The following is a 54220-nucleotide window of genomic DNA, read 5'->3' as shown; positions in this document are numbered from 1 at the left end:
AGCCCGCTCAGAGATGGGTATAAGAGACAGCGTCGCGTCGGCGTAGACCGAGACGTTCTCGGCGTCTTTCTCGAGTTTGCCCCACGAGCGCGCCTCGTCCAAGGTCGCCCCGGAGAGGCCGCCGGTCTGTTGGGGGTCCATCGTCAGCTGGACGGCGTAGTCGTAGGCGTCGGGCGAGACGAGCATCGTCTGGAGGGTGAAGTTCTTCGGGACGCCACCGCCGACGACGAACGCGGCGGCCTCGTCGGCGTGATAGGCGATGTCCGTCAACGGCGTCATGTCGGCCAGCGCGTCCAGCGAGAAGTCGGATGTCTGGGAGTACATCCACGCCTGCAGGCCCAGCACGGAGTCCTGGACGGCGGGACAGTAGATCGGCACGTCGTTTTCGTAGGCCGCGGCGGCGATGCCGGGATCTTCGTGGACATCGTCGCGCTCGTTGACGTCGGCGTTGGCCCGCCCGAGTTCCTCGGTAAGGCGCTGGATCGAGACGACACCCTCCTCCTCGAGGACCGGGAAGACCTCATCGCGCAGGTGCGATTCGAACGTCGCGAAGAACTCCTGTGGAAGATAGACGTTGTAGATGCGGTCGACGCCCTCGTCGCGCAGTTGCTCGTCGTGTTCGCGTTCGGTCTTGCCCTCGGCCGTCACCTCGCCGTGGTGGTGTTTGCCGCCGATGGCCTCGATCGAGTCGTGGGTGAGGTTCGCCCCCGTCGTGACCAGCACGTCGATGTAGCCGTCACGGATCAGGTCGGCAACGATCGCGCGCATACCGGTCGGCACCATCGCGCCCGCGAGGCTGAAGAAGACGGTCACGTCGTCGTCGAACATCGCTTCGGTGATGTCGACTGCCTCGTGGAGGTTCGCCGCGCCGACGCCAGCATTGCCATACTCGTCGGCGAGGTCGCCAACCGTCATCCCGGCCCGGACTTCGGCGTGGCCGATCGGATCGTGCGAGAAGGTCTCACGCTCGGGCTCGTGGTGGCCGTCCGCGTCGCTGTCGTGATCGTGCTCGTCGCTCATGTCTTCGCATGCGCGAGCCACCGGTTTCAACGTCGCGGTTCGAGTCGTTTCGTCGGCTCGAGAGGACTACGGAAGCGGTCACGACGCGTCCGAACTTACCATCTGAGATCCACCCAGTTGCAGATAATGTTTTTCACTCCATGCTGAATAGACAGCGCGAATGTACCACGGAGTCACCTCTCAGATACGAGGTAACACCTCAGCAACCATTCATAATGCAGATTATGAGTTAATAATTGATTATTACGGACCTTCATTCACCAACAGTGTAAGACGGACGTACTGCTGGAACCGTCTCGACAATTCTACAATCCAATGATTTTCTCGTAGTAACTATCAGTGCCTCGTGAGAAACAGTAGGCATGGTTATGTAGACGTCCGTGGCCTTTTCACCTGGATAGAGTTCCTCTCCTGAATGGGCCCCTCCTGAATAGGTCCCTCATTTGGATAGGGAAAATCACCCATCCAGTAAAAAGACATGAGAACCACTAAAATACTCATCGCGCTCGTAGTACTCGTTGCGCTTACGGGCGGTACCGCTGGCGTGGCATCAGCAGACGNCCCATCCAGTAAAAAGACATGAGAACCACTAAAATACTCATCGCGCTCGTAGTACTCGTTGCGCTTACGGGCGGTACCGCTGGCGTGGCATCAGCAGACGCGAACAACTGCGGTGAAAACAAAGGAATACCAAGTCTTACAGATCGTGACCCAGGAGAGCAGGGAGAAGCTGCATCCAACTATGCAAAAAACGTAGGTCCACCGGGTAAAAATGTTCCTGGGCTCTGTAACGGGGTAGAACCGCCTGCGTTCGCATGAAAATAGTTCCTGGAATATTGTAACCCAACGACCGATGTGTGAAAGGGTACAATTACAATCTTCACAAGCCTGATACATTTATTCTCTCTATTCAGCAGGCCGATCTTGACAGCATCCAGAGAAGCGAAATCTCACGCCGATAACGGTACCATCTGTGCCTACTGCTCGAGGAGACTACAGTCCCGTCGGCACGTCGAGATACGTCGTCTCGAGCCCCCACTCCTCAACGATCTCCTGCAGCGAGCGCACGCCGAACGTCTCGGTCGCGTAGTGGCCTGCAAGGAAGACGTGAATCCCAGCTTCCTTGGCTTCGTGGTAGACTTTCCCTTTCCCTTCGCCGGTCACGAGCGCGTCCGCGTCGGCCGCGACAGCCTCGTCGAGCCAGTCGGTCCCGCTGCCGGTAACGATCGCCACGTCCTCGATCGCGTCGGGGCCGAAATCGAGCACCGGGACTGGCCGCCCGCCCGTGTCGAGGGCGGCCTCGAGGCGCTCGCGTAACTCGTCGGGGCTGTAGGGGTCGGTTGCCGCCCCGCGCTGACCGATGTATTCGGGACCGAGTTCGCCGAACGGCGTGCGATCCTCGAGTTCGAGCACGTCGGCGACACCGGCAGCGTTGCCCAGTTCCTGGTGGCCATCGAGCGGCAGGTGTGAGACGTACAGCGCGAGGTCGCCCTCGAGTAGCGGCGCGAGTCGGTCGTAGGTCTGGCCGGTAATGCGGTCGATCCCGCCCCACGAGAGGCCGTGGTGGACGACCAGCAGGTCCGCGTCGGCTGCGATCGCCGTCTCGAACGTCTCGCGGACGCCATCGACGGCGAACGCCACGTGCTCGATGTCGGCTTCGTCCGGGCCGACCTGCAGGCCGTTCGCGCTCGCATCGAGGTCGGCGTAGTCTGCGGTTCGGAGCTCTTCGTCGAGTCGGTCGACGACGCGCGAGAGTTGCATGGTCGGCTGTTGTGCGACGGTCGCCTTGTAACCGAGTGCTTCATCCTGTCGGACGAACGCATCAGTGCCGACGACTCGACGCGCGTCGGTTCGAATCAAAAAACGGGCCTGCGCTACATGAGGTAGAACAGCGGGAACAGGATCACCCAGACGATGTCGACGAAGTGCCAGTAGAGCCCGAAGTACTCGACCGGCCGATCGTCCCCGAGATAGGCGTCGACGGTCAGGATTCGGTAGACCATGAACCCGGCAATGAGCAGGCCGAGGATGACGTGTAAGGCGTGCAGACCCGTCGTCACGAAGTACATCGAGTACTCGAGGTCGGTAAACCAGTAGATGCCGTGGGCGAACTCCTGGCTCCACTCATAGCCTTTGACCGCGAGGAACGTGAGTCCGAGTGCCAGCGTCGCGCCAAGCGACGCCAGCAGGCCGCGTTTGTTTCCGCGTTCGGCCATGGTCAACGCAAGAACGACCGTGAAACTCGAGGTCAACAGCACGTAGGTGTTGATCAGCCCGATGATCTCCGAGGGTGGGACGGGCTCGATCGCCCCCCAGCCCGTGCTGAGCCGCATGAAGACGTAGCCGCCGATGACGGCTCCGAAGACGACGACGTCCGACGCGAGGAAAAACCAGACGCCCATCTTGGTCGTGTCGACGCCCTCGAACGGCCAGCGTTCGGCGATCTCCATCTCCGGTGCGTGGAACTGCTCGCGGCCGTACTCGAAGAGCGTGTATCCGAGGATGCCAACGCCGACGACCGAAAGCACGGGATAGAGGATGTTCGACCCACTCGGTGGCGGGAACCCGGCGAATTCCGCCCCGCGTGCGGTTGCGAACTCGGCGACGAAGGGAGTCAACCCTGACAGTCCGAGGAAGGTAACGAACATTCCAATCCCGATCCCGAACGGCCAGATACTCGCGTGATCCTCGTGTTCGGTCTCGAGCGATTCGGCCTGTCCCGTCCGGCCGTGGGCGACCGCACCGCCATCGGTCGCGGTCGCGTCGTCGACGAACTCGAGGCTTCCGCTGGCGTAGCTGGGCCGATTGGGCCAGTTTTCCAGCGGCGGGGGCGAAGTCGTCGCCCACTCGGCAGTGCGTGCGAACTGCCACGGGTTGTCAGGTGCGTCCGGTCCCGAGCGGATGCTCTGTGCGAGCGTGATGAAGACCAGCAGGATCGACAGGGCGAGGACGAACGCGCCGACAGTCGCGAGCTGCTGGTAGAGTTGTGCGCCTTCGTTGTAGTGGAAGACTCGGCGGGGCGTCTCCCAGGCCAGAAACATCGGGAAGTACAGCAGGTTGAAGCCGACGAAGTAGACGGCGAAGCTGAGCTTCCCCAGTCGTTCGTCGTACATCTTCCCCGTGATCTTCGGCCACCAGTAGTAGAGACCACCAATCAGCGCGGTGACACCGGAGACCATCACGTAGTGGAAGTGCGCGACGACCCAGTAGGTGCCCCGAAGCTCGTAGTCGAGGACGACCGCACCGAGGAAAACGCCAGTGATCCCGCCGAGGATGAACAACAGGAGCGCGCCGAGAACAAACAGGAACGGCGTCGTAAACCGCACTCGACCTTTGACCATCGTATAGATCATCGAAAAGACCATCAGGTCGAAGGGTAACGAGATCCCGATCGTCGTCGCCATAAACAGCGTCTTGATCGGGAGGTTGATCGTCGTCAGGAACATGTGGTGCATCCAGACCAAAAACGACTGAATCGCGACCAGCACCATCGCGATGATGACCCACTTGCGACCGACCAGCCGGCGACCAGTAAAGGTCTGGACGACTTCGAGCATGATCCCCAGCGCGGGGAAGAAGACGATGTACACCTCCGGATGGCCGAAAAACCAGAAGATGTGTGCCCACAGCAGGCTCGAGCCATCAGCCGTCGAGGAGAGATACTGAGTGAGCAAGAGCCGGTCGGTGAGCATGAGAATAAGCGCGGCAAGCAGCGCCGCGAAGGCAAACAACATCATCCAGACGGTCAGCAGCGTCCCCCAGGTAAACAGCGGCATGTTCCAGAGTCCCATCCCCTCAGCGCGACAGCAGTGGATCGTCGTCAGGAAGTTTACCGAGCCAAGGGTAACGGACATGACGAACAGCGTCAGCGCGAGGATCGTCGTGTTCCCGCCCATCGTCAGCGTATAGCCGGGGTTGTAGATCGGAACGTTCAGCGGCGCGTACATATACCAGCCGTTGGCCCACGTCGTCCCCTGGAAAAAGGACAGCAAGATGAGAATGCCGGAAAAGAGATAAAACCAGTAACTCAGCGCGTTCAGCCGGGGAAAAGCGAGGTCTTTTGCTCCGATCTGTAAGGGAACGACATAGTTCGCGAAGGCAAAGCCAAACGGCGAAATAAACCAGAACACCATCAAGAGCCCGTGGACCGACACCGCCTGATTGTACTGCGTGTTCGTCAGGAAGCCGATCCCGCCCGCTTCCCACAGGTGGATCCGGAACAGCAACGCGAGGACGCCACCGGCGACAAGCAGGAACAGCGCAGTAAACAAGTAGAGGATCCCAACGTCCTTGTGATTCGTCGTCACCAGCCAGCGCTTGATCGTCGTTCGCGGCGGGAACTCACTCATCGGTCACCACCCCCACAGTCCGGGTAGCGCCCCACACAGCCATCGTCACGTCGGAGACGCTGTGACGAAGCGGTTCGAAACACCGGCCGAGACAGCACCTCGGTACGCGACAGAGATTCATACTCGCCGTCTTACCACGATAGCATGTATCAAGGTACACGACGCATCTGCAGGCACTACTTATCGACCGCAACACGCAGTGGCAATCCAACCGGGAGACGAGTTTCAATCGTGACTCGAGCAACGAGGGATGCAAGCCGCGGTCCCAACCGGATCGATCTAGTCACTCGCGTCTCGAGCCAACCCGGGATAGTCGGCGACGATGCCGTCGACCCCGGCCGCCGCGAGCGCGTCGAACTGCACCCAGTTCGTCGCTGTCCAGACGTTGACTGTACGCCCCTCCGCGTGGGCTACCTCGAGGACGTCGATCGCGGGTTCGGCTGCGGGAAAGCCGGCATAATCCGTCTCAGCCAGATGCGTCCCGGCGATCGCGTTCCGCGGCGGGTGGATCGCCTCACAATCGTAGCGCCGTGCGATCTCGAGGCCGGCCTCGAGATCGTCCCACACCAGCGGGGCGACAGCGTAGTCGGCGACCGCTCGGAGCGCCACGATCGCGCCCTCACAGAACGACGAGAACAGCAGGTCGCCGCCGAAGGTCCTACAGTCGGCGACGACACGCTCGACGAACGGCTGCCACACCTCGCGGCGCTGGTCGCGGTCAGCCGGCGAGAGCGACTCACCGACGCGCAGTTCCGTCGTCCCAGGATTCTTCAGTTCGACGTTGACGCCGACCGTTTCGGGGACGGCCGCGAGAAACTCGGCCAGCGTCGGCACCGTCGCGTCGGTTCCCAGCACATGGGTCTCCCGCAGTTTCTCGAGCGGTGTCTCCCAGACGAGCCCGGCTGTGTCCGTCAGTGGACGACCGTCGCGACTCCCCTCGAGGCGCTCGTCGTGGATCACTACTGGGGTGTCGCAGGCGGCCGGCTGCACGTCGATCTCGAGCATCGCGGGCTCGGCGTGGGCGGCCGCGCGTGTGGCCGCTTCGACGGTGTTTTCGGGTGCGATGCCGGCGTAGCCACGGTGTGCGATGACGGCAGGGTGGGCCATACCGGAGCGTCGGCGGGTTGGGTATAGTAGCCACTGAAAGTCAATGCACACCCGATCGCGCGGCGGCTGTGCGATCGGTGTGTGAATCGTTTCATACGGACTCCTGTCAGTCATTTCCGGTGCAACCGCGACCCCACTGGGGTTGCACCGGTACATCGTTACAGCAGACCGTATCAGTGGCTACTATAATGGAACCTCCGCCCGGACATGGCGTGTTCCGGCCCGCCGTTGATCCCGGTTCCCCGTGAACCGCCGCGATGACCGAGCCCACGATCGCGGGCGAACCAGACATCGACACGGATCGCCGGCAGGAACTCGCGACGCGCCTCGAGCAGCGGCTCCGCGAGGTGACCGAACGCGACGCCTACGACAGCGGGCTCGGAGCGGCGATGAATCCCACACCGAAGACGACACACCAGCAGAGTCACATCGAGCGGACCCCTCACGCGAGAACGCGGCGAGATCGGCCGCCCTCCCGCCCTTTTATTCGCGTTCCGTCCCGAGAGATGGGTATGCGAATCGCACTACTTGGCGGTACTGGCGATATCGGCGAAGGACTCGCGCTCCGCTTCGGACGGGATACAAACCATGAACTGCTCATCGGCTCGCGAGACCCAGAGAAGGCCCGTGACGCGGTCGCAGAGTACAAGACGACGCTCGAGGACCACACCGACTCGGTCGACATCAAGGGCTTCGCCAACGAGATGGCCGCCGACCGCGCGGACATCGTCGTGTGCAGCGTTCCGCCGTACCACGTCGGCGACACCGTCGAGGGGGTCGCCGACAGCCTCGATTCGGACACGGTCCTCGTAACGCCCGCCGTCGGCATGAAAGGCGACGCGGACGGCCTCCACTACCACCCCCCGTCGGCCGGCAGCGTGACTGAACTCGTCGCCGAGCGGGCCCCCGACGAGGTGCCCGTCGTCGGCGCGTTCCACAACCTCGCGGCCGGCGCACTCGCCGACCTCGAGACCGACCTCGATCTCGATACGCTCGTCGTCGCCGACGACGAGGCGGCCCGCGACACCGTCCTGAATCTCGCAGGGGAACTCGAGGGGCTACGTGCGCTTGCGGCCGGCCCGCTGGCCAACGCGGCGGAAGTCGAAAGCGTCACGCCGCTGGTCATCAACATCGCGAAGTACAACGACGACATGCACGACGTCGGCGTGAAGTGGGTCTAGATCTCGTGCGGTCGTCTCTCTGCGCGACGACCAACCCGTGACAGCGCGGCCGCTCGTCGGTCAATGAAACGAGAAAATCGCTGCTGGTCGTCTACGCGCCAGCGGATTCGAGGGCGTCCTCGAGGTCGTCACGCTGGGTGACGCCGACGAAACGCTCGACGATGCCGTCGTCATTCTCGATGACGAGCGTCGGCAGCGATCGGACCTGGTACTCGTTGGCGACGTCCTGTTGTTCGTCGACGTTTACTTTCTCGACTTCGAACTGCCCCTCCCAGTCTTCCTCGAGTTCCTCGAGGATCGGGTCCTGGGTCTTGCAGGGGCCACACCAGTCAGCGTAGAAGTCCTTGAGTGTGACGGTCATGCGGTCAACTCTAGTTTCCACGCGCTGAGCATAAGGGTTTCCCACTGCCATCGCAGCCCAGTCTCTCGACGGACGATCGGTCGAAAGGTTTAGTTCCGGGGGCCCATAGGGTCGGGTATGGACAAAGGACAGAACACCGGCGGGCTGATGTCCAGTGCCGGACTCGTCCGGTACTTCGACTCCGAGGACTCGAACGCTATCCGTATCGACCCCAAAACGGTCATCGCGTTCGGCGTCATGCTGGGCGTGCTCGTCCAGCTGCTGACGTTCATCTCGTAACTCGCCTTCTCTCGACCCGTTCCCGTTCAGCATTCTCTCCCAAAGCGTGCTTTATCCTCCGAACGGCTGCTTATCGCTGTGAGTCACGGAGGATGAGCGGCTCGATCGCGAGCGTGCGCTTTGCGACCGTGACGATCCGGAGCACATAGGCCGTAAACAGCAGAAACGGGACGAGCGTGATCGTAAACGCTAGCCCGATCGCCAACGTGATGTTCGGGATGCCGAGTGTCTGCCCGGGGAACGTTCCCGCATCGACGATGGTGAGCATGATGCCGGCGATAACCAGCGCAGGAAGCGCCGCATAGAGAATCAGCTGTGACAGCGAGACGAGTGCCCACTCGAAATACAGCGTCTTGACGTGTTCGCGCGCCGGTCCGAACAGGCTGAGCGACGTCTTCAGCTCCTCCAGTAAGGCGTGCCCGTCGTCGCTCAGCTGGTCCTCGTACTCGTTGGCGATCCGCTCGACCTGAAATATCTTCCACCCGTAGTTGAAGTTCAGCGCAGCGAACAGCACGCTGAAGTCGCCGAACGACGCATCCTCGAGTTGATCGCGGACCAGCTCAGCGTTCCCGATGAGACTCTCGGTGAACTCGTCGACCTCCGCCCGAAGCTGGTCGTCGCCGTGGTCAGCCACATCGTTGCGAAGTGCATTAGCGCGGTGTTCGGCCACGCCGACGAGTTGTCGGAGAAACTCCGACGGATCCGCCGGACTGGGTGAGCCGATCAGCTCTTCGGTGAAGTCCCGGAAATCCATCGCGTTCTCCATTCGATCGCGCTGGTCGCCGAGCGGTCCGTTTTCCTGGGAGAGAACCAGTTGCCCAATGGTGACGACGAGCGTCGTCCCGGTGATGATCGCCCCGATCATCGTCGAAAACAATGTCTCGATGGTGTCGCCGGTCAGGAGCTGTGGGTGCAATGGCGTCGGGAGGGCGGTGACGACCACGACGAACACGACGAACACGGAAAGCGCCAGCACAGCGGTCACCTGGAGGCGAGAGGCGGCGAGGAGCAGCCAGATCTTGAGCCGACTTTCGCCGGCGCGTTCGCGCATCGTGTTGGCCGTGCCGATGTCGACGTCCCCGGATGTTCCGTCGTCGGTCACACCGAGTCACCCCTCATCAATACCGTCGCCGATTGCAACGGGACGTTTGAACACGAGAAACTTGGTTCCACCACCCGTGTAATCGATCGTCTCGACGAACTCCCAGCCAGCCGCACCGTGGTCGTTCAGCGCCGTTTGCGGGTCTATCGCCTCCTTTTTCGTTTCGTCTCGGGGCGGTCTAACCGTCTTGTACTCCCATCGGCGCACGTCGGGGTGGCTCATCGCTGGTTTCCACGACGTGGCCAACGGCAGTAAGACTGGGGCCCACATATCCCAACTGGACCGGCCCGACACCACATCGATCCGGTGACGCGAGCTTTTTGAACACACCAGTCATACCCGCGGCCATGTCCCTCACTGCTGGCGTCGTCGCGGTCCAAGGCGACGTCGAAGAACACGCCGCCGCCATCGAACGCGCCGCCACAGCCCACGGTCGCGAGGTTACTGTCCACGAGATTCGCGATGCGGGGATCGTCCCCGAGTGCGATCTGCTGGCACTGCCCGGCGGCGAATCGACGACTATCTCGCGGTTGCTCCACAGCGACGGCATCGCCCCCGAAATCGAGGCGCACGTCGCCGCCGGCAAACCGCTACTCGCGACCTGTGCCGGTCTCATCGTCGCCTCGAGCGACGCCGGCGACGACCGGGTCGACGAACTCGGACTGCTCGACGTCACGGTCGAGCGCAACGCCTTCGGCCGCCAGAAAGACAGCTTCGAAGCGCCACTCGAGGTAGCGGGCCTCGACGAGCCGTATCCGGCGGTGTTCATCCGCGCGCCGGCGATCGACTCGGTCGGCGACGCCGAGGTGCTTGCGACGTGGGACGGTCGGCCAGTCGCGGTCCGAGACGGCCCCGTCGTCGGCACCGCGTTCCATCCCGAACTGACGCCCGATAGTCGGATTCACGGGCTGGCCTTGTTCGAAAACGAGGCCGCAGCGGTGCCGGGACTCGAGGAGTCTGCATAGGACGACCGATCGCTCGAAATCGTTCCCGAGCGGTGCGCTCTTCGTGGCCCGACACAGCTGAGTGTGTGATACTCGTTCTGTGTGGTACTCCTATATCGCGTGCATCGCGACTGATCGCTCAGAGGAGGTTCAGCAATGGCGCGAACAGCCCTGCATTGAACGTATCCTCAGCACGGAACCCGCTGATGTTGGCGTTGTAATCGTGATATGAGGGAACAGCGTCACGGTTCATACACCGAACCATCATGTGGTCCGTCCCGGGACCCAGAACGCGATACTCGTCCGGTGGGTTCACACCACGAGCGAGGTAGCTATCCCGGATCTGACAGCGAAGATGATAGGTCAGGAACTCTCGGAACTGATCCCTGTCGATGTCGATGACGACGTGCTCGAGGCGCGTATCTGGTTTTTGGTCTGGATAGGGGTCATCGCCACGGACGAGGCGATCGTCGTTGACAGCAGCGTAGTACATCACGTGGACGTCGGACGTGGCATCGATGTCGGTCCCATCATCAGTAAGGTAGACATCGAGTTTGTGCTCACGGTACTCGTTCATCGCCGCACCGGGCGGGACGGGATCTGGACGTGGCTGTGCGATAGTCGCATCGTACGCGCCAGCCAGTTGCCGATAGTAGTGATCGAAATAGCGATTCAGGTCGTCCTCGGAAAGATCCGTGACGGCACCTTTGACCCGCTCGATCCGGTCACTTCGGAGGTACCAGGGAGCCGTGTCGTACTCGGTGTTTTGAGCGACGTACCACTTGGCGTAATCCCGCGCTTGATCGACCATCTCGTTGCCATCGCTCGTTCGCCTGTCCGGGTCGTCCGGGTAGCCGTCTTGTTCGTGTGCATATATTTCGCCATTACTCTTATGCATCTCAATTTGATGCACGACATCATTGTTATCCGTAACTTTGGTTCCGATATCCTTCTTGTCTTCCCCAATAATTTCTGATATCATACTTTATAGTTAAAATTTCGTCTTTCCTGATTCAGTTTCCTGTGCCCTATCAAGAGTGGATTCGGACTTGAGTCCGAGAATCTCGAGCACTTGCTTTCGGTTGTTGTAAATCGCCTGAAGGGCAGCACCCGAAAGTGATCCTATGATTTGCCCGAAGGGCAGCCCTGACTGTTTCCCGGCTTGGGTCATCCCCATCTTGAGGGCTTCCCCGGTTCCGGCGTCGCTCATCTTCTGGAAAATGTTCCCCTCGAGGTTATTCGAGAGGGCTTCAACTTTGGCTTGCAGTTTATTCTGATTCTCTGCCAGTGCGTAGAGGCGTTCATCGAGACCGGACACGTCATCAACGTCTGTCAGCGACAGTCCCGATCCGGATTCGCCGTGGTATACGATGTCTTTCAGCGACGGCAATACACCCTTCTCCGACCGCTGGATGTGTACTTCTGTTGTACCCAGACGTTGAATCCCCAACTCACCGCCTTGCATTACCCGTTGAGCGGTCTCTTCAGCTTCGCGTTCCAACCGCGGATCAGGATCGATCTCGAGACCGAGATCCTCCTTCGGCAGCATCGAGATTGCCCCGCCGGTCTGCTGGCGGACGTGTGCTAACTCGTGGGCGAGGACGTGCTGGCCCTCTGGTGACTCAGGATCATACTCTCCTGAATTAAACGCAACGTGATTCCCAACAGTGAACGCTCGAGCGTTGATTTGCTCGCAGGCTTGTACCGCCTTCGGCCCGGTGTGAATCCGCACGTCGCCCAGCGAATCACCCATCCGATCCTCCATCGCGCGCTGAATGGACGGATTCAGCGACCGGCCGGGCGAGGAAATCACGTCCCGAACCGAGTCGGGAACCTGCGTCTCACNATTCAGCGACCGGCCGGGCGAGGAAATCACGTCCCGAACCGAGTCGGGAACCTGCGTCTCACCGGCTGGACTCGTCTCCTGTGCCGCCGTGGTTCGCTGGAGCGGCGTTGGCGCACCACGATGCCAGTGCTTGGCGGAACGCGGATCGTCCGTTGCCCGCTCGGTGGATGATTCGGTTCGCTCCCTCACCCGCTCGAGGCGTTCGGCGGCACCGAGTCCGCCGATCGAGTGGGGCATTTCTCCCTCTGCTACTGATGTGTCGCTCGGCCGCTGGACTGTGGCGTCTGCGGTATGCGACTGTCGGATCGAAAGCGGCGTCGACGACGTCGACTCGTCGGACGACCGCTGCGATCGCTGAGCATATCGTCCCATCGCTGTGATACCCCCTCATTTTAGTCCCAAAGTATTAGTATTTACTATTGCATTATATCTAAATTTTAATCCTCGAGTATTGTATTGGTCCGCATATCGATTGAACCCCCTATGAGACCACATGAGCGCATGGGCACTGATTCGTGGGATCACGGGCGGCTACGGTAGCAATATCCCCTCTTCAGGGTCGTAGTACTCGGGATACATATCAAGAAGTTTGTATGCAGCGACAGCTTCGAGGCGGCCGTTGCCAAGGACGCGAAACGCTTCGGGTGGGTGGACACCCATCCGAACGAAACAATCCCGAACCTGGCACTTGAGGTGGTGATCGAGGTATTCACGAAAGGTTTCACGTGAACGCGGATCAATCGGTGGGAGTTCGAGCAGCGTGTCCGGATTCCGATCGAACGGATCTGTCTCTGGCTCGGTCGTATACTGCTCACCACGGTCATCGAGGTAGGTGGCGTACAGCGAGGAAACTGCGTCGAGATACACGCCCTCCGCAAGAGTGACGTCCTTGTCTTCGGCGAGGGTAGCCAGCTCATCAGCGAAGGCCTTCCAGTCGGCGACATCCGCGTCCGAGAGGTCTTCGATCGAATTCTCGAGGATCGCCTCGTCGCTGAGATTGAGACCATGAACGCTGGCAATTCCGTCGGCTTTGGGGGCAATCTCGGTGTTCAGCGGGTTGATTCCGAGATAGACGTTCTGCCGATAGAGGACGTTCTCCGAAGCGTTCGGCGGTTCGGGAATCGGCCGCTCGGTATCGTAGTCGTGATAACTTCGCATCTGCCGGAAGAGGTCATTGAATAGCGCGTCGAACTCGTCGTCACTGAGGCGCTGGATCGCGAGTCTGACGGCGTTGATCCGCTCGGGATGCTCGGCTGGCGGGACCGTGTCGTATCCCCGTTCGATGTAGACGTAATATCGGGCGTACTTGCGGGCCTGTTCAACGTATTCGCTATTTTCTGCTGTTCGGTTGGCCGCTTTGTCAGGATACCCGTCCTGTGCATGCCCTTGAATTTCTCCGTCAAAACCAACTGAAATCGTATGCTGTATGGAATTGTTGTCGATAACCCTCACACCAATTCCTCTGTCGTCCTTTCCGACGATTGTTGCTTCCATGATTTTTATTCACCCTCAAAACGGCTCGAACCAGTATCAGACCCACTGAGGAGGTCTTTGACAGTCTTCTCGACGAATTGCTCGAGTTGTGCTTTGGCTTTTCCGGCCATTTCACCGGCGGCTTCAGTCCCTTTTTCGTAGGCCCGACCGGTTAGAGTCTTAGTCACGTCGCCAGCAACGCCTTTGGCTATTTCAGCCCCAACGGCAGCACCACCAACGGTCCCGAGACCGGGCAAGATCATCGTGCCACCGACTGCACCGAGTAATCCACCGACCGCACCGACTGTACCCTGTGTTGCAGCCTTGCCCACGCTGTCGAGCGTCGAACCACCGCCGACAGCCTGCTCGACTGACGAGAGTCGCTCTTTGATCTGGGAAATTTCCTCCGCGAACGCGAGGCGCTCGCTATCCTCGCCGATCTGCTCACGCGCCTGTTGAAGTTTCTCCGCATCTGGCATCCGCTGGACGTGCACCTCAGTCTTAGCCATCCGCTGAATGCCCAGTTCACCACTGTCCATCACGCGCTGGGCAGTCTTTTCGGCCTCACGTTCTAACTGCGGGTCGGGGTCAATCTCGAGACCAAGATCCTCCTGCGGCAGCATCGAGATTGCCCCGCCGGTTTGCTGGCGGACGTGCGCGAGTTCGTGTGCAAGGACGTGCTGGCCTTCTGGTGATTCAGGATCGTACTCACCTGAGTTAAACGCGACGTGATTGCCGACGGTGAACGCCCGTGCGTTGATCTGCTCGCAGGCCTGCGCCGCCTTCGGCCCGGTGTGAATCCGCACGTCGCCCAGCGAATCACCCATCCGGTCCTCCATCGCGCTTCGCTCGCTGCAGCCGTTCGGCAGCACCGAATCCGCCGATCGGTTTGGGCATCTCTGCATCGGTTGCTGTCGTGTCGTTCGGCCGTTGNTTCGCTCGCTGCAGCCGTTCGGCAGCACCGAATCCGCCGATCGGTTTGGGCATCTCTGCATCGGTTGCTGTCGTGTCGTTCGGCCGTTGGATCGAGCTATCTGAGTCCAGTGACTGTCGGATCGAAAGCGGCGTCGACGACATCGACTCGTCAGACGACCGCTGCGATCGCTGAGCATATCGTCCCATCGCTGTGATATCTACTTGCTTTCGGTTGTTGTAAATCGCCTGAAAGGCAGCACCCGAAAGCGATCCCATGATTTGTCCGAAGGGCAGCCCTGACTGTTTCCCGGCTTGAGTCATCCCCATCTTGAGGGCTTCTCCGGTACCAGCGTCGCTCATCTTCTGGAAAATGTTCCCCTCCAAGTTTGATCGACAGTTCATTGACTTTGACTTGCAGTTAGTCATGATTCGCTGCCAGCGTGTGAGAACGCTACAGTGGTGAATCAACGATTATGACAGATATCCACATACAAGACCGTTACTTCAGCAGTGCCTCGTTCTTTGGATCGTGGAATTTCGGATAGAACTCGACCTTGTTGTACCGTTCAGTGGCTTCGTAGCGTCCGTATCCGAGGACCTGAAACGCTTCGGGTGGCTGGACGCCCATTCGGACGAAACAATCGCGGATCTGGCACTTGAGATTAAATGCGAGATATTCTTGGAAGTCTTCAGGCGATTGTAGATCGATCGGCACGAGTTCGAAGCGCGCGTCTGGCTCACGGTCCAGTGGCTGTGTTGCCTCAGTCACATGCTCGCGGCCACGACTGTCGAGATACGCCATGTGCAACGCTGAGACCGAGTCGATGTACGCTGCTTCGGAGACGTCAGCGTCGTTTTCGGCAACGAGATCGCCGAGTGCGTCGCCGAACTCTTCCCAGGCAGTCCGCTCGTTAGTATCGAGGTCCGTAACTGACTGTTCGTGGGCGTCCGGTTTGTCAAGATCGATCCCATACTCACTCGCAAGAGCGATAGCCCCCTCAGCGACCTCGGTTTCAGTCGGGTCAACGCCGAGATATATGTCTTTCCGGTAGAGGACAGACTCTTCGTCAACTCCAGATGGAATATCCACGATGCGCTCGGTGTCGATATGGTGACTCGCCATCTGCTGGTAGAGATCCCCGAACAGGTCCATGCACTTCTCAGTGGACATCGACTCGAGAGCCTGCCGGACGAGGTTCAGCCGTTCCGGATGGATCAGTGGTGGTACCGTGTCGTATCCTCTCTCGGCGAAGACGTAGTATTGGGCGAACTTCCGTGTCTGACTAACGTGTTCGTTACCTTCCGGCGTCCGCTTGGCTGCCTTATCGGGATAATCATCTTGTTCGTGATACTTGATATCTCCGGATTTATCCATCTCAATTAGGTGCTCAACATCATTGTTATCGAAGACGCTGAGGCCGATTCTCTTGGATTCTCCAGTGATGATTGCATCCATACATATCACCTCCTACTCTGCGCATCTCCAGTCGAGTTGTCAGATACAGTATCCTCTCCAACGTACCGTTCCATAGCATCTTTGACACGCTGGTCAATGACGGTGAGCAAATCGCTGGCCGACTCGGCGGCGTTGGTCATCGCCTGCGTGCCGTCATCGAAGAGACGTTCGTAGATGCCACCCACTGCGCCACCGGCGAATCCGCCAACAAGTGTGCCCACCCCTGGGCCCATCAGTGCCGTCCCGACAAGTCCGCCAGTCGCCGCCAGCGTTCCTTTGCCAGTTTCGACGCCGACCTTCTCGGCGGTAGACTGGCCAGTGTTTTTGACCTCGGCGAACAGTTTCTGTTGGTTCTCAGCCAGCGCTTCGACCTTGGCAGCGATCTTATCTTTCCCCTGAACGTCGGTCATCTCCGGTGCAGGGTCGTTACCAAGCACGTCCTTGCCCTTCTGGACGAATGATTTGCCTGGGTATCGCTGCAGATGTACCTCGGTCTTGGCCATCCGCTGAATGCCCAATTTGCCACCTTGTATCACTCGCTGAGCAGTCTCTTCAGCTTCGCGTTCCAACCGCGGATCAGGATCGATCTCGAGACCGAGATCCTCCTGCGGCAGCATCGACACGGCCCCGCCGGTCTGCTGGCGGACGTGTGCCAACTCGTGCGCGAGCACGTGCTGCCCCGCCGGTGATTCGGGGTCGTACTCGCCGCTGTTGAACGCGACGTGATTCCCAACAGTGAACGCCCGCGCGTTGATCTGCTCGCAGGCTTGTGCCGCCTTCGGCCCGGTGTGAATCCGCACGTCGACCAGCGAATCACCTATCCGATCCTCCATCGCGCGCTGAATGGACGGATTCAGCGACCGGCCGGGCGAGGAAATCACGTCCCGAACCGAGTCGGGAACCTGCGTCTCACCGGCTGGACTCGTCTCCTGTGCCGCCGCCGTGGTTCGCTGGAGCGGCGTCGGAGCACTACGTCCGACGTTCCAGTGAGCTCTGGGGTGTGAACCGCTCGGTACCCGTTCGGTGGCCGATCCGGCTTGGTTTTTCGCTCGCTGCAGCCGTTCGGCAGCACCGAATCCGCCGATCGNCCAGTGAGCTCTGGGGTGTGAACCGCTCGGTACCCGTTCGGTGGCCGATCCGGCTTGGTTTTTCGCTCGCTGCAGCCGTTCGGCAGCACCGAATCCGCCGATCGATTTGGGCATCTCTGCATCGGTTGCTGTCGTGTCGTTCGGCCGTTGAATCGAGCTATCTGAGTCCAGTGACTGTCGGATCGAAAGCGGCGTCGACGACGTCGACTCGTCGGACGACCGCTGCGATCGCGAAGCATATCGTCCCATCGCTGTGATAGTCACTCATTTTAACCCCAAAGTGTTAGTATTTACTATTATATCATAGCTAAATTTTATCAGCGAGTACTGTATTGGTTTGCGTATCGATCGGATGGCCTACGAGACCACACGAGCGCATCTGTTGGACGAATTCGAGCGAATCGGAGCCCTCCTCGAGGCGTGCATAGAAACCACGGACACGATCCCAACGGGAGAGATGCCGGCGACCGTGACCGAGGTCGAATTGGCAGATGAGCCAGTAGCTCTGTCATATGGACTGCCGGCCGAGACGGTTCATCACCTCACCGACCGTGCGGCGCGGATCGACGAGCGCTGTCAGCAGTCACCGCCCGCTGTCACACTTCGGCTGCAGCAGCTGACCGACCGCTTCGGCCTGTCTCGAGCGCATCTCGACGTGTTCATGCTGGCACTCGCACCCGAACTCGACGCCGACTATCAGGGCTTTTTCCGTGAACTACACGGCAACGGGATAACACACCCGACAGTCGGCCTGATCGGCGAGTTGTTCTCCCGAACCGAGACACAGCAGCTTGCTGCAACCGCGCTGGTGGGGCAGCAATCTCCGCTTCGCCAGCACGATCTGGTGGCGCTTTCAGCGCCAGTCGAACCGAGTCGCTCGAGCCAGCATCGGCTCGTAACCGTCGATCCCCGACTCGTCTCGTATCTCGAGGGACACGTCGATCTCGACCCTGCGCTAGAAGGGGTCGCAACCCTCATAACGCCCGATCGATCCCTCGAGGAGCTCCGCCTCGAACCACACGTCCGCGATCGACTCACGTCGCTTGCAGCGACAGATGCGGCCGGCGGCCGCTACTACTTCCACGGGCCAGCGGGTAGCGAACGCGATGGCGCGATCGAGGCGCTGGCAGACGACCGACTGCTCCGTGCGTCGCTGCCGGCGGTCCTCGAGACAAACGAGGGCGGTGAGGGGGATTGGAACGCACTCGAGCGCCTCCATCGAGAGGCACTGCTCCAGGATTGTCCGGTCCACCTCACGAACGCTGACACCCTCCGCGAGCGGGAGACCGAGCACACGCTCGAGACGATTGTCGACCGGTTTGCCGACCTCGCGGCACCGCTGTTCGTGACCGGGACTGCGGCGTGGCGACCGACGGGAACGACCGTCGATATCGACGCCATCCTCGAGTTCCCGCGACCGTCGTTCGACCTGCGCCTGGCGTTTTGGGAGGACCACGCCGACGTCCTGCCCGACGACATCGAGCCGGCCGCGCTGGCCGGCACGTTCGATCTCACGCAGGGACAACTCGAGGGGGCGCTGACAACGGCCCGGTCGGTAGCCGATGGCGACGAGCTCACCGCTGCAGATATCTACGACGGCTGTCGCGCCCAGTCTGACGACGGCCTCGACGACCTCGCACAGCGAATCGAGCCTGCAAGCGACTGGGGCGATATCAAGCTTCGTGAGAAGACCGACCGCAAACTACGACTGGTACGTGACCACATCACGGAGCAGGCGCGCATTTACGGTGAATGGGGCTTCGATGCAGGCGGATCGCGAGCGGCCGGCGTGGTCGCGCTCTTCAAAGGGCCGTCGGGGACGGGGAAGACGATGGCTGCAGAGGTGCTCGCTGCCGACGTTGGGATGGCGCTGTACAAGATCGACCTCTCGACGGTCGTCTCGAAGTACATCGGCGAGACTGAGGAGAACTTAGAACGGATCTTCCAAGCTGGCGCCCAGTCGAACGCGATCCTACTGTTCGACGAGGCGGATGCGGTCTTCGGCGACCGTGCCGACGTAACCGACGCAACTGACCGCTACGCCAATGCCGAGGTCAACTACCTGCTCCAGCGCATCGAACGCTACGACGGCGTCGTCGTGCTAACAACGAACAATGCAGCCAACATCGACGACGCGTTCGAGCGCCGGATCGACCATACCGTGTGGTTCCCAACGCCCGAGCCGCCGGTTCGTGAAGCGATCTGGCGGACCGCCTTCCCCGACGACGCACCGACCGGCGACCTCGAGTACGACCTCCTCGCAGCCATCGAGCTAACGGGCGGCCAGATCGCGAAGATCAGCCGGATGGCGGCGATCATGGCCGCCCGCGACGAGCGCATCGAGATGCGACACGTCGTGCGTGCGATCGAAGCCGACGTCAGCACGCGACAGCTCTATCCGCTCGAGACGAGCGAGTACAGCCACCTTCTCCGGAGCGTCGACGTCGCGCCCGAATCGGACGACGGCGATCGGACGGTCGACGAGCAGGCGGGCGAGCGCTCGCCCGAAGACGTCGTTCGGCTGTTTATCGACTTGCTTGCCGACGGCGAGGGCGACCGCGCTCACGAACTGTACCACCCCCGGGCGCTCGCCGACGAGTTCTCGCACAAAGAGCAGCTGATCCTCTCACACGGCGAGGTGTCGATCGCCGGGGAGATCGAGCGCGTTCGAGACGACGACGATCGAGTCGTACTGACGCTGACCCGAGAGTGCAACGGGGACCGGGCGACGCAATCGTACGAGCTACGGCCCGAAGACGGTGTCTGGCGGATTTTCAACCTCGAGCGAGAACGCGAGACAACCGTCGTGCTCGATCGATGAGCAGGGATCGGATACCCCCGCATGCTGGGCCGAGACCTCGAGCAGTGCCGTCGTGCATGCATTCGCGACCGGACGTGTTTTGCCCCTACCGTCCCACAGTAGGGGTATGCAGGCATCTATCGACGCGGTTCGCGTCGCGGGGACCCCGCAGGGGCCGGTTCCGGTGGTTGTCCTCGCCATCGAGAGCGAGGACGATGTCGTGCCGATTTTCATCGGCTTCGAGGAGGCGACGAGTATCGCCCGCGGACTCGAAGCTGAAGACATCGGTCGGCCGCTGACCCACGATCTGTTGCTCGACGTGATGGAAGAACTGGGCAGTCGGATTGACCGCGTCGTCATCAACGAGATCGAGGCACGCGAGGACGGACGCGGCGGCACCTACATCGCCGATCTGCATCTCGAGACGCCCCGTGGCGAGACGGTCATCGACGCCCGACCGAGCGACTCGCTCGCGCTGGCGGCCCGAACGAACGCGCCGATCGAGGTCACCGACGAGGTTTTTGCGGACGGCCGAGACGACAGCGAGAAGTTCGCCGACCTCGAAGACATCCGCAACGTGTCGGGTGAGCTGTAAATGGACGAGATACTCGAAGAACTGTTCGCTGTCATCGAAGACCGAAAGGAAACGTTGCCCGAAGATTCCTACACTGCCTCGCTGTTTACCCACGAGAAAGGCGAGAACGCGGTGTTAGAGAAACTCGGCGAGGAATCCACCGAGCTCGTCCTCGCGGCCAAAGACGACGACCGCGAGGAGATCGCCCACGAGGGGGCCGATATCATCTATCATCTGCTCGTATTGCTCTCGATGAAAGACATGGACGTAGCGGATCTCGAGGCGGAACTCGAATCCCGGCGCTGAGTCGAACGAACCACTTGGAGCCGGCTCGAGCGCTCTCGAGGTCGGATCTGCTGGAGCCGTCACCGTGCTTGCAGTGTCCACGACGGCGTTGAATCGACTGGAACAGTAACGCATCGGTGATGGCGATCCAACAACTCGAAACCGCGCATTCGGACGAACAGATGCAGGCGTGTATCGACAACTGCCTCGAGGCCGCCCAAGTCTGTGAATGGTGTGCCGACGCCAGCGCGGACGACGGCGAGGAGATGGCCCGCTGTATTCGGCTCTGCCGTGACGTCGCCGACATTGCGTCGCTGCACGCGCGATTCATGGCCCGCAACTCGGGGTATCACGACGAACTGGGCGAACTCTGTGCGGACCTCTGTGAGGAGTGTGCCGAAGAGTGTGAGCAACACGACCACGACCACTGCCAGGCCTGCGCGGAGATCCTGCCGGAGTGTGCCGAAAGCTGTCGGGAGATGGCTGCAGCCTGAGAACGCACACTCGAGGCGACCTCGTTTTAGTCAGCGATCAGGCACTGAGCGCCGCACCGACGGCACCGGCGATTGCGCTCTCGAGTGCCATCAGCAGCGAGATCGTGACGGCGAACATGAAGATGCCGAGCCCGGCAGCGCCGGAGATTGCGCCGCCGAGAGGACCCAGCGCGAGGCCAGCGAGGCCGACGGCGACGCCGATGAGCAAGCCCCCGATGATGCCGCCGAGCGCGCCCGCAAGCAACCCGTGCCAGAAGCCACTGCCGAGCCCACCGCCAGCGATGTAGCCGGCGACAAAGCCGCCGAACAGCCCCGCAGCGAGCTGGCCGATGCCTGGGACGACGAGCCCGAAGATTCCGACAACAGTCATGGCAACGAACCCAATGAAGACGGCACGCCAGTCAGTCATAGTGAACGCTAGCACACCAGCAGGCATAAGCTGACGGCGGCCAACGGACGCCCTTTTATGGTCGCGGCATCTACAACGGAGCATGATTTTCGAAGACCTTCCGACGACGCCCACGTCGGAAGAGTTGATCGACAAGGCGTTTTCGCGGGCAGCGCGGGCCGGCAAGGCCAAAGGCGGCCTCGAGGCCCAGCAGTCGATGCTCCAGACGGCGGCGAACATCATTTCCGACAACTTAGAGAACGTCGTGACGGCGTGGCCGGACTTCGAGTACGACGCCCATTCGTTTTACTACGAGTTGGCCGATGCGATCGTCGACGTCGACAAGCTCCGACAGGCACTGTCAGAAGTGATGTGGGCCAGCCGGAAGGCCCGCGAGATCCACGAGGAGTACCAGCCCCGCCTGCGCAAGACCGACGTCGACACCGCCCGAAAGCACCGGAAACAGGCGTTTGCCCGACTCGCAGACATCGTCGAGCAGATCGACGACCACCTGCTGTATATCAACAAGTCGCGCAACGACCTGCGGGACCTGCCCGATATCGATCCCGATGAGCCGACGATCGTCGTCGCCGGCTACCCCAACGTTGGCAAGTCATCATTCGTCAACGACGTCACCAGCGCCCGCGGCGAGACAGCCTCCTACCCCTTCACGACTGTCTCTTATACACATCTNGAATCGCAAGCGGTCAGCGCCATCGAACACCTCGCCGACTGCATGCTGGTCATGGTCGACCCCACCGGCGAGTGTGGCTACCCGATCGGCTCACAGCTCGAGCTCCGGGACTCGATCGCCGCTCAGTTCGAGGACGTCCCGGTGTTGACGGTCGCAAACAAGGCAGACCGGTTCGAGGCGGACGACCTCGACAATGCGGTCGCCGCTGACTACACCATGAGCGTCACGACCGATTCGAACGTCGAAACAGTGCTCGAGGCCGCCGTCGAGGCGATCGGATACGAACCCGAGTTGCCGTTCGACGGCTGACTGACACGGTCGAGCGCGCCGCTTTTGTGACCGGCGAGACGGGCAGCGACATCACCGCTCGAGAATTTCGATGTACCTGACCTGAACCCGGACCGGCTCGTCGGCGTGGGCGTTGATCCGCTCGTCGAGGGTGTCGGCCAGTTCGGGTGCCGACGCATCCGGCGGGCCGCCGATCGTCACGATCACCCGCTGTGGATTGCGGAACGGATAGTCGGTATCCAGCACGACTTCGAACTCGAGCAGTTCGTAGGCCTCGTATCGCTCCTGTGAGAGCACCTGCTGAACTTCGTCGTTGACGTCCTGTTCGAAGGTTGCGGTCTCGTAGGAGGCATACGAAATCCCGCCGAGAAACACCGCAAAGAGGAGGACGACAAGCGCGAGCCCGATGATCCGCTTTCGCACGCGCTGTTCCGTTTCACCGAGCGAGAACAGGTTTTCCGGCCGGTAGCCGGCGTACCACAGCGTCAACAGGCCGGCGAGGTTCACAGAGAGCAGGTTAACGAGGACGAGCACCGTCGCGCCGATCGCAGCCGTCGGTTGGCCCCACGCAAGCGAGATCCCCGCGACGCCGGCAGGCGGGATCAACGCCGCTGCGATCATGACGCCGACGAGCGCAACAGAGGTTCCCGTCGCGATGCTGACGACGCCGGCGACACCCGCACCGAGTGCGATGATCAGCGACAGCAAGTCAGGTGCGAGCCGTTCCGAAATCTCGCCGACGTTCGACAGGACGAGTCCCGGCGGAATGATGTTCGTCGTGCGAGCGGTCAGCGCGAAGATCGCGGCTGCTCCGATGGCGAGCACGACGCCGATAATCTGATAGGTGACGCTCTCGGTGAACAGCTCTTCGTCGTCGACGACGGTCCCGACGCTGGCCCCGAGCGCTGGGCCGATCAACGGCGCGATCACCATCGACCCGACGACGACCGCCGGCGAGTCCAACAACAGCCCCGCGGTCGCGACGATGGCGCTGATAACCGTCATTACCACGTAGACGGGCAAGCTCGGCGTCAGATCGTCGGCCTCGGCCTGCAGTTCCTGGCGTGAGATCCGATCGGAGCCGACGTTGCCGTCCTCGTACTCCTCACGCAGCGCCTGGAACCGCCGGGAGACGACCGTCTCCGCGTCGACGACGACCGTGTATGCGTCCTCGTCGATGCCCGTCTCTTTGATCTCGTCGAGCACCGGTTCGACGGCCGCGTCCGGCAACGGAAAGTAGACAACTGCCGTATACTCTCGACTACTCTTTTCGTCGGTCACGACGTAATCGATCTTCCGCTCGTCAAGGGCCTCGAGGATCGCCTGACGCTTGCCCGTCGGGACCGTCAACTGTACGAGCCGCACGTCGAGGGGTGACGGAGCCCGGGGGTATAACTTCGGGGCATTCTGTCACGGATTGTCTGCCGGATCGTCGCTCGCAAAACATACTTGTGTCAAAGGAAATAAGTAATAGCATGAAACGACGGATCGCCCTGCTGTTGGGCGTCGTCATGCTCGGGTTGGTCAGTGCGTATCTCGTCGCTTTCGGCTCGAGCGTACGCACCGGCCCACTGGCCGTCGCGCTCCTCGTCGGCTTTGTCCTCTCAGCGATCCTGTTCGTCATCGGCGGGTTCGCCGACTCGATCTCGGTCGGCGACCGAACCGTCCCGTGGAACGCCCTCGTCGGCGTCGGTGACATCACTCTCGCAAGCGTCGTCACGCTCTCTGCGGTCCGGTCCGCACTCGTCGACGGTGGGACAGCGGCGTGGCTCTTCGCCGCAGCGATGCTTGGCGGAGGACCGTCACTGGCCTTGATCGGCGTCCAGACCGCCCGCGACAGCCACCACGTCGACCTCGAGGCGACGCCCTCGAGCCGCCGACTCGTGGCGATCGTCGCGCTCGTCGCGATATCGGCCGGGATCGGGGTAGCCGTCGCGACGAGCCTATAAGATGCGACGCGTGCATCGGTCGAGGGATACCGCGACGGCCTCGAGCAAGCCCCCTCGAGTGGTCGGCACCAGTTACAACGCCTATAAAGGTCGCACCGGCCTACGGACCCGTATGATCGAGTTCGACACGCGACCCGACCGAGACGCCGAGGTGGCCCTCGTCGGTCGCTCGAACGTGGGCAAGTCCACCCTCATGCGCGAGTTGACCGGCCACAGCTTCGACACCGGGGGCAAACCCGGCGTCACCCGCGAGCCCAACCACTACGACTGGGCACCCGAAGACTTCGTCATCACCGACCTCCCCGGCTTCGGCTTTATGAGCGGCGTCGACGAGGACCTCCGCGAGGAGATCAAGACCGAGATCGTCCACTATCTCGAGGCATACGCCGACAACGTCCTCGTCGCCGTCCTCGTCGTCGACGGCAAGAGCGTCATCGACATCATCGACCGCCACTCTGGCCCCGACGAAATCCCCTACGACGTCGAGATGTTCCACTTCCTGCGGGAGCTGGACATCCCGACCGTCGTCGCCGTCAACAAGATGGACAAAGTCGACAACGAAGACGAGCGGCTGAACGAACTCTGTGACCGCCTCGGCCTCTATCCGCCGTGGAAACAGTGGCAAGAAGTCATCGCGCCAATCAGTGCGAAGAAGGGGCAACTCGAGCCGCTGCACGAGGCCGTCCGGGAACATCTGCACGAACAGAATCGTGACGATCTGTTCAAGTTTTTCTAAACGACCTTTTGCGCTGCAGTCTATCGCGCTGACGGCAGCGTTGCTGCCGCACAGCGCGCTGTCCCTCGGAAAAATCTCGAGAGAGCGAAGCTATCTCGGACCTCGCGGGAGCTTCGCTCCCGCTTAGGGTCGATCAAAAGCACTCCTCCCTCCCCTGACTCGCGGCTTCGCCGCTCGTCTCAACGCGGCGCTTCGCGCCGCGCTTTCCGGGTCGGTCGTCGGCCCGCTCACTCCCTGCGGTCGCTCGCGGCCGACTACTGGAAGAAGCCTGCCCTTCCCCGGGTTACACGGCCAGTGAGCCCAAGATCGTCGCACAGCTTGTGCCGTTCTCCTTATTATCGGTTCCCGATTAGTGTCAGACCACGCGATTGGTAAATTCCGCTCCTGTCTCGAGCCGCTTGACGTTCTCACGGACGATCTCGCCCACGTCCCGGAAGTAGTCCCGCGTGTAGGCCGCAGCGTGGGGCGAAACGATGACCTCGTCCATCCCCCACAGTGGCGATGACTCGGGCAGTGGTTCCTCCTCGAAGACGTCCAGCGCCGCTCCAGCGAGCTCGCCAGCCTCGAGCGCGTCGATCAAGGCCGGTTCGTCGACGACCGAGCCGCGGGCGACGTTCACGAAGTAGGCGTCGTCGCGCATGGCATCAAAGGTCTCGGCGTCGAACAGGTGGTGGGTCTCGTCGGTCAGCGGCACGGTGACGATCACGAAGTCGGCGTCGCCGATCGCCTCGAGCAATCGATCGCTCGCATACACCTCGTCGAAGCCGGGAACGGGGTCGCCGGAGCGCCGAATCCCTGTCACGCGAACCCCGAGCGCGCCCAACGTCTCCGCGACGCCGCTTCCGAGGGTTCCGGTTCCGACGACACAGGCCGTCGACCCCGGAAGGGTAAAGCCCTCGTCCCACTCGGGGCGCACCCAGCGGCGCTCTTGCTGGTTTGCGACGTAGTCGTGGAGCCGCCGGGAGAACATGAGCACGTAGCCCGCGACCGTCTCGCCGACGGTTCGGTCATGAATCCCCGCGCTGTTCGTGAGGATCACGTCGTGGTCCTCGAGGACGGCACGCGGAAATCGATCGAATCCCGCCTGAATCGAATGAATCCAGTCCAGTTCGAGGAACGCCTCGCGGTAGACGAGGGTGACGGCCGCGTCGCAGTCGTCGATGCCGTCGTCGTCGACCACAGCAACGTCGATCGACAGGTCGGCGAGGAAAGCCGCGAGTTCCGCCGGTGGGAACACTGCATCGACTGATTCGTGGACGCCGAGTCGCTCGAGTTCAAATGCCATGGGCGTCGCTACGCCCGAATCGGGGTTGAAACTTCGTGTCCAAGCAACACAGCTCATCGAGAGTGGTCGTGCAAACAGTGTTGGGATCAGACAGTCGGTGACAGTGATCGCAGCCCATCGTCGGCTGTCACTCCGACCGGGAGTCCGTGCGATACAGGTGGATTCCCGGACGGAATCCTTCCTGCAGTTACTATCACACATCTCTGACATAGCTATTTACAGCCGATCGTGATACGGAGAGATATGGATCCGAACGTAGCGCGACGGTGTCACGTTCTGTTCGGCGTCTCGTTACTGTTACTGACGATCGGGATCGGCTACTGTGTCATCGTTGGGACGTGTCTGGCGGATTTCGGAGTGGTGGTCGCGGGACTCTTCGTCGGCTGGGTCGCGTTGTTCTACTGTGTCGGAAACGCCACGATCTGGGACTGATACGGTCTGCTGTAACTGTGTACCAGTGCAACCGCAGGACGGTCGCGGTCCCACCGACACTGATTTTCAGGAGTCCGTATGGGAATTCCCATTCGAAGCGAGAGTACAGACGTCACGGCCCGAGCGCTGTCCGTGCTGGCAAGGTATCACACGAAGAACGGCGGCTCGGGAAAATCCCTCGTCACAAGGGGCTCAGTGGGGGTAACACTTCGTCACGGCCGCCAGCAGCCACTACTCCCTCGAGGGGTTTCGATCTGTCGCTTCCGGATCCGTCGGGCCCCCGTCGTCACGCCAGCTCTCGAGTTCGCGCAACTCCGCGACGACATCCCCAATTGCACCGGGCTCGAGCGCCCCACGCTCGGTACTGACCTCGGTCACGCAGTCGGCGGGTGTCACGTCGAAGGTCGGATTCAACACGTCGACGGCTGCGTCGCCGTCGTAAACCGCGGATCGATCGCCGGACTCGAGGTTGACGTCGTCGCGGGTCGAGATTTTGTCCGTGGCCGCGACGACCGAGACTGGAATTCCCTCGTGGGCAGCAGCAACTGCCAGCGTGCGTGTCCCGGTCTTGTTCACTACGGCACCGTCGGGGAGGACGGTATCTGCACCGACGACCACCTGATCGATGTCGTTGCGTGCGAGCACGTGCGCGACCGCCGCGTCGGTATGCACCGTGACCGTGCTGTCGGTCGTCTCAGCAAGGACCTCCGCGACAGCGATCCCTTCATGGGCCGGCCGCGATTCCGCGACGAACACCCGGTCAGGCGCACCCTGCTGGAGCGCCTCGAGGACGGTCCCCGACCGCGAGAGCGTCGCGACGCTGCCATCGAGACGCTCGCCGGCGGTTGCCGCAGCGTCCGTATCGGCCGCGAGCGCGCGGTCGATCCCCGACAGCGTCACTTCGAGGACGGCCGGCGCGTCCCTGTTTTTACCATCCGCGTCAGCCATCGCCCGGTTTACCCGATTGCGGAGGACGGCCATCGACGGCCGGGCCTCGAGCAGCCGCCCGGCCAGTTCGGCGAGTTCGTCCCACTCGCCGTCGGGATCAGCGCCGAACTCGCGTCGCTCGGCGACGAGCAGCCCCGCTCGATCGCGCAACACCTCGAGCGTGCGCACCGACAGGTATGCAGCGCCGTGTTCGTCGTCAGCCGCGATCGACCGAACAGTGGGAGCGACGCGCTCGTAGGCAGCCCACAGTTTCGGTACCGTCTCGCGGTCGTCGCCGACTCCCGCGAGCATGGTCGTCGGGGAAACCCACTCGACGGTGTCGTGTTCCTCACTGAGTTCGATCTCGCGAGTCTCACAGTCGAACAGATAGGGGTGGACGATCCACGCACGCTCGAGATCCGGATCCTCGAATTCGACCGGCCGTCCCGATCTGACGAGCGAGACGGCATCGGGCTCGAGGCCGGTTTCCTCGCGGAGCTCGACGCGGATCTGCTCGTCGGGCTGGCCCTCCGCGAAGCCAGAGACGCCACCCCACTGGCCGGTGTAGGTGCCGACTGCCTCGCTGCGGCGCAACAGCAGGATCTCACCGTGGTGCCGGAGAAACGCGGTGACGACGTGACTTCCGTCCGATCCGCCACCATCGGCATCGCTCCCTCCGTCCGATGTGTCGTTCATACGCGGGAACAGGAGCGCGCGGGGGGAATCGCTTTCGGGACTGGCCGTCGTCGGACCGCATATGCCACGAGTCGCGATCGTCTCTGACACGCACGTCCCCTCCCGCGAACGCGCCGTGCCAGACTGGGTCGGCGACGAACTCGAGCGAGCCGACCACGCGATTCATGCGGGTGATTTCGACTCACAGCGGGCCTACAACCGGATCGCAGCCCTCGCGAACGGTGAGCTAACTGCCGTCCGTGGAAACACCGACCCGTCGACGCTCGAACTGCCCCACGCGGAGACGCTCGAGATCGACGGAGTGACGTTCGCGGTGACCCACGGGGCTGGCTCGCCGGCGGGCTGGCAGCGACGGGTCGTCGAGACCGCCAAAGCCGAATCGGTCACCGGCGAGCCGGTCGCCGTCGCGGGCCACACCCACGAGGTCGTCGACACGACCGTCGACGGTCTGCGGGTACTCAACCCCGGCAGCGCGACCGGCGCGGCACCTGCCGACCGCGCGACGATGTACGTCGTGACCGTCACAGACGGGACCCTGACAGTCGAGTTACGAACCGAGTGAGTCCGTCAGCGGCCCGACATCGATCGCTCGAGTGCGTGAACGATATCCGTCTCGGGTTCCCCTGTGTGACTATGACACAGCGCGTAACGGTATCGCTCGACGACGACTCGGCGGCGGCCCTCGAGACGCTCGTTTCCGAGACGGAGAACGGCCAAAGCGAAGTCGTTCGCCGTGCCCTGACGTTCTACGCGGCGAACTTCGAAGCAGCGAGCGGAAAGCCAAGCGACAATTTAGAACAGTACTATCGAATGCTCTCGTCGGGCGAGCACGTCTTACTGGACATCGACTTCCTCCATGCCTTCCTTGGCTACTGCTACAACGGCGGCGACCCCGATCCGGCGTTCGTTGAAGCGGCCGACCGCGTTTCCGATTACCACGCCCACGAGTACGCGACCCGGTTCGAGGAAGTCGGGGACCTCCTCGAGTGGCTGTCGTTCTGTGGCTTTCTCGACGTCCGCCAGGAAGGCGAGGGCGTCTACCACCTCGTCTTTCCCTCGGAGGCGGTTCGGTGGTTCATGACCCGGTTCATCGACCGCAGCACCGTCGAGTTACCGACTGAGATCAGACTCGAGCAAGGCGTTTCGAAGGTGATCGTGACCGAAGGAGAAGGGAACGGGGACTGATACTGCTGGACAGAACTACGTGAAGCCGGCCGCACATATGCGGCCGTCACCTATGGGGACGGCCGCGAATTCGCGACCGGCTTCGTATTGACTTCTGTCCTGTAGTATGANGAAGCCGGCCGCACATATGCGGCCGTCACCTATGGGGACGGCCGCGAATTCGCGACCGGCTTCGTATTGACTTCTGTCCTGTAGTATGATACGGTCTGCTGTAACGAGTTACCGGAGCAACCGCAGGACGGCTCGCGGGTGCGCCGAAACTGACTGACAGGAGTCCGTATAACGACGGCGAGTCACTCGGCGGGTGACGCCCACGTTTCGAAGACGTAGTTTCGAAGGCCGTATCGTTCGGCGAGCGCCTGCGAGAGCGTCTCGCCCCGATAGTCGATGACACCGTCTTCAAGCACCGTCACCGTATCGGCGACAGTGAGCCCGAACCCCACGTCGTGGGTCGCGATGACTGGCGTGATACCGGCGTCAGTAAGCGACTCGACGAATCGGACGATCGTCCGACAGCCGTCGCCGTCCAGTCCAGCGGTCGGTTCGTCGAGCAGTACGTACTCCGGTTCCATCGCGAGGACACCGGCCAGCGAGACGCGTTTTTTCTCGCCGCCGCTCAACGTGTTACACAGTCGGTCAGTCCGTTCGTCGAGGTCGAACTCCGAGAGGACGCGCTCGATCCGGTCTGGATCGTCGATACCCGCATTCCGCGGGCCGAACTCGACGTCCTGTTCGACCGTCGGCGCGACGATCTGGTCGTCGGGGTTCTGGAAGACCAGTCCGACGCGCATGCGAAGGTCGGCAAGCGAGTCGTCGTCGTATTCGACCGGCTCGTCTCCGACGAAGACGGTTCCCGAATCGGGTTCGAACAGGCCGTTGAAGTGGCGCAACAGCGTCGATTTCCCGGCACCGTTGCGGCCGAAGATGACCGTCACCTCGCCGGTCTGGGCCTCGAAGTTCACCCCGTCGAGGACGGGGTCGTCGCCGTGTCGGAAGTGCAGGTCGTCGGTTTCGATCATACGGCCCACCCGGCGATGGCGATCAGTGTGAGGACGGCAGCCGCGTAGCCGTGGCCCCGACTCGTCGTCTGTGCCATCGGCATCTCGCCGGTGTAGTTCCGCGCCAGCATCGCGTCGTTGAGGGTCTCGGCTCGTGACATCGACTTCAAGAACACTGAAAACCCCAGCAACTTAGCTGTTCGAAACGTCGTTCGGCGCGTCCGGAAACCGAGACGCCCTCGCGCGGCAAGCTCGAGACGGCGGAGTTCGTCGAGCAGGATCTGGATGACGCGGTAGGTGAGCAACGAAATCTCGATGACGAACTGTGGACACCGCAGCGATCGCAACGCGACGAACAGTTGCGGGACCGTCGTCGTCACGACCAGATAGCCCAGGATTGTCATCGATCCGAACGATCGGAGTCCCGTCGTTATCGACCGGTCGATCCCGGTCCAAGAAATCGAGAGCGGCCCCATCGAGACGGCGGTCGGCCCGCTGGTAAACAGCGCGATGAGGACCAGACTCGGGAGCAGAAAGTACACCGGCAGTCGAACCACCTGCAGATAGTCGTGGCCTGTCGCATCGATACCGAGTGCCACGAAGCAGGCGAGTGCACAGACGTACGCGAGCCGACTGGGGGCGACGAGGACCAACACCAGTGCGGCAAAGACGAAGTACGCGTTCAAGCGTCCTTCGATTCGGGAGTTCGCGGTGATCTGAATCTGTTCCAGGCTCGTGTGGTGCATGACTCACTACGGCGTCTCAGACGCGGATTGCAGCGGAGATCCTCGTCCGAGGTAGTACCCGATGATGAGGCCACCGATCGCTGCCTGGAGACTGAACAGCAAGCTCTCGATTTCGCCGCTCGGGGGCGTCCAGAGGCTCTCGAACCACGGGTCGTAATCCGGGGCGACGGAATCGACTTTCTCGCCTGCAGCGCCGTCGGCCCCACCCCATGCACCCGCAGTGGTAAATGAAAAGAGGATGAGCCCGACCATCAGGAGGCCACCCGCAGCGAGCCACCGGTTCATGCTGTCACCCCCAGCCGGGTTCGGACCGACTCACTCGACATGGAGATGTAGCCGATCAAGCCAGCCGCGAGTGCGCCTTCGACGATTCCGATCGGGAGCTGTGTCACCGCGAAGACGCCCAAAAACGTGATCGCGGAATCGATCACGCCACTGAGTCCCGGTTCCGTCGGGAACGCAAGGGCGAGCTGGGTGGACGTGACGACGTACGTCGTCCAGTCGGCGACGAGGGCCGCAGCGAACGTCGCCTTCTGAAGGTCCGTGTGGGGCTTGACCGAGCGGTAGACAGCCCAGCCAAAGAGGGGGCCGATGATCCCCATCGACGTGACGTTCGCACCGAGGGTCGTCAGGCCGCCGTGACCGAGCAACAACGACTGATACAGCAGAACGATCGTCGACAGAAACGCGGTGACGGCTGGCCCGAAGAGGACGACCGCAATGCCAGTGCCCGTCGGATGCGACGTACTCCCGGTAACGGACGGCAGTTTCAGCGCCGACAGGACGAAGATGAACGCCGCAGCGACAGCAATGTGAGACTTATTAACATCTCTATCCTTCACCAGACGCGCAGTCTTCAGCATTCCGTAGCCGACGACTGGGGCGGCAATCGCGTACCACGCGAGCGCCCAGACGCCGGGCAGGAATCCTTCCATGATGTGCATATGTAATCGCCGTACTCGCAGTTATCTGCCTTCCCCATTAAAACAATTTTGGTTGATCTAATACAAACACAGTTTCTCACAGCCCTCCGTCCGAATCACGCGAATCAGAACGTTCACCAGACCCGGAACTAATTAGGGCCATCACACGGTTTCATACGAATTCATACGACTGACACAACCATCCGGCGCTACACGTACCCGTATGTTCGACTCTTAACAACCCTTTTGAGCGATACAGAGAGTGGTATATGTGAATACGCACCATGGGTATTATCGACCGGCTGAAAGCGATCGGTCCGGGGGCGCTCGTCGCGGCGGCGTTCGTCGGCCCGGGGACGGTGACAACTGCAAGCGTGATCGGTGCGGAGTACGCGTACGTGCTCGTGTGGACGATTGCGTTTTCGATTCTGGCGACGATCGTCCTCCAGGAGATGAGCGCGCGACTGGGACTGATCACGCAGGAAGGACTGGGGGAGGCGTTCCGAAACGAGTTCAACAACCCGATCCCGCGAATTATCTCCGTCGTGCTCGTCGTGAGCGCGATTGGGATCGGGACAGCGGCGTTCCAGACGGGCAACATCGTCGGCGGCGCTGCTGGTCTGTCGACGATCACCGGCATCAGCGAGAACGTCTGGGGCCCGATTATGGGCCTGATCGCCGCCGGACTGCTGTGGACAGGGAACTACAAACTGATCGAACGGGTCTTCATCGGCCTCGTCGGGGTCATGGGCGCGGCGTTCCTGCTCAACGCCGTCATGGTCCGACCGGACGTCGGCGCGCTTGCGGGCGGCCTCGTCCCGACGGTTCCCGACGGTTCGGCATATCTCATCGCCGGCCTCGTCGGCACCACCGTCGTCGGCTACAACCTGTTCCTGCACGCGAGTACCGTTCAGGAACGGTGGGACGGCGCGAATGACCTCGCGGAGTGTCGCACGGACACGATCGGGATGGTCATCGTCGGCGGCCTCATCACGACGGCGATCGTCGTCACGGCCGCCGCGGTGTTCCCCGCGGGGACCGAGATCGACAACGTCGGCGAAATGGGCGACCAACTCGAGCCCGTCTTCGGCGGCTACGCGCTCACGTTCTTCTCGATCGGCCTCTTTGCGGCGGGCTTTACGAGCGCGATGAGTGCGCCGCTTGCCGGTGCCTACGCCACCGCCGGCGCGCTCGGCTGGGACCGTGACCTGACCTCGACGCGGTTCCGGGCGATCTGGATGACGATCCTCGGCGTCGGCATCGTCTTCTCGGCGCTCGATTACAATCCCATCCAGGTGATCGTCTTCGCACAGGTTACCAACGGGCTTCTGTTGCCGATTCTGGCCGTCTTCCTCATCTACGCGATGAACAACCGCGACCTACTGGGCGAGTACACGAACACCACTCTCCAGAACGTTCTCGGTGGGCTCGTGACGCTCGTCGTCGTCGGTATCGGCCTGCGAACGCTCTACGACGTCTTCCTCGCCTAACGATATCAATGACAGACACAACGAACCACGATACGAATTCAGACGCAATGACGCACAACGACTCGAGCCACGATGAGACCCGCATCGGCGTCGACGTCGGCGGCACGTTCACCGACGTGGCGCTGTCGGTCGACGATCGGCTCGTCACCGCGAAGGTGCCATCAACCGAGCCCCAGCACGTCGGCGTGCTCGAGGGCATCGAAAAGGCGTGTGACGACGCCAGCATCGCACCCAGCGAGATCGACGGCTTCGCTCACGCGATGACCGTCTCGGTCAACGCCCTCCTCGAGCGTGGCGGTGCGAAGACCGCACTCGTGACAACCGAGGGGTTCCGGGACGTCCTCGAGATCGGCCGCCAGGATCGGCCGGATCTATACGATCTCGAGGCCGAAAAGCCCGAGCCGCTGGTCCCCCGCGAGCGGCGCTTCGAGGTCGACGAGCGAACGACCAAAGACGGCGTCGAGCAGCCAGTCGACGCCGCGGACGTTCGCGACCTCGCGGCGACGCTGCGCGAGCGCGACGTCGAGGCGGTCGCGGTCTCGCTGCTACACGCCTATGCTGACCCCGAAAACGAGCGGGTCGTCGCCGAGACGCTCCGCGAGGAACTGGACGTGCCCGTCTCCGCATCTCACGAAGTGCTCGCGGAGTTCCGCGAGTTCGAGCGCACGTCGACGACTGCCGTCGACGCCTACGTCCGACCCGCGATCGATACCTACGTCGGGCAGTTGGTCGACGAGGCCAGCGAGGCCGGGATACCGGCTCCGCGAATCATGCAGGCAAACGGCGGGATCGCCGATCCCGAAACTGTGCGCGAACATGCCGTCACAACGACGCTATCGGGACCTGCTGCCGGCGTCGTCGGTGCCGCAGCAACCGTCGACGACGACGATGTCGAGGGGCTCGTGACCTTCGACATGGGCGGCACTTCGAGCGACGTGAGCCTCGTCCGGAACGGCCAGGCCGAACGGACGACCGACGCCGAAATCGACGGGTTGCCGATCCGGACGCCGATGGTCGACGTCAACACCGTCGGTGCGGGCGGCGGCTCGATCGCCTGGGTCGACGCCGGCGGCGCGCTCCGGGTCGGCCCGGAATCCTCGGGCTCCCAGCCTGGCCCCGCCTGCTACGGCCGCGGCGGGACCGAGCCGACCGTCACCGACGCCAACGTCGTGCTGGGCTACATCGGCCCCGAAACCGCACTCGGCGGCGAGATGACCTTAGACGGCGAGGCGGCCCGCGACGCGCTCGGCCGACTGGCCGACGAAGCGGGGCTCGAGGGACCGCTCGAGGCGGCACAGGGCGTCTACCGCGTGGCGAACGCGACGATGACGCGGACGATCCGCTCGGTGACCGTCGAGCGCGGCCACGACCCCCGCGAGTTCGCGCTCGTGGCCTTCGGCGGCGCGGGCCCGATGCACGCCGCGGCGCTCGCCGATTCGCTGTCGGTCGATCGGGTCGTCGTTCCGCGACCGGGCGGGGTTCTCTCGGCGTTTGGCCTCCTCGCGGCCGACGAGAGCTACGACGCCGTGCGAACGGTCGGTGTCGACCTCGACGGCGCAGACCGGGCAACGCTCGAGGGCGTCTACGACGAGGTCGTCGCGGACGTACTCGCGGACGCGTCCGACCGGGACGCGGCGCGGGTCGAACGGGCAGCCGACTGCCGGTATGCGGGTCAGAGCTTCGAGTTGACGGTCCCAGTCGACGAGGAGTTCGACGCGGCGGCGGTCGCAGACCGTTTCCACGAGGCCCACGAGCGGACCTACGGCTACGCGATGGACGAGTCGATCGAGGTCGTCAACCTCCGCGCGACGGCGACGATTCCGGGGACCGAGCCGGGGATCAGCCACGCGGGAACGGGCGACGCTGTCGTCGGCACCCGGGAAGCACACTTCCCCGAGGTCGGCGCACGGGAGACGACCGTTTACGACTGGGATCGACTCGAGACCGGCGCGTCGGTCGCGGGACCGGCAGTGCTCGAGCAGGCAGAGAGCACGACGGTCGTGCCGCCTGCCTGGACCGGCGAGATCCTTGCCGATGGAACACTCGTGATGACGCGAACGGAGGAGGGAGAGCAATGACAGGAAATTCGACACCCGACACGGCGGACAGTATCGACCCAGTGACTCTCGAGGTCCTGCGCAACCAACTCGAGAGCGTCGCCGAGGAGATGGGACAGACTCTGATCCGCGGGGCCTATTCGCCGAACATCAAGGAGCGTCGCGACTGTTCGACGGCACTATTTGATGCCGAGGGGCGGATGATCGCCCAGGCCGAACATATCCCGGTCCACCTCGGCGCGATGCCGGCCGCCGTCGAGGCCGTCCGCGAACACGACCCACAGCCGGGCGACGTCTTCGTGCTCAACGACCCTTTCACTGGTGGAACGCACCTGCCGGACGTGACGATGGTCTCGCCGATCGCCCCCGATGGCGAGATCGTCGGCTACGCCGTCTCGCGAGCCCACCACGCCGACGTCGGCGGCATGACCCCCGGCAGTATGCCCGCGGGCGCACAGGAGATCTATCAGGAAGGACTTCGGCTTCCACCGACTCGACTCGTCGCGGCCGGCGAGCCCCGCGAGGAGGTCCGGTCGCTCGTGCTCGCGAACGTCCGCAACGCCCGCGAGCGCCGGGCCGATCTCCGGGCACAGCAGGCGGCGAACGAACGCGCCGAGGAACGACTCGCCGCGCTGTTCGCAGAACACGGCCGCGAGACCGTCCTCACCGGGTTCGACGCGGTGATCGACTACTCCCGCGAGCGGATCACCGAGGAGATCGCGGCGTTACCGGATGGCACCTACGAGGCCACCGATATCCTCGAGGGCGACGGCGTGACCGACGAGGACATCGAGATTAGCGTCACGGTGACGGTCGACGGCGAGGCGATCGACGTCGACTTCTCGGGGACTGCGGACCAACTCGAGGGGAACCTCAACGCCCCGCTGGCAGTCGCGACGAGCGCCGTCTACTTCGTCGTGCGCTCGATCACCGATCCCGAGATCCCGCCGAACCACGGCTGCTACGAGCCTGTGAGCGTCCACGCACCCGAAGGGACGCTGCTGAATCCGAAGTCGCCAGCCGCCGTGGTCGGCGGCAACGTCGAGACCAGCCAGCGCGTCACAGACGTCGTCTTCACCGCGCTCGCGCAGGCCGCACCCGATCGCGTCCCCGCACAGGGTCAGGGAACGATGAACAACCTCACCATCGGAGCCCGGGACGGTTCCTTTACCTACTACGAGACGATCGCCGGCGGTTTCGGTGCCCGCGCCGAGCGCGACGGCATGGACGGCGTCCAGGTCGGGATGACCAACACGCTCAACACGCCGATCGAATCGCTCGAGACCGAGTACCCCCTCCGGGTCGAGCGCTACGCGCTCCGCGAGGACAGTGGCGGTCGGGGCAACCATCGCGGGGGACTGGGGCTCGAGCGCTCGGTCACCGTCGAGAAAGAGGCGACGGTCTCGCTACTGACCGAGCGCCGCCGCCACGCGCCGAAGGGCGTCGCCGGCGGCGAAAACGGTGCGACCGGCGAGAACCTGATCGATGGCGAGCCAGCCCCGGCGAAGACCACCGTCGACGTCGACGCCGGCACGACGGTCACGGTCAAGACGCCCGGTGGCGGCGGCCACGGCGAACCGGCAGCGGACGACAGTGACGACGATGTCTGAGCCGAGCGAGCGCTCCGAACGGCTGGGCCTGGTCGTCCCCTCGTCGAACACGACGGCCGAACCAGAGTTCCGGGCACACCTCCCGGATTCGGTCACCGTCCACGGCGCGCGGATGGCTCTCGAGTCGGTCACCGTCGACGAACTCGACGCAATGAGCGACGACGCGGCCCGCGCCGCCGAGCTACTCGGCCACGCCGACGTCGACGCGGTCGCCTACGCCTGTACCACCGGCAGCTTACTCCACGGGCCGGGATTCGATGCCGAACTCGAGGAGCGACTGACTGAGGCGGCCGGCGTCCCAGCAGTCGCGACGGCCCGCTCGGTCGTCCGCGCGCTCGAGGCGCTCGACGCCGAGCGAATCGCCGTCGTGACGCCCTACACCAGCGATCTCGACGCAAAAGAACGGGAGTTCCTCGAGGCAGCAGGCTTCGAGATCGCGTCGATCGACGGCGGGGGACTCGAAGCGAACACGGCTATCGGCGCGCTAACGCCAGACGACGCGTTCCAGCAGGTCTGCGAGGGTGTCGACCTCGCCGCCCTCGACGCCGTCTTCGTCTCCTGTACGAACTACCGCTCGCTGGCTGCGGTCGACGACCTCGAGTCGAAACTGGGGGCCCCGGTGATCACGAGCAACGGCGCGACGCTGTGGGACGTCGGTCGCGTCGGTGGATTCGAACGCGAGCTCGACGGGCCGGGAACGCTGTTCGAGCGCGACGGCCAGTGATTGTCGGTCGATTCACCATCGAAAAACAATCGTTCGATCTCGGAATCTACTGATGCGTCGGACGATCTCATCGAGCCGATAGTCCATGGCACTCGCCTATTCGCGCGGTACGTCATATCGATGTTTTTGGCAATGTAAATTACTTAATCAGTAATTATACACCATCTTTGTTTCTGATTAAGTAATTCTACCGGTGTTCTTATATGAGTGGTATTCGATTTCCCAGTATGAGCCACGGCGAGGGTGACGAGGAACTTGCAAAGGACCTCGGACTTATCTCTGCAATGACAATCGGGATCGGGACGATGATCGGTGCTGGGATTTTCGTTCTGCCCGGTGTCGCTGCCAACGCAGCAGGGCCGATCGTCGTCGTGTCGTTCATCGTCGGTGGGCTGATTGCGATGGTGAACGCACTGTCCATCTCCGAACTCGGGACTGCGATGCCGAAAGCTGGCGGTGGATACTACTATATCAACAAGTCACTCGGGCCGATGTTCGGCTCGATCGCGGGTATGGGTGACTGGATGGGTCTTGCCTTTGCCTCCGCGTTCTACTGTATCGGATTCGGCCAGTATCTCACTGTTTTCGTCCCATTACCGAAGGTTGCGTTCCTCAGCCCGATCCAGCTCGGGGCGCTCCTTGCCGGCGGTGTTTTCGTTGGCGTCAACTATATCGGTGCCAAGGAGACCGGGAGCATCCAGACGATCATCGTGTTCACGTTGCTTGCGATTCTCGCTGCGTTCTCACTCGCGGGCTTTTCCTCGTTCGAGTACGCGACACTGGCTAACGAGGGCGGCCTCGCACCGTTCGGGACAGGTGCGATCCTGCCGGCGACTGCACTGGTGTTCGTGTCGTTTCTCGGCTACGCGAAGATCGCAACTGTCGCCGAGGAATTGAAAAATCCGGGGCGGAACCTTCCCATTGCCATTATCGGGAGTGTCGGGATCGTGACCGTCATCTACGCGATTCTCGTGACGACGATGCTCGGGGTCATCTCGTGGCCAGACCTCAGTCAGGATGCGCCGGTTGCACAGGCTGCTGAGGTCGCGTTTCCCGCCTCTATCGGACCCGTCGGGGGTGTCGCTGCGGCGGCAGCGGCCTTGATGACCGTTGGCGCGCTGTTGGCGACAGCATCGTCAGCGAACGCCTCGATCCTCGCCTCAGCACGTATCAACTTCGCGATGGGCCGTGACAAGATCGTCACGAACTGGCTCAACGAGATCCATCCGAACTTCGCGACGCCCTACCGATCGATTATAGTCACTGGTGGGCTTATCATCGTGTTTATCGCGTTTTTAGGGAAAGACCTCAAGGTACTTGCAAAAGCAGCGAGCGTCCTCCACCTTATCGTCTACGCGCTGATGAACGTCGGGCTCATCGTGTTTCGAGAGGCGGACGTCCCGGAGTACGATCCCGATTTCCGGGTTCCGTTCTATCCCATCACGCCGATCCTCGGTGCGGTATTATCGCTCGGGCTCGTCGCGTTTATGGACAGTCTGGAGATCGCACTGTCTGCAGGATTCGTCGTCGTTGCTGTGCTCTGGTACTTCCTCTACGCCCGCGATAAAACGTCACAACAGGGTGTGCTCTCGCACTACATTCGGAGCCGTGAGGATGACCTGCCGGATCGGGTCGTCGAGGCTGCTGATGCAGTCGCACCGAGTGGGACGGATGGTCCGACGATCATGGTCGCGCTGGCCAACCCGCGAACAGAGAGTGCTCTTATCACACTTGCCAGTGCGATCGCTGAACACGAAGGCGGGCGTGTGCTTGCAACACACATCGTCACCGTGCCAGATCAGACAACGCTTACTGCTGCCGCCGAGACCGGTGAGATCGACGCTACCTCGGAGCGGCTTCTCGAGAACGCCAAACGAGACGCGGCGGCGTTCGATGTGCCGATCGAGACGAAGACGATCCTGTCTCATCGCGGTCTCGAGGAAGTGTACGATGCAGCAAAATCGAACGATGTCGACAGGGTCGTGATGGGCTACGGCGGCACGCAGTTTGCGAGTGGACGCGCCGAAAGCACCCTTGACGAGCTGACACACGACTTGCCGTGTGATTTCCTCGTCCTAGGTGCAACGGAATTTGATCCGACCGATATCGTCGTCCCCACTGCCGGTGGGGAATCATCCGACCTCTCTGCAGAGGTCGCCCTCGCACTTCACGAAACGATCGATGCCGAGGTGTCGTTGCTACATATCGTCGATGAGGGAGACGAAACAGAGGGGCGTGAATTCCTCCATGAGTGGGCAGACAGTCACCAGCTGTCAGATGCCGAGTTGCACCTCGAGACGGGGGATGTCGAGACCGTGATCGAACGCGTCAGTGCCAACCACGATCTCGTCATCATCGGTGCGACGGAGCGTGGACTCCTCTCGCGTATCGTTCGAGGGTCGCTCGTGTTCGACGTTATCGAGGACCTCGACACGCCGGTTCTGTTGACCGAACGGCCATCGTCGCGTTCGCTTCGCGATCGACTCTTTGGTCGCCGCTGAAACATCCAGCGCGTCCGATCACTCGGTTTACGCGTCTCTATCCGTCTGCGGCAGTGCGATGACAGGCCGATCGGCCTGGGTAACGAGCTTGAGCGAGCGGTCACCCGAGAGAAACTGCATGATTCGGTTTCCACCACGGGAGCGATACGCGATAGCGCTCGCATCTACCTCATCAGCAGCTTCGAAAATAGCGCCGACGACATCTCGAGCGTAGGCAGTGTGGTCGTTCGCATCAGGAAACACTCTGCGGACAGCGGCGTACGATTCTGCAGCAAGGTCTTCGGACTGCTCGACGGGTGTTTTATCGGGGACGCCGTCTCCTTTTTCCACGACGTGGAGCGCTGTCACCTCGTCCGGCTCGTACGGTTCAAGCGCCAGCGCTGTCTGCTCGGCATCGGTCTCGTTTGCGACCGGAACGAGGACGTGAGCGAGAAGGTCACTCTCAGGGGAATCGTGTGTGCGACTCATACAGGAAAGAGGGAAACGTCCATCATAACGGTTCGGTACCAGTTCGGACGCTGTACAAAATGAATGTCCCTTCCTTTTATCAACGGGTCGTGGCCGATCGTTCCTATTTGACTCGTTCAAGCTGCTCGAGTTCGAGTCGGGAATCAGCGACTCCATTCTCCGGTGACGGTGCGCTTTTGACGGCGCTGCCCTACGCTTCGGTATGAAGCTCAACGGCGTGGCGGACCTGCCCGAGATCCGCCCCGGCGACGACATCGCCGCGCTCGTCGCGGAGCGGGCCGCCCTCGAGCCCGGCGACGTGCTCACCGTCGCGAGCACGATCGTCTCGAAGGCCGAGGGCCGGACGGCTGATCTCGCGGACTACCCCGTCAGCGGCCGCGCCCAGGAAATCGCCGACCGAATCGAGGCCGTGGCAGGCGAGGAGAAAGATCCGCGGTTCGCACAGGCGGTCTTAGAGGAGAGCACGGAGCTGCTGATCGACTGTCCGTTCCTGCTGGCCGAGACCCGCTTCGGGCACATCGCGCCGAACGCGGGGGTCGACCGCTCGAACGTTCCCGACCACGACCTGCTGTTGCTGCCGAAGCGACCGAGCGAGAGCGCCAAACGGATCCGCGCGGGCCTCGCACAGCAGGGTATCGAGGACGTCGCGGTGATCGTCACGGACACCTGCGGGCGGTCGTTTCGCCACGGCCAGCGCGGTGTCGCGATCGGCTGGGCCGGTATGCCCGCGAGCCGCGACTGGCGCGGCGAGCACGATCGGGACGGCCACGAACTCGGCGTCACCGTCCAGTCCGTGGTCGACGAGCTCGCGGCCGCCGCAAACCTCGTCACCGGTGAGGGAGCCGGCGGGACGCCCGCCGTGGTCGTCCGCGACTGGGAGTTTGGCGATCACGCGGGCAGCAACGAACTGTTTCGCGCCGTCGAGGACGACTTCGTCCGCCAGGCGCTGCGAGAATGGAGCTTTGACGACACATGACAGACACCACTGACTCGAGTGACGACGTACCGACCGCAAACGACGACCCGACGTGGGCTATCGAGCTCACGCCCGAACACCCACCGGACCGAATCGCCGACCTCGCGGCGCTGGCCGAGGACGAGGGGTTCGACATCGCGTTCGCGAGCAGCCACTATTTCAACCGCGATCCGTTCGTGGTGTGCTCGCGGATGGCCAACGCCACCGAGGAGATTCGACTCGGACCGGGTGTAGTCAATCCCTACGAGACCCACCCCGTGAAACTCGCAGCCCAGGTGGCGACGATCGACGAAGTCAGCGACGGCCGCGCGGTCTTCGGCGTCGGGGCCGGCGACCGCTCCTCGCTGGCGAATCTAGGGATCGACCGCGACCGGCCGCTGCGGCGCGTCCTCGAGACGTTCGATCTCGCACGTGACCTCTGGGCTGGCGAGACGGTCACCCACGACGGAACCTTCAGCGCGACCGACGCCTCGTTGAATCTCGAGCCCCCATCGGGCCGAATTCCGACCTACGTCGGCGCACAAGGACCGCACATGCTCCGGATGAGCGCGAAACACGCCGACGGCGCGCTGGTCAACGCCTCCCATCCCAAGGACCTCGAGTGGGCAGCCGGCCAACTCGAGCAGGGACTCGCTGACCGGCCCGAGGAGTACGGCGACTTCGAGGCACTCGCGTTCGCGAGCGTCAGCGTCGCCGGCAGCGAGGAGAAAGCCCGCGAAGCCGCCCGCCCGCCAGTCGCGTTCATCGTCGGCGGAGCGGCAGAGCCGGTCCTCGAGCGTCACGACATCGACCGCGAGGCCGCCACGGCGGTGAGCGACGCGCTCGAGCGAGGGGAGTTGACCGAAGCCTTTGGCCACGTCACCCCGGCGATGATCGACGCCTTCTGTATCGCGGGCACGACAGAAACGGTCGCCGACCGATTCGCAGCGGCGCTCGAGCACGTCGACGGGATCGTCGTGGGCTCGCCGCTGGGGCCGGATCTCGAGGATGCAGTCGAACGCGCGAGCGAGGCGCTCACACGCGCGACGCAGTAAAAAACGAACCTGCGGAATCTCCTTAGCTCGCGGTAAAGAGGTTGCCGACGGCACCGAGCGTCAGCAGCCCGAAGACGGCCATCGAGAACGCGACGAGGAGCCCACCGACCAGGACGAGCAGGGGCGCGAGGCCATCGCCCATCGCCACGTCACTGAAGAGGCTGATCATTTCGCTAATGTTGTCCACGATAATGTTCATCGGTGTGATAGTGACCATATTCGGGGGTTGTTATCGATGCTACTTGGCGGTGCCGGTCCCGCGCCGACGGAGCGATTATACCGGCGGCGGTCCTATCACGACGCGTGACCGACGACGCGACGCTCTCTGATTTCGCAACCGCTGACGACGAGTCGTCGGCGGACGCAAGTACCGACACGGCGGGTTCGACGGGGGGAGCCAGCCGATCGACGTACGCCTGGGGCGAGTACATATGTACCCAGTGTAAGCAGTCGACCGACCGCGTCTGGCGTGATGACGGCGACCTCGTCTGTCCGGACTGCAAATCGTGGTAAGAGACGGGTAAGATCGGCAATAGCGCCCGTCTCGAGGCGGGCTTGCGAGTGCGCTCCCGAAGTTTTATGTTTTCGTCGTGGTTGTATTCACTTGCAATGGCGAAAGGTACGGTCGCATTCTTCAACGACACTGGCGGCTACGGATTCATCGAGACTGACGACGCGGACGAGGACGTGTTCTTCCACATGGAGGACATCGGCGGTCCTGACTTAGAGGAGGGGCAGGAACTGGAGTTCGACATCGAGGAGGCCGAGAAGGGGCCACGCGCGACCAACGTCGAGCGGCTCTAGGCTGGTCCGACAGGAGGTATCGTTTTCCGATTGCTACATGCGTAGCGGCGGCGCTCGCGTGAGCGCGTTCGTGAGGTGCTGACGGCTCGAGTGACTGCTATCGGCGGCCACGTATTCTGTCATAGGTGTCATTCGCGCATCACAAAACATATGTTCCGAAGTGTTGGATGGCGTCGTACTGGCCGAGTCCCCGCCAAGAGCCACCAGCATATGACTGATACGAATTCGACAGGAGATGCACGTACCGAGCCAACGGCTGCTGGCGATCACCTCGAGATTCCGGCGGTCGAACGGCTCTGTGCCGACATCGAAGCGAACGTCTCGCGCGTCATCGTCGGCCACGAGGACGTTATCGAACACGTCGTCATCGCCCTCCTCGGCCGTGGCCACGTCTTACTCGATGACGTTCCCGGCGTCGGCAAGACCATGCTCGCGCGATCAGTCGCCACGTCGGTCGACTGTTCGTTCAGCCGCATCCAGTTTACGCCCGATCTCCTCCCGACCGACGTCACCGGCGTGAACGTCTTCAACCAGCAAACCCGCGAGTTCGAGTTCCAGCCCGGCCCCGTCTTCGGCAACATCGTACTGGGCGACGAGATCAACCGCGCGCCGCCGAAGACCCAGGCCGCGTTGCTCGAGGCCATGGAGGAAGAGCAAGTCACTACCGACGGCCAGACGCGGACGCTACCGACGCCGTTTACCGTGATCGCGACCCAGAACGCCGTCGAACCGAACCGGACCTACGACCTGCCCTTCGCCGAGGTCGACCGCTTCATGAAGAAACTCCGACTGGGCTACCCCGAGCCCGACGAGGAAGCCGACCTGCTCGGCCGGACCGTCGGCGACCATCCCATCGAGTCGCTCGAGCCAGTGACCGACCGCGAGACGCTCGTTGCCGCCCGTGAAACCGTCTCGAGAGTGCAGGTCGCACAGCCGGTTCGAGAGTACGTGACGCGACTCGCGGCCGATACTCGCGAGCACGCCCACATCGGCGTCAGCCCTCGCGGGACGATCTCGCTGTTGCGCGCGGCGCAGGCGCGTGCCGCTGCGGACGGCCGGGAGTACGTCCTCCCCGACGACGTCCAGACCGAGGCCCCCGTCGTCATGAGCCATCGGATCAAAACGGCCGACCGCGATCGTGACGGGGACGCGATCGTCGCCGACGCGCTCGAGCGTGTCCCCATCGAATGAGACTCACACGCCGAGGCTGGGCCGTCGTCGCAACCGCGGGCGGGGCCGTCGCACTGAGCTGGCGGTTCGGTCCCCGAGCACTGAACGCGGTGGTCGTCCCACTGGTCGTCGTCTTGCTTGCCGGCCTCGTCACGGTCAGTCGTGCAGAACGGCCACGCGTCACCCGCCAGCCCGTCGCCGAGGGATTCGTCGGCGAACACCGGACGGTCGCGGTCACGATCGAGACCGACAGTCCGCTCGCCGCGACCGTCAGCGACGCCGTCGGTGAGGGCCTCTCGGCAGCCACGAGACCAGTCGCAGCGATCACGCTCGAGGGCGAGCAGACGGTTACGTACGACGTCGAACTCACACACCGCGGTCACCACCGAGTCGGCCCGCTCGAGATCGTCGTCAGCGACGTCGTCGGCCTCGTCGAACGTCGTTTCGCGTTTACGGACCGCATACCCGTGTTCGTCTATCCGCAGGTCCACGAGGTGGGTCGGGGAGTTGCCGACGAGCTACAGGCGCTGGTCGGCATCACCGAGCGCCGCGAGCACGAGACGTTCGACCACCTCCGGGAATACCACCGTGGGGACCCGCTGCGCGACGTTCACTGGAAGAGCGCAGCCAAACGCCCCGACGGCGACCTGCTCGTCAGGGAGTACGACGAAAACGAGGGCACCACTGCCGTTACCGTCGCCGCCGAGTGTGTCGCCGGCCGCGACGACGAGTTGGCGGCAGCCGCCGCGACTGTCGTGACCGTTCTCCTCGAGCAAGGGCTCTCGGTCGGGCTCGTCGTTCCCGACGGGAACGTGCCACCGGAAGCAGGCCGGGAGCACCATCGGACGCTCCTCGGCCTGCTTGCCATCGTCGATGCCGGCGAACTCGACGAGCGGACACGACGGGCCGCCGACGTAGTGGTTCGAACTGACACGGACGGAACGACGATCGTCGCCGACGACCGTGAACTGCCTTTCGATGAGCTCGCCAGTGGCGACCACCAGGGAGTGACGATATGAGCACGGACGCGTCCGGACGAGCCGACGAACGACCGATCTCGCTCGAGACGGACCAGGTCGACGGCGCTGGGGCTGCCCGCTCGATCGCACTGCTCTGTGTGCTTGCCGTGACGGCGTCGTACGTGAGCGTCCTCTATGGGATCACGCAGGTCGTTGGCGGCAGTCTGTCGCTGATCGCACTCGTCGCGGCGATGCTCGTCGGGGCGACGGTACTTGCACGACTGATTCGACCGTGGACCGCAGCGGCCCTTGCGCTGGCAGCCGCTGGGATCGGCTTCGGCTACTATCTCACGTCGGCTGGTGTCGACCCGAGCGTCGTCATTACGGCAGCCGACACGATCGTCTCGGATACCGTCGCGCTCGCGACTGGGCTGCCGCTCCTTCAGATGGTGCAAGTGGGTATCTGGACGCTCGGGTTTGCACCTGCCCCGGTCTTCCTCTCGTGGTATCTCGCCATGCGAGGCCGGTACGGACTCGGTGTCGTCCCAGGCGGAGCCGCGCTCGGATTTCTCGTGCTGACCGGCGACGCAGGCATGCTCGTCACCGTGACCGGTACCCTCGCCGCCATCGGAGCCATCGCGGCCGGCGAACTCGAGCGCCACGGCGGCTCGATCCAGCAGGCAGACCTGCTCGCAGCGCTGTTCGCGCTCGCCGTCGTCCTCTCGCTTTCGGTCACAGTCGTCCCCGGTCAGCCGGCGGCACCGACCCACCTCGCTCAGGGCGAGCCCGGCACGCTCGAGGCAACGCTCGACACCGCTCCTCGGCAGTCAGGAATCGCCGGGGCAGTCGACCTCTCGCCTGCGGTCCGATTTACTGTCGAGTCGGACCAGCGATCGTACTGGCGGACCGGTGTCTACGACCGGTTCACCGGCGACGGGTGGGTCCGGACCGGTCGGAGCAGCCGATACGACGAACCGCTTACATCGCCGCCTGGCAGCGGCGAGACGGTCGAACAGACCATCACCGCCGAGACGAAACTGGGCGTCATGCCCGTCGCGCCACAGCCGATCACCCTCGACGGCGACGTGACACGACGGACAACTGTCTCGAGACACGGCCAGCCGCGACCGGACACGCCGCTGTCGGCAGGCGAACGCTACACCGTCATGAGTAGCGTCGTCGATCCCGACCCGGCAGCGCTTCGGACTGCCGGAACGGACTATCCCGACAGCGTCACCGATCGGTACCTCCAGTTGCCCGAAAGCACCTCGAGCGAGTTCCGATCGCAGACCGCCGAAATCACGGCTAACGCACAGAATCCATACGAAACCGCGGTTGCGATCGAACGCCACCTCGAGTCCTCGAAGGACTACTCGCTGTCTGTCACCAAACCCGACGGCAACGTCGCCGAGGCGTTCACGACGGAGATGGAGGCAGGCTACTGCGTCTACTTCGCGACGGCGATGACCCAGATGCTCCGCGCAGAAGGGGTCCCGGCCCGCTATGTCACCGGCTACACGAGCGGCCAACAGATCGACGACGAGACCTACGTCGTCCGCGGGCTCGATGCCCACGCCTGGGTCGAGGTCTACTTCCCCGAGCACGGCTGGGTCAGGTTCGATCCGACACCCGGCGAGAGCCGCGATGCGGTCCACACCGGCCGGCTCGAGCAAGCCCGCAATGACGGCAGCGAGAACGTAGACACGGCAGAAAGCGACGACGTGCCGGTTTCCGACGAGGCGTCTGCCCCCACTGGTACCGAGCCCGGCGAACAACCGGAGCCCGACCCCAACGAAACCACCGATCCGGACGACCCGAACGAATCGACACCGGTGACGCAGGGCAACGAGACGAACGAGACGCCGTCTAATCCAGCGACCGATACGAGCGGCGGCGACTCGATAACCGATGGCTCGCTCGTCACGATCACGCGCGAAACGGCAGCGCTCGGACTCGTGGCGCTCGTCGGCCTCGCCGCGGGCGCGCGCCGAACCGACGCGGCGACGCGTCTCCGGCGCAAACTTGGTCTCTACTGGCACGGTCGGCGACGTGATCCCGATCGAGACGTCGAACGCGCATTCGCCCGCCTCGAGCGCCTGCTGGCCCGGCAGTACCGTCCGCGGCGTCGGTCGGAGTCGGCTCGTGCATACCTGCACGCACTGTCGACGGCAGCCAACGCGGCCGACTCGACGCCCGACAAGACGCCGATCGACGCGCGGGCCGAACGCGTCGTCGACTACTACGAACGAGCGATCTACGGAACCGGCGTCAGTCGGGCGGAAGCCGACGAAGCGATCGCGATCGTCGACGAACTCGCTCGCGACCGGCTCCCGGTGGTCGGTCGGTGCACTGCGACGGCTGACAGCCAACACCTCCGCAGTCAGTGACTGTGAGAGCCCCAGTGGACTCAAAAAGAACCACGCGAGCGCATGCGGGTCCCGATAGTGTTTAATATGCCCGTTTCATAGCAACGAACGTAATGTCGGAAGTCTGCTCGACGTGCGGGCTGCCCGAGGAACTCTGCGTCTGCGAGGACGTAGCCAAGGGCCAACAGCAACTCAACATCCGCATTGACGAGCGCAGATACGGGAAAGAGGTAACGATCGTCGAAGGATTCGATCCGAAGGACGTCGATCTGGACAGTCTCTCGTCGGATCTCAAATCGAAGTTCGCCTGTGGCGGCACCGTCGAGGACGACCAGATCGAACTACAGGGGAACCACACCGGCCGCATCGAGGAGTTCCTTCGGGACCGCGGCTTCAACGTCGCCTAATGCCCGCGATGCTCTGAGACGACTTCCGAGCCCACGACCGCGTCGCAGTTCTCCTCTCGTTTTTTACGACGCTCTCGAATAGCTGTGTCACCGGCGTTCGGTGCGATATCCTGGCAGATAGACGATTAGAACGGCGACTCACGCGTTGCCGACTCCGCATCGTCTCCGTCCTCGCGGACGAGGCCGAACTTCATACCGTACTTATCGAGGCCACCAGCCATACTCTCGACGCGCGCGTCGGCAGCCCCCTCGTAAGAGCCGATGAGTTGTGCAGCCTGCACGCTCGATTTGCCATGCGGGCAGACAGTGACGATGTGGTCTGCGTCCTCGAGTTCGTCGACCCGGCTCGTGAGTTCGTAAAACGGGATGTTCTCGCTGCCGGGAATGTGACTGTACTCGAACGCTTGCTCGTCGCGAATGTCGACGATACGAACGTCGGCATCGTCCTCGAGCAGGTCGTGGACCTCGTCAGTGGAAATTTCGCCGTCCATTATCAGCGTGTTAGACGTGCGGACCTAAGTCAGTAAAGGTTTCAGCAGTCGACCGGACTGGTAATCGAACGACAAGCGAGAAAACCGACAGCGCCTACAGCAGACCGTCTTCTTTCGCGAGCAACAACCCCTCCAACGTCGCATCGTTCGCTGGCTGCTCGCGGGCACGCTCGAGTGCCTCGTCAATCGGTACGGTCGTCACCTCGAGAAACTCATTATTGTCGAGCTCCCGCTCGCCCGGCTCGAGCCCCTCGGCATAGACGATCGCACGATCGTGGCGCAAGACACCGGTCGCGACCGCGTACTCCTGAAGGAGCGCGGTACTCGTGGGCCGAAAGCCAGTCTCTTCCTCGAGTTCACGAGTTGCCGCTGCCGTGTAGGACTCGCCGTCCTCGACGATTCCCGCCGGGAGCTCGAGATGTGTTTCGCGGATCGTCGGACGGTACTGTTCGACGAACAGGATGCGATCGCCGGTGTCACGCCCATCACCACCGTCGCCCGTGTCCGCGAGGACACCACCATCGATCCGCGCGACAACGACCACTGCAGGCGGCAGGTCTGCCCAGTAGTACCGTTTCTCGTTGCCATCGGGCTGTTCGAAGCGATCGTAGCCGCCGTCGTACCAGCCTGTCTCGTACTCGGTTCGCTCCTCGAGCAAGTCCCAGTCGTCGGGTACAGTCATCGTCAAAGCGTGGGTCCTCGAGCAGATAATAGATGCTGGTCATTGGCTTGCGGCCGATCCGATCCCTGTCCCGAAGGCGATCTAGACGAGATCTCGATACAAGCGCCCGAACGCCTGCCGCCGAAGCGTCGCGACTGCCGCCGCTTTCTCGTTCTGGAACGTCGCTGCGACGGCTTCATCATCCGGCCCCACGTGCCAGACGACGTGGTCGACGGCCTCGTGACCGACCCTTGTCACCTCGCCGTTGTACGTTTCGCACCAGTCCTCGAACTCCGAACGGCTCCCGATATGGACCTCGAGTAAGCTCGCGAAAAGCGCGTCACGGGCGGTTTCGACGACGTCGCCGGTGACGCGTTCGTCGTACTCCTCGCGGTCGAACGCCATCGCCTTCGCGACCTCACGGACGACCGTCTGGGCTGCGGGACCGACGGCGTCGTACGTCGCTCGCGCGTCCTCGACCGACTCGAAGGCAAACGTCCCCTCAGTGTGCATATCAGTCCAGTCGGAAGAGTGGTAGTTACGCGTTTTCGTTCTCGTCGCCGTCGCCTTCGTGGTCCGTCATCTCGCGAGTCAGCTCAGCGGCCTCCTCGAGGACGCGCTGGGTCTCGGCGGTCATCGACCCACGGCCTGGCTGGCGGCTCTGGCGTGCGATTCCCTCCTCGAGCGAGTCAGGGCGTCCGGGGTCGTGACCATGGCCATGATCGTGGCCAGTCGCCTCGAACTCTGGTGTGTCGATTTCCTTCGCGTGCGGGCTAATGCGCTCGCCGAGTTCGCCCGGCGTACAGTCACTCCAGTCGGGGGCGTACTCGGCGAGCCACTCGCGGTGGTCATCGCGACCGAGCGATGCGGTGATCGCGAGGTGGTTCGCAAGGTGTACTGCATCTGCCTCCTCGGCATCACAGACCGGACAGGCGTATCCCATACCCGATCGTACGACTCCGGACGCTAAAACGTCCCGCAACCCGCTATCCCAGTTTCCGAATCATCACGATCGCATCCTCACCGTCGGCATAGTAGCTGGGCACTCGCCGAAGCGGCTCGAAGCCGAACTCCCGGTACAGCCGTTTCGCCCCATCGTTCGACTGCCGTACCTCGAGTTTGACCGTGTCAGCACCGTGGGCCGCGAGCACGCCGAGCGATTGGGAGAGCAACGTGGAGGCGACGCCCGCCCGACGGTAGTCAGGATGGACGGCGACGTCTTTGATATGCCCGAGCGCGCGGCCGATCTGCTGTGTAACGTCAGCAACGACGTATCCGGCGATCCGTCCGTCGATTTCGGCAACAAGAAAGCCGGGTTCACCGAGGAATCGCTCGAAGGCGTCGTACGGCCAGGCCTGCGAAAAGGACGCGTTCTCGATGCGAACAACCGCAAGGAGATCAGCACGCTCTGCGGGCCTGATCGACACCGCCTCGCCGTCCTCGGGTGCGGAAGTCGTCACACACGAGGCTACCACACCGAACAGTAAAAGCCGTGCGCGTCGCGGCAGGGACATCCACGGTCCGCGGTTGCGGCGTATTCGATATGAGTTGACCGAACAGACCTCAGTTACCAGTGTCGAACGACCGCGCGCCAGCCCACAGCGTCGCCGCGTCGGAACTGATCTGGCAGTATCCGGTTCGAATCCGGACTCAACTATCTCCAGCACCGCCTTGCAAGGCCATTTGTCGTGGTATACGGACACACAATTCGTCGCGAGGAGTGCCTCACCTACCGGCCTATATTGCCACATCCAGGCCGGTAGCGAACTCCTGTACCCCCGAGACTCCTGTACGACATGAGGCCTCCAGCGTCACGAACGACGACGTTCATCGTCACGCCCCACCAGCAGCCAAGCAGTGGACACACCGCGATAACCGAAACAGCACGCAGTAGCTGTCGCGAACAGCACCACAACGTCGGCAGATCCGTGTTTCGGGCTGTCTACGCGGCTCGAGCGAGCAGTCAGTCATAAATGTCGGTTTCGGCCCCTTTCGGAAAGACCGAGGTTGCTCTCGGCTCTCGCATCGGATAGACTCGGTTAGGAAACCGGTTCGACACGCTGGCGTCGAACGCGCTACTCGTCGGAGATAGCGGCATAATCGACCCATAAGACAGAGCACGGGTATCTCTTGCAGCCGAAACGATACTTATACTGGCAGGGTTCGAAACGCCGTCGATGACTGACACAGCCGAATGCAATCCAAAGCCAACCGAACAAAAACCAACGGAACGCGATGACACACATCTCACCGACATCGAAGAGGGGGCCGGCTGTACAGAAATCTGGGAGCATCTCGCCGAGAAGCGCGAGGAGTAATACCTCTCTCGTCCAGACAATGAGCTTTTTGATGCGAGCAACCTATGCAGGTTTATGACCGACAATCGACCCGGTGAGGGTTCGAACCGCCGCGCCGAGAACGGTCGATCGGTTCCGACGGATCGTGAATCGCCCGTCGGCGCACCAGTTATCCGGGGCGACGAATCGGTCACCGGAACCCGCGCCCGCGAAGCCGTACAATTCGACCCCGACGACCCCGACAGTCTCGCTGCCGCCGCCGAAACCGTCCGCCGGTTCGCCGCTGGGAAAACCACCGACGATCACCTCTACATGCTCCGCGGTGCAGCCGCCTGTGCCGCTCTTGTCCGTGGTGAAGGCTCGTACAAAGCCGCTGCTGAACGCGCCGGTGGCGAAACGACTGTCTCGTTCATTCGCAAGTGGGCCCGCGTCCACGACCTTCCGCGGTCGGTCCGCAAACAGGTGGCGCTCGGTCAGATTGCACCAACTGCTGCCAAACACATTGCTCGCGTCGGTGGCGAAGCACGACTGTTGCTCGCGTGGGCAACCCTCGATGGCGACCTTACCGTCCGCGATGTCCGCAGTATCGCCAGCAAAGTCAACGATGGCGTTCCGATCGATCGGGCACTCGTCAAACACGATGTCGTCCTCGGTGAACTCGAACTTACGCTCTCGCCGACGACGTACCGCGATCTCCGGCGACGGGCATCTATCGAAGACGTCGAACCGGGTCAGCTCGTCACAGACGCACTCGAACACTACTTCGAATAACGGCCTCCACGCCGATCGAGAAAGAAACGTTTAACCGGGACACCCCAAAAGAGAGAACCACAGGGCCGGTAGCTCAGTCTGGCAGAGCGTCTGGCTTTTAACCAGACGGTCGCGTGTTCAAATCGCGCCCGGCCCGCTTTTGCGACGAACAACGTCATCAGGAGCACCGCGACTAGAGCGATTTCAAGGCGACGAGTCACAGCCCGCACAGTGAGCAAAGCGAACGAGCAGGAAGTCTCAGTGTAGTTCACAGACCCACATCTCACCGTAATATTCTCTCTGCACGTTACAAGAGTGAAATCTCATATTGGAAATGTATCTCGAGACTAGCCGTAGTTCAGATAATCTTCAAACAGTACAGTGTCTATGGCGTCTCCCAGCAGGACGTCAGATGTGTCCTGCTGTTCGAGAGAAGACGCCCTTACAACTGACTTCGGGATCCTGAAGCACTCGAGACGTACACCAAAGTTCGCAACGCAAGCACCGATAACAGAACTGATCAACTACAGTCGTCGTCTGACTGCACGATATACTCAACGAACAGTCCTACCACCTTGACTGACAGTAGATTCACTCAAGAGATACATGTATGTCGGCTCCGGAAAACGTGGAAAAGCCAAGGGCCGGATTTGAACCGGCGGTGGGCGGCTCTGCAGGCCGCTGCGTTCGGCCGGACTCTGCCACCTTGGCGCATTTTCTTCTTGTTACTGCGTTCGTTTAAGCATAGCGGTACGGATCAGCCCCGGTTAGAGCCTGACTGACATATACGAAGAAAGCCCCACAGAGCAACCGCAAACGCGGTTGCTCTGTGGGGCTACTGTATTGAGTATGAGTGGAGGCGGCGAATCGACGTTCCCAGAGGGTCGCCCACTCCAGTACTTGCCGATACGCAGGCGAGCTTATCTTCCGTGTT

General features: G+C 62.5%; 55 protein-coding genes, 2 tRNA genes, 1 rRNA gene and 1 pseudogene. 29 read left to right on the top strand and 30 right to left on the bottom strand.

Translation table 11 applies throughout. From position 1 onward, the window contains the following. The 4 genes from C476_RS05300 to C476_RS05285 all read right to left on the bottom strand — a co-directional run. Positions 1-1020 (bottom strand): deoxyhypusine synthase (locus tag C476_RS05300; RefSeq protein ID WP_008010627.1); only part of this gene is annotated, 1020 nt, incomplete at its 3' end. A 993-nt stretch (positions 1021-2013) separates the two neighbouring features. Beyond that, positions 2014-2781: a Nif3-like dinuclear metal center hexameric protein gene (locus C476_RS05295; protein ID WP_008010626.1), complete on the bottom strand. Its 768-nt coding sequence runs from the start codon at positions 2779-2781 to the stop codon at positions 2014-2016. A 113-nt stretch (positions 2782-2894) separates the two neighbouring features. Continuing rightward, on the bottom strand, positions 2895-5369 hold the full coding sequence (locus C476_RS05290) for a cbb3-type cytochrome c oxidase subunit I (protein WP_008010625.1): 2475 nt from the start codon (positions 5367-5369) through the stop codon (positions 2895-2897). A gap of 279 nt (positions 5370-5648) precedes the next feature. Then, on the bottom strand, positions 5649-6476 hold the full coding sequence (locus C476_RS05285) for a glycerophosphodiester phosphodiesterase (RefSeq protein WP_008010620.1): 828 nt from the start codon (positions 6474-6476) through the stop codon (positions 5649-5651). Between the two features lie 512 nt (positions 6477-6988). Between C476_RS05285 and npdG the strand changes: the two genes are divergently transcribed. Continuing rightward, positions 6989-7657, top strand: a complete 669-nt coding sequence (gene npdG / locus C476_RS05280) for an NADPH-dependent F420 reductase (protein ID WP_008010618.1) — start codon at positions 6989-6991, stop codon at positions 7655-7657. Positions 7658-7748: 91 nt separating this feature from the next. On the opposite strand, the gene trxA is transcribed toward npdG, so the two are convergent. After that, positions 7749-8069 carry a thioredoxin gene (trxA, locus tag C476_RS05275; RefSeq protein WP_241430473.1) on the bottom strand — a complete coding sequence of 107 codons (321 nt, stop codon included), beginning with the start codon at positions 8067-8069 and terminating at the stop codon, positions 7749-7751. Positions 8070-8135: 66 nt separating this feature from the next. On the opposite strand from trxA, the gene C476_RS05270 reads away from it, so the two are divergent. Next, positions 8136-8297 carry a preprotein translocase subunit Sec61beta gene (locus C476_RS05270; protein WP_008010615.1) on the top strand — a complete coding sequence of 54 codons (162 nt, stop codon included), beginning with the start codon at positions 8136-8138 and terminating at the stop codon, positions 8295-8297. A gap of 70 nt (positions 8298-8367) precedes the next feature. Here the strand turns inward: C476_RS05270 and C476_RS05265 are convergent, their stop codons facing one another. Both C476_RS05265 and C476_RS05260 read right to left on the bottom strand, forming a co-directional pair. Further along, a complete protein-coding gene (locus tag C476_RS05265; protein ID WP_206536885.1) occupies positions 8368-9348 on the bottom strand; it encodes a hypothetical protein in 981 nt (326 codons plus the stop codon). A 57-nt stretch (positions 9349-9405) separates the two neighbouring features. Further along, a complete protein-coding gene (locus tag C476_RS05260; protein WP_008010611.1) occupies positions 9406-9621 on the bottom strand; it encodes a DUF4177 domain-containing protein in 216 nt (71 codons plus the stop codon). Between the two features lie 125 nt (positions 9622-9746). Here C476_RS05260 and pdxT point away from each other — a divergent pair, with 125 nt between their 5' ends. After that, a complete protein-coding gene (gene pdxT / locus C476_RS05255) occupies positions 9747-10364 on the top strand; it encodes a pyridoxal 5'-phosphate synthase glutaminase subunit PdxT (RefSeq protein WP_008010609.1) in 618 nt (205 codons plus the stop codon). Positions 10365-10482: 118 nt separating this feature from the next. Here pdxT and C476_RS05250 read toward each other — a convergent pair whose 3' ends face one another. The 6 genes and pseudogenes from C476_RS05250 to C476_RS19790 all read right to left on the bottom strand — a co-directional run. Then, positions 10483-11241 (bottom strand): hypothetical protein, encoded by a 759-nt coding sequence (locus C476_RS05250; protein WP_008010607.1) that lies wholly within the window; start codon positions 11239-11241, stop codon positions 10483-10485. 93 nt (positions 11242-11334) lie between these two features. Beyond that, positions 11335-12426 carry an eCIS core domain-containing protein gene (locus C476_RS05245; RefSeq protein WP_449289256.1) on the bottom strand — a complete coding sequence of 364 codons (1092 nt, stop codon included), beginning with the start codon at positions 12424-12426 and terminating at the stop codon, positions 11335-11337. Between the two features lie 294 nt (positions 12427-12720). Beyond that, complete coding sequence (locus tag C476_RS05235; RefSeq protein WP_008010597.1) at positions 12721-13683, bottom strand: hypothetical protein; 963 nt, start codon at positions 13681-13683, stop codon at positions 12721-12723. Between the two features lie 5 nt (positions 13684-13688). Beyond that, a complete protein-coding gene (locus tag C476_RS05230) occupies positions 13689-14489 on the bottom strand; it encodes an eCIS core domain-containing protein (RefSeq protein WP_241430471.1) in 801 nt (266 codons plus the stop codon). Positions 14490-15076: 587 nt separating this feature from the next. Beyond that, complete coding sequence (locus tag C476_RS05220) at positions 15077-16033, bottom strand: hypothetical protein (RefSeq protein ID WP_049911599.1); 957 nt, start codon at positions 16031-16033, stop codon at positions 15077-15079. 470 nt (positions 16034-16503) lie between these two features. After that, a pseudogene (locus C476_RS19790) lies at positions 16504-17235 on the bottom strand (eCIS core domain-containing protein); the annotation flags it as partial. Between the two features lie 223 nt (positions 17236-17458). Between C476_RS19790 and C476_RS05210 the strand changes: the two are divergent. The 4 genes from C476_RS05210 to C476_RS05195 all read left to right on the top strand — a co-directional run bounded on the left by C476_RS05210 (position 17459) and on the right by C476_RS05195 (position 21274). Continuing rightward, positions 17459-19942, top strand: coding sequence for an ATP-binding protein (locus C476_RS05210; RefSeq protein ID WP_241430470.1), 2484 nt, complete (start codon positions 17459-17461; stop codon positions 19940-19942). Positions 19943-20048: 106 nt separating this feature from the next. Beyond that, positions 20049-20516, top strand: coding sequence for a bifunctional nuclease family protein (locus C476_RS05205; RefSeq protein ID WP_008010585.1), 468 nt, complete (start codon positions 20049-20051; stop codon positions 20514-20516). Beyond that, complete coding sequence (gene hisE, locus C476_RS05200) at positions 20517-20801, top strand: phosphoribosyl-ATP diphosphatase (RefSeq protein WP_008010584.1); 285 nt, start codon at positions 20517-20519, stop codon at positions 20799-20801. A 119-nt stretch (positions 20802-20920) separates the two neighbouring features. Next, a complete protein-coding gene (locus tag C476_RS05195) occupies positions 20921-21274 on the top strand; it encodes a four-helix bundle copper-binding protein (RefSeq protein ID WP_008010583.1) in 354 nt (117 codons plus the stop codon). A 37-nt stretch (positions 21275-21311) separates the two neighbouring features. On the opposite strand, the gene C476_RS05190 is transcribed toward C476_RS05195, so the two are convergent. Next, the gene (locus tag C476_RS05190) at positions 21312-21683 is read right to left on the bottom strand and encodes a DUF5518 domain-containing protein (protein WP_008010581.1); all 372 of its coding nucleotides are present in this window, start codon (positions 21681-21683) and stop codon (positions 21312-21314) included. A gap of 82 nt (positions 21684-21765) precedes the next feature. Here C476_RS05190 and C476_RS05185 point away from each other — a divergent pair, with 82 nt between their 5' ends. Further along, positions 21766-22665, top strand: a complete 900-nt coding sequence (locus C476_RS05185; RefSeq protein ID WP_008010579.1) for an NOG1 family protein — start codon at positions 21766-21768, stop codon at positions 22663-22665. A 51-nt stretch (positions 22666-22716) separates the two neighbouring features. Here C476_RS05185 and C476_RS05180 read toward each other — a convergent pair whose 3' ends face one another. Next, positions 22717-24009: a TIGR00341 family protein gene (locus C476_RS05180; protein WP_008010577.1), complete on the bottom strand. Its 1293-nt coding sequence runs from the start codon at positions 24007-24009 to the stop codon at positions 22717-22719. 110 nt (positions 24010-24119) lie between these two features. Here C476_RS05180 and C476_RS05175 point away from each other — a divergent pair, with 110 nt between their 5' ends. Together C476_RS05175 and engB are read left to right on the top strand one after the other, a co-directional pair. After that, positions 24120-24593: a hypothetical protein gene (locus C476_RS05175; protein ID WP_008010576.1), complete on the top strand. Its 474-nt coding sequence runs from the start codon at positions 24120-24122 to the stop codon at positions 24591-24593. 112 nt (positions 24594-24705) lie between these two features. Further along, on the top strand, positions 24706-25329 hold the full coding sequence (engB, locus tag C476_RS05170) for a GTP-binding protein EngB (protein ID WP_008010574.1): 624 nt from the start codon (positions 24706-24708) through the stop codon (positions 25327-25329). A gap of 355 nt (positions 25330-25684) precedes the next feature. Here engB and ddh read toward each other — a convergent pair whose 3' ends face one another. Further along, a complete protein-coding gene (gene ddh / locus C476_RS05165) occupies positions 25685-26614 on the bottom strand; it encodes a D-2-hydroxyacid dehydrogenase (RefSeq protein WP_008010571.1) in 930 nt (309 codons plus the stop codon). A gap of 243 nt (positions 26615-26857) precedes the next feature. Here ddh and C476_RS05160 point away from each other — a divergent pair, with 243 nt between their 5' ends. Beyond that, entirely contained in the window at positions 26858-27046 is a 189-nt protein-coding gene (locus C476_RS05160; RefSeq protein WP_008010570.1) for a hypothetical protein, read from the top strand. Between the two features lie 231 nt (positions 27047-27277). Here the strand turns inward: C476_RS05160 and C476_RS05155 are convergent, their stop codons facing one another. Beyond that, on the bottom strand, positions 27278-28669 hold the full coding sequence (locus C476_RS05155; protein ID WP_008010568.1) for an NUDIX domain-containing protein: 1392 nt from the start codon (positions 28667-28669) through the stop codon (positions 27278-27280). 61 nt (positions 28670-28730) lie between these two features. Here C476_RS05155 and C476_RS05150 point away from each other — a divergent pair, with 61 nt between their 5' ends. Continuing rightward, positions 28731-29231 (top strand): metallophosphoesterase family protein, encoded by a 501-nt coding sequence (locus C476_RS05150; protein ID WP_008010567.1) that lies wholly within the window; start codon positions 28731-28733, stop codon positions 29229-29231. A 71-nt stretch (positions 29232-29302) separates the two neighbouring features. Beyond that, on the top strand, positions 29303-29854 hold the full coding sequence (locus C476_RS05145; protein WP_049911598.1) for a ribbon-helix-helix protein, CopG family: 552 nt from the start codon (positions 29303-29305) through the stop codon (positions 29852-29854). Between the two features lie 293 nt (positions 29855-30147). Here C476_RS05145 and C476_RS05140 read toward each other — a convergent pair whose 3' ends face one another. Genes C476_RS05140 through C476_RS05125 form a run of 4 tightly spaced genes read right to left on the bottom strand, consistent with a single transcriptional unit; the run spans position 30148 to position 32542 of the window. Continuing rightward, on the bottom strand, positions 30148-30873 hold the full coding sequence (locus C476_RS05140) for an energy-coupling factor ABC transporter ATP-binding protein (protein WP_008010561.1): 726 nt from the start codon (positions 30871-30873) through the stop codon (positions 30148-30150). Continuing rightward, on the bottom strand, positions 30870-31598 hold the full coding sequence (cbiQ, locus tag C476_RS05135) for a cobalt ECF transporter T component CbiQ (RefSeq protein ID WP_008010559.1): 729 nt from the start codon (positions 31596-31598) through the stop codon (positions 30870-30872). The genes C476_RS05140 and cbiQ overlap by 4 nt, the downstream gene beginning before the upstream one ends. Positions 31599-31604: 6 nt before the next feature. Then, entirely contained in the window at positions 31605-31883 is a 279-nt protein-coding gene (locus tag C476_RS05130; protein WP_008010557.1) for an energy-coupling factor ABC transporter substrate-binding protein, read from the bottom strand. After that, complete coding sequence (locus tag C476_RS05125; RefSeq protein WP_008010555.1) at positions 31880-32542, bottom strand: energy-coupling factor ABC transporter permease; 663 nt, start codon at positions 32540-32542, stop codon at positions 31880-31882. The genes C476_RS05130 and C476_RS05125 overlap by 4 nt, the downstream gene beginning before the upstream one ends. Before the next feature lie 263 nt (positions 32543-32805). Between C476_RS05125 and C476_RS05120 the strand changes: the two genes are divergently transcribed. The 5 genes from C476_RS05120 (at position 32806) to C476_RS05100 (ending at position 40903) form a co-directional block, all read left to right on the top strand. Further along, entirely contained in the window at positions 32806-34011 is a 1206-nt protein-coding gene (locus C476_RS05120) for an Nramp family divalent metal transporter (RefSeq protein WP_008010552.1), read from the top strand. Between the two features lie 47 nt (positions 34012-34058). Beyond that, positions 34059-36089, top strand: coding sequence for a hydantoinase/oxoprolinase family protein (locus C476_RS05115; RefSeq protein ID WP_049911602.1), 2031 nt, complete (start codon positions 34059-34061; stop codon positions 36087-36089). Further along, positions 36086-37678, top strand: a complete 1593-nt coding sequence (locus tag C476_RS05110; protein WP_008010549.1) for a hydantoinase B/oxoprolinase family protein — start codon at positions 36086-36088, stop codon at positions 37676-37678. The genes C476_RS05115 and C476_RS05110 overlap by 4 nt, the downstream gene beginning before the upstream one ends. After that, positions 37671-38402 carry a maleate cis-trans isomerase family protein gene (locus tag C476_RS05105; RefSeq protein ID WP_049911601.1) on the top strand — a complete coding sequence of 244 codons (732 nt, stop codon included), beginning with the start codon at positions 37671-37673 and terminating at the stop codon, positions 38400-38402. Before C476_RS05110 ends, C476_RS05105 begins: the two co-directional genes overlap by 8 nt. Before the next feature lie 227 nt (positions 38403-38629). Next, the gene (locus C476_RS05100) at positions 38630-40903 is read left to right on the top strand and encodes an amino acid permease (protein ID WP_008010546.1); all 2274 of its coding nucleotides are present in this window, start codon (positions 38630-38632) and stop codon (positions 40901-40903) included. Positions 40904-40930: 27 nt separating this feature from the next. On the opposite strand, the gene C476_RS05095 is transcribed toward C476_RS05100, so the two are convergent. After that, entirely contained in the window at positions 40931-41371 is a 441-nt protein-coding gene (locus tag C476_RS05095) for a universal stress protein (RefSeq protein WP_008010543.1), read from the bottom strand. A gap of 202 nt (positions 41372-41573) precedes the next feature. Here C476_RS05095 and C476_RS05090 point away from each other — a divergent pair, with 202 nt between their 5' ends. Beyond that, positions 41574-42347 (top strand): coenzyme F420-0:L-glutamate ligase, encoded by a 774-nt coding sequence (locus C476_RS05090; RefSeq protein WP_008010540.1) that lies wholly within the window; start codon positions 41574-41576, stop codon positions 42345-42347. Next, entirely contained in the window at positions 42344-43381 is a 1038-nt protein-coding gene (locus C476_RS05085; protein WP_008010539.1) for a 5,10-methylenetetrahydromethanopterin reductase, read from the top strand. Before C476_RS05090 ends, C476_RS05085 begins: the two co-directional genes overlap by 4 nt. A gap of 22 nt (positions 43382-43403) precedes the next feature. Here C476_RS05085 and C476_RS05080 read toward each other — a convergent pair whose 3' ends face one another. Beyond that, positions 43404-43598: a hypothetical protein gene (locus tag C476_RS05080; protein WP_008010537.1), complete on the bottom strand. Its 195-nt coding sequence runs from the start codon at positions 43596-43598 to the stop codon at positions 43404-43406. An 86-nt stretch (positions 43599-43684) separates the two neighbouring features. Here C476_RS05080 and C476_RS05075 point away from each other — a divergent pair, with 86 nt between their 5' ends. The 6 genes from C476_RS05075 (at position 43685) to yciH (ending at position 49087) form a co-directional block, all read left to right on the top strand. Then, entirely contained in the window at positions 43685-43894 is a 210-nt protein-coding gene (locus C476_RS05075) for a DUF7573 domain-containing protein (protein ID WP_008010535.1), read from the top strand. 96 nt (positions 43895-43990) lie between these two features. Continuing rightward, positions 43991-44185, top strand: a complete 195-nt coding sequence (locus C476_RS05070) for a cold-shock protein (protein WP_008010533.1) — start codon at positions 43991-43993, stop codon at positions 44183-44185. Between the two features lie 210 nt (positions 44186-44395). Continuing rightward, on the top strand, positions 44396-45376 hold the full coding sequence (locus C476_RS05065) for an AAA family ATPase (protein WP_008010531.1): 981 nt from the start codon (positions 44396-44398) through the stop codon (positions 45374-45376). Next, positions 45373-46374: a DUF58 domain-containing protein gene (locus C476_RS05060; protein WP_008010529.1), complete on the top strand. Its 1002-nt coding sequence runs from the start codon at positions 45373-45375 to the stop codon at positions 46372-46374. Before C476_RS05065 ends, C476_RS05060 begins: the two co-directional genes overlap by 4 nt. Beyond that, complete coding sequence (locus C476_RS05055) at positions 46371-48701, top strand: transglutaminase TgpA family protein (RefSeq protein ID WP_008010528.1); 2331 nt, start codon at positions 46371-46373, stop codon at positions 48699-48701. Before C476_RS05060 ends, C476_RS05055 begins: the two co-directional genes overlap by 4 nt. Before the next feature lie 92 nt (positions 48702-48793). Next, complete coding sequence (gene yciH, locus C476_RS05050) at positions 48794-49087, top strand: stress response translation initiation inhibitor YciH (protein WP_006180453.1); 294 nt, start codon at positions 48794-48796, stop codon at positions 49085-49087. Between the two features lie 125 nt (positions 49088-49212). Here yciH and C476_RS05045 read toward each other — a convergent pair whose 3' ends face one another. The 5 genes from C476_RS05045 to rimI all read right to left on the bottom strand — a co-directional run bounded on the left by C476_RS05045 (position 49213) and on the right by rimI (position 51699). Further along, a complete protein-coding gene (locus C476_RS05045; protein WP_008010518.1) occupies positions 49213-49578 on the bottom strand; it encodes a rhodanese-like domain-containing protein in 366 nt (121 codons plus the stop codon). Positions 49579-49672: 94 nt separating this feature from the next. After that, the gene (locus C476_RS05040; RefSeq protein WP_008010516.1) at positions 49673-50260 is read right to left on the bottom strand and encodes an NUDIX hydrolase; all 588 of its coding nucleotides are present in this window, start codon (positions 50258-50260) and stop codon (positions 49673-49675) included. 81 nt (positions 50261-50341) lie between these two features. Beyond that, entirely contained in the window at positions 50342-50752 is a 411-nt protein-coding gene (locus tag C476_RS05035) for a DUF5809 family protein (RefSeq protein ID WP_008010514.1), read from the bottom strand. Between the two features lie 25 nt (positions 50753-50777). After that, positions 50778-51182 carry a DUF5810 domain-containing protein gene (locus C476_RS05030; protein ID WP_008010513.1) on the bottom strand — a complete coding sequence of 135 codons (405 nt, stop codon included), beginning with the start codon at positions 51180-51182 and terminating at the stop codon, positions 50778-50780. 43 nt (positions 51183-51225) lie between these two features. Continuing rightward, positions 51226-51699, bottom strand: a complete 474-nt coding sequence (gene rimI, locus C476_RS05025; protein ID WP_008010511.1) for a ribosomal protein S18-alanine N-acetyltransferase — start codon at positions 51697-51699, stop codon at positions 51226-51228. 717 nt (positions 51700-52416) lie between these two features. Between rimI and C476_RS18885 the strand changes: the two genes are divergently transcribed. From C476_RS18885 to C476_RS05015, 3 genes are all read left to right on the top strand, one after another. Then, positions 52417-52557, top strand: a complete 141-nt coding sequence (locus C476_RS18885; protein ID WP_008010509.1) for a hypothetical protein — start codon at positions 52417-52419, stop codon at positions 52555-52557. A 54-nt stretch (positions 52558-52611) separates the two neighbouring features. Then, positions 52612-53307: a DUF7119 family protein gene (locus C476_RS05020; protein ID WP_008010506.1), complete on the top strand. Its 696-nt coding sequence runs from the start codon at positions 52612-52614 to the stop codon at positions 53305-53307. Positions 53308-53369: 62 nt separating this feature from the next. Beyond that, a tRNA-Lys gene (locus tag C476_RS05015) sits at positions 53370-53443 on the top strand. Positions 53444-53921: 478 nt separating this feature from the next. Here the strand turns inward: C476_RS05015 and C476_RS05010 are convergent. Both C476_RS05010 and rrf read right to left on the bottom strand, forming a co-directional pair. Then, a tRNA-Cys gene (locus C476_RS05010) sits at positions 53922-53997 on the bottom strand. Between the two features lie 143 nt (positions 53998-54140). Beyond that, positions 54141-54220 (bottom strand): 5S ribosomal RNA (gene rrf / locus C476_RS05005); the annotation flags it as partial.

It is taken from the genome of Natrinema limicola JCM 13563 (assembly GCF_000337475.1).
Classification (GTDB): domain Archaea; phylum Halobacteriota; class Halobacteria; order Halobacteriales; family Natrialbaceae; genus Natrinema; species Natrinema limicola.
This window is presented reverse-complemented; position numbering and strand designations above follow the sequence as displayed.

Excerpts from the sequence above, each read along its gene's own strand:
- C476_RS05070 (WP_008010533.1), top strand. The coding sequence starts at position 43,991 with ATGGCGAAAGGTACGGTCGCATTCTTCAACGACACTGGCGGCTACGGA.
- C476_RS05040 (WP_008010516.1), bottom strand. The coding sequence starts at position 50,260 with ATGACTGTACCCGACGACTGGGACTTGCTCGAGGAGCGAACCGAGTAC.
- C476_RS05065 (WP_008010531.1), top strand. The coding sequence starts at position 44,396 with ATGACTGATACGAATTCGACAGGAGATGCACGTACCGAGCCAACGGCT.
- engB (WP_008010574.1), top strand. The coding sequence starts at position 24,706 with ATGATCGAGTTCGACACGCGACCCGACCGAGACGCCGAGGTGGCCCTC.
- C476_RS05150 (WP_008010567.1), top strand. The coding sequence starts at position 28,731 with ATGCCACGAGTCGCGATCGTCTCTGACACGCACGTCCCCTCCCGCGAA.
- ddh (WP_008010571.1), bottom strand. The coding sequence starts at position 26,614 with ATGGCATTTGAACTCGAGCGACTCGGCGTCCACGAATCAGTCGATGCA.
- C476_RS05270 (WP_008010615.1), top strand. The coding sequence starts at position 8,136 with ATGGACAAAGGACAGAACACCGGCGGGCTGATGTCCAGTGCCGGACTC.
- C476_RS05175 (WP_008010576.1), top strand. The coding sequence starts at position 24,120 with ATGAAACGACGGATCGCCCTGCTGTTGGGCGTCGTCATGCTCGGGTTG.
- C476_RS05130 (WP_008010557.1), bottom strand. The coding sequence starts at position 31,883 with ATGAACCGGTGGCTCGCTGCGGGTGGCCTCCTGATGGTCGGGCTCATC.
- C476_RS05115 (WP_049911602.1), top strand. The coding sequence starts at position 34,059 with ATGACGCACAACGACTCGAGCCACGATGAGACCCGCATCGGCGTCGAC.
- C476_RS05080 (WP_008010537.1), bottom strand. The coding sequence starts at position 43,598 with ATGGTCACTATCACACCGATGAACATTATCGTGGACAACATTAGCGAA.
- yciH (WP_006180453.1), top strand. The coding sequence starts at position 48,794 with ATGTCGGAAGTCTGCTCGACGTGCGGGCTGCCCGAGGAACTCTGCGTC.
- C476_RS05235 (WP_008010597.1), bottom strand. The coding sequence starts at position 13,683 with ATGGAAGCAACAATCGTCGGAAAGGACGACAGAGGAATTGGTGTGAGG.
- C476_RS05090 (WP_008010540.1), top strand. The coding sequence starts at position 41,574 with ATGAAGCTCAACGGCGTGGCGGACCTGCCCGAGATCCGCCCCGGCGAC.
- C476_RS05120 (WP_008010552.1), top strand. The coding sequence starts at position 32,806 with ATGGGTATTATCGACCGGCTGAAAGCGATCGGTCCGGGGGCGCTCGTC.
- C476_RS05155 (WP_008010568.1), bottom strand. The coding sequence starts at position 28,669 with ATGAACGACACATCGGACGGAGGGAGCGATGCCGATGGTGGCGGATCG.
- C476_RS05260 (WP_008010611.1), bottom strand. The coding sequence starts at position 9,621 with ATGAGCCACCCCGACGTGCGCCGATGGGAGTACAAGACGGTTAGACCG.
- C476_RS05125 (WP_008010555.1), bottom strand. The coding sequence starts at position 32,542 with ATGCACATCATGGAAGGATTCCTGCCCGGCGTCTGGGCGCTCGCGTGG.
- C476_RS05140 (WP_008010561.1), bottom strand. The coding sequence starts at position 30,873 with ATGATCGAAACCGACGACCTGCACTTCCGACACGGCGACGACCCCGTC.
- C476_RS05030 (WP_008010513.1), bottom strand. The coding sequence starts at position 51,182 with ATGGGATACGCCTGTCCGGTCTGTGATGCCGAGGAGGCAGATGCAGTA.
- trxA (WP_241430473.1), bottom strand. The coding sequence starts at position 8,069 with ATGGCAGTGGGAAACCCTTATGCTCAGCGCGTGGAAACTAGAGTTGAC.
- C476_RS05205 (WP_008010585.1), top strand. The coding sequence starts at position 20,049 with ATGCAGGCATCTATCGACGCGGTTCGCGTCGCGGGGACCCCGCAGGGG.
- C476_RS05290 (WP_008010625.1), bottom strand. The coding sequence starts at position 5,369 with ATGAGTGAGTTCCCGCCGCGAACGACGATCAAGCGCTGGCTGGTGACG.
- C476_RS05145 (WP_049911598.1), top strand. The coding sequence starts at position 29,303 with ATGACACAGCGCGTAACGGTATCGCTCGACGACGACTCGGCGGCGGCC.
- npdG (WP_008010618.1), top strand. The coding sequence starts at position 6,989 with ATGCGAATCGCACTACTTGGCGGTACTGGCGATATCGGCGAAGGACTC.
- C476_RS05295 (WP_008010626.1), bottom strand. The coding sequence starts at position 2,781 with ATGCAACTCTCGCGCGTCGTCGACCGACTCGACGAAGAGCTCCGAACC.
- C476_RS05085 (WP_008010539.1), top strand. The coding sequence starts at position 42,344 with ATGACAGACACCACTGACTCGAGTGACGACGTACCGACCGCAAACGAC.
- C476_RS05265 (WP_206536885.1), bottom strand. The coding sequence starts at position 9,348 with ATGCGCGAACGCGCCGGCGAAAGTCGGCTCAAGATCTGGCTGCTCCTC.
- C476_RS05100 (WP_008010546.1), top strand. The coding sequence starts at position 38,630 with ATGAGCCACGGCGAGGGTGACGAGGAACTTGCAAAGGACCTCGGACTT.
- C476_RS05035 (WP_008010514.1), bottom strand. The coding sequence starts at position 50,752 with ATGCACACTGAGGGGACGTTTGCCTTCGAGTCGGTCGAGGACGCGCGA.
- cbiQ (WP_008010559.1), bottom strand. The coding sequence starts at position 31,598 with ATGCACCACACGAGCCTGGAACAGATTCAGATCACCGCGAACTCCCGA.
- C476_RS05105 (WP_049911601.1), top strand. The coding sequence starts at position 37,671 with ATGTCTGAGCCGAGCGAGCGCTCCGAACGGCTGGGCCTGGTCGTCCCC.
- C476_RS05230 (WP_241430471.1), bottom strand. The coding sequence starts at position 14,489 with ATGGGTGATTCGCTGGGCGACGTGCGGATTCACACCGGGCCGAAGGCG.
- C476_RS05190 (WP_008010581.1), bottom strand. The coding sequence starts at position 21,683 with ATGACTGACTGGCGTGCCGTCTTCATTGGGTTCGTTGCCATGACTGTT.
- C476_RS05095 (WP_008010543.1), bottom strand. The coding sequence starts at position 41,371 with ATGAGTCGCACACACGATTCCCCTGAGAGTGACCTTCTCGCTCACGTC.
- C476_RS05060 (WP_008010529.1), top strand. The coding sequence starts at position 45,373 with ATGAGACTCACACGCCGAGGCTGGGCCGTCGTCGCAACCGCGGGCGGG.
- C476_RS05045 (WP_008010518.1), bottom strand. The coding sequence starts at position 49,578 with ATGGACGGCGAAATTTCCACTGACGAGGTCCACGACCTGCTCGAGGAC.
- C476_RS05195 (WP_008010583.1), top strand. The coding sequence starts at position 20,921 with ATGGCGATCCAACAACTCGAAACCGCGCATTCGGACGAACAGATGCAG.
- C476_RS05250 (WP_008010607.1), bottom strand. The coding sequence starts at position 11,241 with ATGCATAAGAGTAATGGCGAAATATATGCACACGAACAAGACGGCTAC.
- hisE (WP_008010584.1), top strand. The coding sequence starts at position 20,517 with ATGGACGAGATACTCGAAGAACTGTTCGCTGTCATCGAAGACCGAAAG.
- C476_RS05055 (WP_008010528.1), top strand. The coding sequence starts at position 46,371 with ATGAGCACGGACGCGTCCGGACGAGCCGACGAACGACCGATCTCGCTC.
- C476_RS18885 (WP_008010509.1), top strand. The coding sequence starts at position 52,417 with ATGACTGACACAGCCGAATGCAATCCAAAGCCAACCGAACAAAAACCA.
- C476_RS05220 (WP_049911599.1), bottom strand. The coding sequence starts at position 16,033 with ATGGATGCAATCATCACTGGAGAATCCAAGAGAATCGGCCTCAGCGTC.
- C476_RS05285 (WP_008010620.1), bottom strand. The coding sequence starts at position 6,476 with ATGGCCCACCCTGCCGTCATCGCACACCGTGGCTACGCCGGCATCGCA.
- C476_RS05110 (WP_008010549.1), top strand. The coding sequence starts at position 36,086 with ATGACAGGAAATTCGACACCCGACACGGCGGACAGTATCGACCCAGTG.
- pdxT (WP_008010609.1), top strand. The coding sequence starts at position 9,747 with ATGTCCCTCACTGCTGGCGTCGTCGCGGTCCAAGGCGACGTCGAAGAA.
- C476_RS05020 (WP_008010506.1), top strand. The coding sequence starts at position 52,612 with ATGACCGACAATCGACCCGGTGAGGGTTCGAACCGCCGCGCCGAGAAC.
- C476_RS05160 (WP_008010570.1), top strand. The coding sequence starts at position 26,858 with ATGGATCCGAACGTAGCGCGACGGTGTCACGTTCTGTTCGGCGTCTCG.